At 62.3% G+C, this 57,671-nt stretch carries 43 protein-coding genes and 2 pseudogenes (1 of these 45 cut by a window edge); 26 read left to right on the top strand and 19 right to left on the bottom strand.

From position 1 onward, the window contains the following. Positions 1 to 1,215, bottom strand: partial view of an ABC transporter ATP-binding protein/permease gene (locus tag JL39_RS21990; RefSeq protein WP_037155890.1) — the 5' portion only. Its footprint begins 561 nt before the window's first position; 1,215 of the gene's 1,776 nt are visible here — the first part of the coding sequence; the start codon lies at positions 1,213 to 1,215; its stop codon lies beyond the left edge, outside the window. Between the two features lie 171 nt (positions 1,216 to 1,386). On the opposite strand from JL39_RS21990, the gene JL39_RS21985 reads away from it, so the two are divergent. The 13 genes from JL39_RS21985 to JL39_RS21925 all read left to right on the top strand — a co-directional run bounded on the left by JL39_RS21985 (position 1,387) and on the right by JL39_RS21925 (position 22,602). Further along, positions 1,387 to 2,007, top strand: a complete 621-nt coding sequence (locus JL39_RS21985) for a TetR/AcrR family transcriptional regulator (RefSeq protein ID WP_037155887.1) — start codon at positions 1,387 to 1,389, stop codon at positions 2,005 to 2,007. Next, positions 2,004 to 2,969, top strand: coding sequence for an HlyD family efflux transporter periplasmic adaptor subunit (locus tag JL39_RS21980; protein WP_037155884.1), 966 nt, complete (start codon positions 2,004 to 2,006; stop codon positions 2,967 to 2,969). The genes JL39_RS21985 and JL39_RS21980 overlap by 4 nt, the downstream gene beginning before the upstream one ends. 11 nt (positions 2,970 to 2,980) lie before the next feature. Further along, the gene (locus tag JL39_RS21975) at positions 2,981 to 3,931 is read left to right on the top strand and encodes an ABC transporter ATP-binding protein (RefSeq protein ID WP_037156132.1); all 951 of its coding nucleotides are present in this window, start codon (positions 2,981 to 2,983) and stop codon (positions 3,929 to 3,931) included. Then, positions 3,928 to 5,088, top strand: coding sequence for an ABC transporter permease (locus JL39_RS21970; protein ID WP_037155881.1), 1,161 nt, complete (start codon positions 3,928 to 3,930; stop codon positions 5,086 to 5,088). The genes JL39_RS21975 and JL39_RS21970 overlap by 4 nt, the downstream gene beginning before the upstream one ends. A gap of 202 nt (positions 5,089 to 5,290) precedes the next feature. Continuing rightward, positions 5,291 to 8,629: a transglutaminase family protein gene (locus JL39_RS21965; protein ID WP_037155878.1), complete on the top strand. Its 3,339-nt coding sequence runs from the start codon at positions 5,291 to 5,293 to the stop codon at positions 8,627 to 8,629. A gap of 9 nt (positions 8,630 to 8,638) precedes the next feature. Beyond that, on the top strand, positions 8,639 to 11,050 hold the full coding sequence (locus tag JL39_RS21960; RefSeq protein ID WP_037155876.1) for a circularly permuted type 2 ATP-grasp protein: 2,412 nt from the start codon (positions 8,639 to 8,641) through the stop codon (positions 11,048 to 11,050). Then, entirely contained in the window at positions 11,050 to 11,931 is an 882-nt protein-coding gene (locus tag JL39_RS21955) for a transglutaminase family protein (protein ID WP_037155873.1), read from the top strand. The genes JL39_RS21960 and JL39_RS21955 overlap by 1 nt, the downstream gene beginning before the upstream one ends. A gap of 135 nt (positions 11,932 to 12,066) precedes the next feature. Beyond that, entirely contained in the window at positions 12,067 to 13,332 is a 1,266-nt protein-coding gene (locus JL39_RS21950; RefSeq protein ID WP_052183042.1) for a TadE/TadG family type IV pilus assembly protein, read from the top strand. Positions 13,333 to 13,534: 202 nt separating this feature from the next. Then, entirely contained in the window at positions 13,535 to 15,997 is a 2,463-nt protein-coding gene (locus JL39_RS21945) for a glycogen/starch/alpha-glucan phosphorylase (protein WP_037155868.1), read from the top strand. Then, a complete protein-coding gene (glgB, locus tag JL39_RS21940) occupies positions 15,997 to 18,213 on the top strand; it encodes a 1,4-alpha-glucan branching protein GlgB (RefSeq protein WP_037155865.1) in 2,217 nt (738 codons plus the stop codon). Before JL39_RS21945 ends, glgB begins: the two co-directional genes overlap by 1 nt. Positions 18,214 to 18,231: 18 nt before the next feature. Further along, positions 18,232 to 19,494 carry a glucose-1-phosphate adenylyltransferase gene (gene glgC, locus JL39_RS21935; RefSeq protein WP_037155862.1) on the top strand — a complete coding sequence of 421 codons (1,263 nt, stop codon included), beginning with the start codon at positions 18,232 to 18,234 and terminating at the stop codon, positions 19,492 to 19,494. 19 nt (positions 19,495 to 19,513) lie between these two features. Then, positions 19,514 to 20,971 carry a glycogen synthase GlgA gene (gene glgA, locus JL39_RS21930; protein ID WP_037155859.1) on the top strand — a complete coding sequence of 486 codons (1,458 nt, stop codon included), beginning with the start codon at positions 19,514 to 19,516 and terminating at the stop codon, positions 20,969 to 20,971. 2 nt (positions 20,972 to 20,973) lie between these two features. Further along, positions 20,974 to 22,602: an alpha-D-glucose phosphate-specific phosphoglucomutase gene (locus JL39_RS21925; RefSeq protein WP_037156131.1), complete on the top strand. Its 1,629-nt coding sequence runs from the start codon at positions 20,974 to 20,976 to the stop codon at positions 22,600 to 22,602. A gap of 179 nt (positions 22,603 to 22,781) precedes the next feature. On the opposite strand, the gene JL39_RS21920 is transcribed toward JL39_RS21925, so the two are convergent. Then, positions 22,782 to 23,219 carry a peptidylprolyl isomerase gene (locus JL39_RS21920; RefSeq protein WP_037155857.1) on the bottom strand — a complete coding sequence of 146 codons (438 nt, stop codon included), beginning with the start codon at positions 23,217 to 23,219 and terminating at the stop codon, positions 22,782 to 22,784. Positions 23,220 to 23,515: 296 nt separating this feature from the next. Here JL39_RS21920 and glgX point away from each other — a divergent pair, with 296 nt between their 5' ends. From glgX to JL39_RS21905, 3 genes are all read left to right on the top strand, one after another. Beyond that, positions 23,516 to 25,462 (top strand): glycogen debranching protein GlgX, encoded by a 1,947-nt coding sequence (gene glgX / locus JL39_RS21915; RefSeq protein WP_037155856.1) that lies wholly within the window; start codon positions 23,516 to 23,518, stop codon positions 25,460 to 25,462. A gap of 138 nt (positions 25,463 to 25,600) precedes the next feature. Continuing rightward, on the top strand, positions 25,601 to 26,086 hold the full coding sequence (locus tag JL39_RS21910; RefSeq protein WP_037155853.1) for a MaoC family dehydratase: 486 nt from the start codon (positions 25,601 to 25,603) through the stop codon (positions 26,084 to 26,086). Positions 26,087 to 26,089: 3 nt separating this feature from the next. Then, a complete protein-coding gene (locus JL39_RS21905) occupies positions 26,090 to 27,142 on the top strand; it encodes a DUF2332 family protein (protein ID WP_037155851.1) in 1,053 nt (350 codons plus the stop codon). A 36-nt stretch (positions 27,143 to 27,178) separates the two neighbouring features. Here JL39_RS21905 and JL39_RS21900 read toward each other — a convergent pair whose 3' ends face one another. The 5 genes from JL39_RS21900 to JL39_RS21880 all read right to left on the bottom strand — a co-directional run bounded on the left by JL39_RS21900 (position 27,179) and on the right by JL39_RS21880 (position 33,700). Beyond that, the gene (locus JL39_RS21900; RefSeq protein ID WP_037155848.1) at positions 27,179 to 27,958 is read right to left on the bottom strand and encodes an alpha/beta hydrolase; all 780 of its coding nucleotides are present in this window, start codon (positions 27,956 to 27,958) and stop codon (positions 27,179 to 27,181) included. 341 nt (positions 27,959 to 28,299) lie between these two features. Then, positions 28,300 to 28,848: a sarcosine oxidase subunit gamma gene (locus JL39_RS21895; RefSeq protein ID WP_037155846.1), complete on the bottom strand. Its 549-nt coding sequence runs from the start codon at positions 28,846 to 28,848 to the stop codon at positions 28,300 to 28,302. Beyond that, positions 28,841 to 31,819, bottom strand: a complete 2,979-nt coding sequence (locus tag JL39_RS21890) for a sarcosine oxidase subunit alpha (protein ID WP_037155843.1) — start codon at positions 31,817 to 31,819, stop codon at positions 28,841 to 28,843. The genes JL39_RS21895 and JL39_RS21890 overlap by 8 nt, the downstream gene beginning before the upstream one ends. Then, a complete protein-coding gene (locus JL39_RS21885) occupies positions 31,816 to 32,157 on the bottom strand; it encodes a sarcosine oxidase subunit delta (protein WP_037155840.1) in 342 nt (113 codons plus the stop codon). The genes JL39_RS21890 and JL39_RS21885 overlap by 4 nt, the downstream gene beginning before the upstream one ends. Positions 32,158 to 32,446: 289 nt before the next feature. Continuing rightward, positions 32,447 to 33,700 (bottom strand): sarcosine oxidase subunit beta family protein, encoded by a 1,254-nt coding sequence (locus JL39_RS21880; RefSeq protein ID WP_037155837.1) that lies wholly within the window; start codon positions 33,698 to 33,700, stop codon positions 32,447 to 32,449. A gap of 308 nt (positions 33,701 to 34,008) precedes the next feature. Between JL39_RS21880 and rpsU the strand changes: the two genes are divergently transcribed. Both rpsU and JL39_RS21870 read left to right on the top strand, forming a co-directional pair. Continuing rightward, complete coding sequence (gene rpsU / locus JL39_RS21875; RefSeq protein ID WP_037155834.1) at positions 34,009 to 34,236, top strand: 30S ribosomal protein S21; 228 nt, start codon at positions 34,009 to 34,011, stop codon at positions 34,234 to 34,236. Between the two features lie 287 nt (positions 34,237 to 34,523). After that, complete coding sequence (locus JL39_RS21870; RefSeq protein WP_233470299.1) at positions 34,524 to 35,300, top strand: tetratricopeptide repeat protein; 777 nt, start codon at positions 34,524 to 34,526, stop codon at positions 35,298 to 35,300. A 160-nt stretch (positions 35,301 to 35,460) separates the two neighbouring features. Here JL39_RS21870 and JL39_RS21865 read toward each other — a convergent pair whose 3' ends face one another. The 6 genes from JL39_RS21865 to JL39_RS21840 all read right to left on the bottom strand — a co-directional run bounded on the left by JL39_RS21865 (position 35,461) and on the right by JL39_RS21840 (position 42,317). Beyond that, positions 35,461 to 36,861 carry an NAD(P)(+) transhydrogenase (Re/Si-specific) subunit beta gene (locus JL39_RS21865; protein ID WP_037155832.1) on the bottom strand — a complete coding sequence of 467 codons (1,401 nt, stop codon included), beginning with the start codon at positions 36,859 to 36,861 and terminating at the stop codon, positions 35,461 to 35,463. 14 nt (positions 36,862 to 36,875) lie between these two features. Next, entirely contained in the window at positions 36,876 to 37,295 is a 420-nt protein-coding gene (locus tag JL39_RS21860; protein ID WP_037155829.1) for an NAD(P) transhydrogenase subunit alpha, read from the bottom strand. Then, positions 37,295 to 38,578, bottom strand: a complete 1,284-nt coding sequence (locus JL39_RS21855; RefSeq protein ID WP_037155827.1) for a Re/Si-specific NAD(P)(+) transhydrogenase subunit alpha — start codon at positions 38,576 to 38,578, stop codon at positions 37,295 to 37,297. Before JL39_RS21855 ends, JL39_RS21860 begins: the two co-directional genes overlap by 1 nt. Positions 38,579 to 38,662: 84 nt before the next feature. Then, on the bottom strand, positions 38,663 to 38,887 hold the full coding sequence (locus JL39_RS21850) for an aa3-type cytochrome c oxidase subunit IV (RefSeq protein WP_037155824.1): 225 nt from the start codon (positions 38,885 to 38,887) through the stop codon (positions 38,663 to 38,665). A 181-nt stretch (positions 38,888 to 39,068) separates the two neighbouring features. Beyond that, on the bottom strand, positions 39,069 to 39,827 hold the full coding sequence (locus tag JL39_RS21845; RefSeq protein ID WP_037155821.1) for a hypothetical protein: 759 nt from the start codon (positions 39,825 to 39,827) through the stop codon (positions 39,069 to 39,071). Between the two features lie 168 nt (positions 39,828 to 39,995). Beyond that, positions 39,996 to 42,317: an EAL domain-containing protein gene (locus tag JL39_RS21840; protein ID WP_052183041.1), complete on the bottom strand. Its 2,322-nt coding sequence runs from the start codon at positions 42,315 to 42,317 to the stop codon at positions 39,996 to 39,998. 438 nt (positions 42,318 to 42,755) lie between these two features. On the opposite strand from JL39_RS21840, the gene JL39_RS21835 reads away from it, so the two are divergent. After that, a complete protein-coding gene (locus tag JL39_RS21835; RefSeq protein ID WP_037155818.1) occupies positions 42,756 to 43,316 on the top strand; it encodes a TRAP transporter small permease subunit in 561 nt (186 codons plus the stop codon). Position 43,317: 1 nt separating this feature from the next. Beyond that, positions 43,318 to 45,240 (top strand): TRAP transporter large permease subunit, encoded by a 1,923-nt coding sequence (locus JL39_RS21830; protein ID WP_037155815.1) that lies wholly within the window; start codon positions 43,318 to 43,320, stop codon positions 45,238 to 45,240. 604 nt (positions 45,241 to 45,844) lie between these two features. On the opposite strand, the gene JL39_RS21825 is transcribed toward JL39_RS21830, so the two are convergent. Continuing rightward, the gene (locus JL39_RS21825) at positions 45,845 to 46,951 is read right to left on the bottom strand and encodes a TRAP transporter substrate-binding protein (RefSeq protein WP_037155812.1); all 1,107 of its coding nucleotides are present in this window, start codon (positions 46,949 to 46,951) and stop codon (positions 45,845 to 45,847) included. 308 nt (positions 46,952 to 47,259) lie between these two features. On the opposite strand from JL39_RS21825, the gene JL39_RS21820 reads away from it, so the two are divergent. After that, positions 47,260 to 48,033, top strand: coding sequence for a gamma-glutamyl-gamma-aminobutyrate hydrolase family protein (locus JL39_RS21820; RefSeq protein ID WP_037155809.1), 774 nt, complete (start codon positions 47,260 to 47,262; stop codon positions 48,031 to 48,033). 15 nt (positions 48,034 to 48,048) lie between these two features. Here the strand turns inward: JL39_RS21820 and JL39_RS21815 are convergent. Together JL39_RS21815 and JL39_RS21810 are read right to left on the bottom strand one after the other, a co-directional pair. Beyond that, a pseudogene (locus JL39_RS21815) lies at positions 48,049 to 49,072 on the bottom strand (LacI family DNA-binding transcriptional regulator). A gap of 125 nt (positions 49,073 to 49,197) precedes the next feature. Continuing rightward, positions 49,198 to 49,692 carry a MarR family transcriptional regulator gene (locus JL39_RS21810; protein WP_037155806.1) on the bottom strand — a complete coding sequence of 165 codons (495 nt, stop codon included), beginning with the start codon at positions 49,690 to 49,692 and terminating at the stop codon, positions 49,198 to 49,200. Between the two features lie 84 nt (positions 49,693 to 49,776). Here JL39_RS21810 and JL39_RS21805 point away from each other — a divergent pair, with 84 nt between their 5' ends. The 5 genes from JL39_RS21805 (at position 49,777) to JL39_RS21785 (ending at position 53,541) form a co-directional block, all read left to right on the top strand. Beyond that, entirely contained in the window at positions 49,777 to 50,568 is a 792-nt protein-coding gene (locus tag JL39_RS21805; protein ID WP_037155804.1) for a creatininase family protein, read from the top strand. Between the two features lie 67 nt (positions 50,569 to 50,635). After that, positions 50,636 to 50,893, top strand: a complete 258-nt coding sequence (locus tag JL39_RS21800) for a type II toxin-antitoxin system prevent-host-death family antitoxin (protein ID WP_037156125.1) — start codon at positions 50,636 to 50,638, stop codon at positions 50,891 to 50,893. Next, a complete protein-coding gene (locus tag JL39_RS21795) occupies positions 50,890 to 51,294 on the top strand; it encodes a type II toxin-antitoxin system VapC family toxin (RefSeq protein WP_037155801.1) in 405 nt (134 codons plus the stop codon). The genes JL39_RS21800 and JL39_RS21795 overlap by 4 nt, the downstream gene beginning before the upstream one ends. 116 nt (positions 51,295 to 51,410) lie before the next feature. After that, on the top strand, positions 51,411 to 52,496 hold the full coding sequence (locus tag JL39_RS21790) for a GTP-binding protein (protein ID WP_037155799.1): 1,086 nt from the start codon (positions 51,411 to 51,413) through the stop codon (positions 52,494 to 52,496). Between the two features lie 58 nt (positions 52,497 to 52,554). After that, a complete protein-coding gene (locus tag JL39_RS21785) occupies positions 52,555 to 53,541 on the top strand; it encodes a WD40 repeat domain-containing protein (protein ID WP_037155796.1) in 987 nt (328 codons plus the stop codon). 402 nt (positions 53,542 to 53,943) lie between these two features. Here JL39_RS21785 and JL39_RS21780 read toward each other — a convergent pair whose 3' ends face one another. The 3 genes and pseudogenes from JL39_RS21780 to JL39_RS21770 all read right to left on the bottom strand — a co-directional run bounded on the left by JL39_RS21780 (position 53,944) and on the right by JL39_RS21770 (position 57,256). Further along, on the bottom strand, positions 53,944 to 55,107 hold the full coding sequence (locus JL39_RS21780; RefSeq protein WP_037155793.1) for a GGDEF domain-containing protein: 1,164 nt from the start codon (positions 55,105 to 55,107) through the stop codon (positions 53,944 to 53,946). A gap of 188 nt (positions 55,108 to 55,295) precedes the next feature. Then, positions 55,296 to 56,360, bottom strand: a complete 1,065-nt coding sequence (locus JL39_RS21775; protein WP_037155790.1) for a serine hydrolase — start codon at positions 56,358 to 56,360, stop codon at positions 55,296 to 55,298. 205 nt (positions 56,361 to 56,565) lie between these two features. Continuing rightward, positions 56,566 to 57,256: pseudogene (locus tag JL39_RS21770) on the bottom strand (OmpW family protein). Positions 57,257 to 57,671 lie beyond the last annotated feature (415 nt).

The following is a 57,671-nucleotide window of genomic DNA, read 5'->3' as shown; positions in this document are numbered from 1 at the left end:
GCACTCGCCTTCCCGCACCTGGACGCCGTTCCCCGGCCCGCCGAGATCGGGATTGGCGAAGACGCTCAGCCCGCAGACGCTGATCCCCCCTTCAGTCGGGTTCTCGTGATAGGTGATGACCTTCTCCCCGGCCGCGGGCGCGTCCATGGACAGGAGCGCATTGCGAAAGGAGGAGACGCGCGTCAGCGTCGCACGCCAGTCGGCGATGACGCCGAAATTGTTGACATACCATCTCAGCGCCTGATTGACTTGGTTGAAGGCGCCGACCGCCATCATAAGTCCGCCGAAGGAAAGATCGCCGGAAAAATACATGGGCGATGCGATGATGATCGGCGCGACGAGCGCCAGCCAGCCGAAGCCGGCGGACACCCAGGTGAGATTGGTCAGCGCCCAGGCGACCTGCCGGAGCATTTCGAGCACATTGTCGATCGCCAGATGCACCCTCTCGCGCTCGTTCGCCTCCCCGCGCGCAAGCGAGATAGGCTTCATGTTCTCGTTGGCCCGCATCAGCGCGGCGCGCAGGTCGGCTTCGCGGGCGTAGCGCTCGGCGTTGAGCCGCGGCAGCCGGTCGCCCACCACGTTGCTCAGCCATGATCCGACGAGCGCGTAAAAGACGGTTGCCCAGACCATGTAGCCGGGGATGAAGACCGTCCTTGCGCCGAAATGGAACGTGAAATCCGACGAGATCGCCCAGAGCACGCCGATGAAGCTTGCAAGCAGGATGGTCGAATTGACGAGCCCGATTGCCAGCGCCGTCGTGTTTTCGGCGAGGATACGCGTATCCTCGTGCAGCCGCTGGTCGGGATTGGCCGCGATCGCGCCCGCCCTCGAGAGCTTCATCGCCCGGCCGGGCACGAGCCAGACATCGGAAAGATCCCGCGCCAATCCTTCGCGCATCCGCATCGCGGTGATCTGGTTCAGCCAGGTCTGGATGACGTTCAGCAGCGTCAGGCTGAGCGCGATGACGGCGAAGACCACAAGCTGGTTGAGGAACTCGGGCATGTCCCGACGCTCCAGCGCATCGTAGAAAGGCCCGTTCCATTCGTTCAGACGATATGTCGCGTAGGTGGTCGCGAAGATCACGATGAGCAGCGCCGCCGTCAGCACCAGAACGCGATTGCGAACCGGCGCTGTCCAGAAAGCGCCGACCATCATGCGGAGTTGGCCGCCCAGGGGAAGCTCGTAGGCTTGAAGCATCACCTTACTGTCCGTCATCCTTTGCCGCTCTTTTTCGTAGTGCCGATATTTGTGACTTCCTAACACGCTTAACATAGTCATTCATTGATATGGCTACCTCTCCCGACGTTGCTCCAATGACTTTTGTTTGCATGCGGATGTGATCCATGATAATGACTGTCCAGTCAGTCATAAATATGTCGAGACGACATGGCAGCGAAGAAAAGAGAAAAGCGCGATCCGCAGCAGCGAAAGGCGGATATCCTGGGCGCTGCCTTCGCGCTGTTTGCCGAACGCGGTTTTGCCGCCACCCGAATGGAGGATGTCGCGATCCGCGCCGGCATTGCCAAGGGCACGGTCTACCTGCATTTCCCGGACAAGGAAGCGCTGTTCATCGAGCTTGTTTCGGGCATCGCCTCGCCGATCCTTGGCGAGATCGACGGGCTTGTGCAGAACGAGGCGATCCCGCCGCGGCTTGCCGTTTCGATATTCTACGCCCTCGTCAGGCGCGAAGTGCTCGAGACCGAACGGCGGCATCTCCTCCGGCTGGTCCTGGCGGAAGGCCCGATGTTCCCGGGCGTGACGGAATTCTACCACCGCGAGATCATTTCGAAGGGCCTCGGCGTTCTGCGGATCCTCCTGCACCGAGCCGCCCGGCGCGGCGAATTGCGCAATCCGGCGGTCGCCGAAATGCCTCAGCTCGTTATTGCGCCGGCTTTGATGTCGATCATCTGGTCGACGCTCTTCGAGCGCTACGAACATCTCGACACGCAAAAACTCTTCGACACTTTCCTCGACACGCTCTTCCTGCCGGAAAGGGCAGCACAATGAAACGCATCCTCGCCGTCGCCCTCGTCGCCGCAGCCGCGCTTGCAGTGCTCCCTTTCCTGCTCGCCGAAAGCGGCGATCGTGCCTATCAGGGCTGGGTCGAGGCGGATACGCTGTTCATCGGCGCGGAAAGCGCCGGACGCCTGACGGCGCTCGATGTCGCCGAGGGTGAGGACGTTGCCGCCGGCGCACCGCTCTTCAGGCTGGATGCGTCGAGCGAGGAGGCGGCGGTCGCCGCCGCCCGCGCTGCCCTTGCCCGCTCCCAGGCCGAACTCGATCTGGCCGAAGCGGCCCAGAAACGGCCCGAGGAGATCGACGTCCTGCGTGCCTCCGAACGCGAGGCTACCGCCCGCCTGGAACTCGCCAAACAGGATCTCGACCGCACGCGCGTCCTGGTGGAGCGCGGCACCGCAACCCAGGCGAGCCTCGATACGGCGATCGCCACGGAAGCAGCCAACCGCGCCTCGCTCGACAGCGTCCGAAGCGAGATCACCCTCGCCAACCTGCCTGTCCGCGATGAGCAGCTTCGCCAGGCGCGCGAGGCCGTCGCCGCCGCGAAGGCCGATCTCGCTTCGGCCGAGGCAGCGCTTGCCAAGCGCTCCGTTGCGGCCCCGGCCGCCGGCAGCATCGAGACCCTCTATTACCGGCTCGGCGAGGTCGCGCCATCCGGCCGTCCCATCGTCGCGCTCCTGCCGCCGGAAAACGTCCGCATCCGCTTCTTCGTGCCGGAAACCGAGATTGCAAGGCTTGCGCTCGGCCAGGTGATCCGCGTCGCCTGCGATGCCTGCGAACCGTCGGATGCGAAGATCAGCTTCATCTCCGGCACGACGGAATACACGCCGCCGGAAATCTACAGCCTCGAGGAGCGCGCCAAGCTCGTCTATCGCGTCGAGGCGATACCGGCCGATCCGAAATCCTTCCGGCCCGGCCTGCCGGTGGATGTCTCGGCCGGGGCCCGGCCATGACCGAGGCAACCATGACGGACCCGACAGTGACCGTCGAAGCCCCGGAAACGGTAATCGACGTCCACCACCTGACCAAGAGCTTCGGCGGCCGCAAGGTGGTCGACGATGTCTCCATGTCTGTCAGGAAGGGGCGCATCCACGGCTTCCTCGGCCCAAACGGTTCCGGCAAGACCACCACGATCCGCATGCTCTGCGGGCTTCTCACGCCCGACAGCGGCGACGGCACCTGTTTGGGCTTCGACATCCTGACCGAGAGCGACCGCATCCGCCGCCGCGTCGGCTACATGACGCAGAAATTCTCGCTCTACCAGGATCTCTCGATCCGCGAGAACCTGGAATTCGTCGCCCGCGTCTACGGCCTCTCCGACCCGCGCGGCAAGGCAAGTGCCGCGATCGAGCGTCTTGGTCTGAAAGGCCGCGAAAAACAGCTTGCCGGTGAACTGTCCGGCGGCTGGAAACAGCGGCTTGCGCTCGGCGCCTGCATATTGCCGGAACCCGCCCTGCTTCTCCTCGACGAGCCGACCGCCGGCGTCGATCCCCAGGCGCGCCGCGATTTCTGGAACGAGATCCATGCCCTTGCGACGGAAGGCCTCTCGGTGCTGGTCTCCACCCATTACATGGACGAGGCGGAGCGCTGCCACGAGATCGCCTATATCGCCTATGGCAAGCTTCTCGCCGAGGGCACGGTGGACGAGGTGATCGCCGCCACCGGCCTTTCCACCTGGACGGTGTCCGGCCCGGAGGTCCACCGCCTCCAGCAGGAACTGGAGAAGCTGCCGGGCATCGACATGATCGCCCCCTTCGGCACCAACCTGCATGTCGCCGGCCATGACGAGGCAGCCCTCGAACGGGCGATCGCGCCTTACCGCAACCGCGCCGATCTAAAATGGGAAAAGGACGAACCGACGCTCGAAGACGCCTTCATCGACCTGATGCGCCGCTCGGAGGACAATTTTAGATGACGGTGCCTTCACACGAGACCAGGAACAACAACGGCGGCATATCCTTCGGGCGCTTCTGGGCGATGACGATCAAGGAATTCATCCAGATGACCCGCGACCGGGTGACGCTCGCCACCATGATCATGATCCCGGTCATGCAGCTTTTCCTGTTCGGCTTCGCGATCAACACCACGCCGCACAACCTGCCGACCGCCGTCCTGATGCGCGAGAATACCGATGTCGGCCGCTCGATCCTGGCCGCCCTTGAAAACACCGATTTCTTCCAGATCCGCACCGTCATCACCCGCGCCGAGGACATGGACGAACTGCTGGAATCCGGCCGCGCGCTCTTCGTCGTCGAAATCCCGGAAGGGTTCGAGCGGGCGCTCCGCCGCGGCGAGACCCCTGCCCTGCTCGTCGCCGCCGACGCCACCGATCCGGTCGCGTCGAGCTCCGCGCTCGGCGCACTGTCCGGCATCATCACCACGGCACTTGCCAACGACCGGCAGATCGAGTTTTCGGAACCCACCAAACCGGCCTTCAAGGTCATCCAGCACCGCCGCTACAACCCGGCCGGCTCCTCGACGCTCAATATCGTGCCCGGCCTGCTCGGCACGATATTGACGATGACGCTTCTGATCTTCACCGCCCTTTCGGTGACCCGCGAGACCGAACGCGGCACGATGGAGAACCTGCTCTCCATGCCGATCATGCCGGTGGAGATCATGCTTGGCAAGATCACCCCTTACGTGCTGATCGGCCTCATCCAGGCGCTGATCATCATCGCCGCCGGCATCCTCGTCTTCCGCGTGCCGATCGTCGGCCATCCGGCCTCGCTCGCCGCGATTACCGGGCTCTTCGTCGTCGCCAACCTGTCGATCGGCTATACGTTCTCGACGCTCGCGACGAACCAGTTGCAGGCCGTGCAGATGGCGATGATGTTCTTCCTGCCGAACATATTGCTCTCGGGCTTCATGTTCCCTTTCGCCGGCATGCCCCAATGGGCGCAGTGGATCGGCGAGGCCCTGCCGCTCACCCATTATATCAGGGTCGTGCGCGCCATCATGCTGAAGGGCGCCGATATCGGTGTGCTCGCCTACGACACGGCAACACTTGCCGGCCTGATGCTCGTCGCCATGTCGATCGCCGTCACCCGCTTCCGCCGGACGCTGGATTGAGGCGAGGCGCGCATTTCGTCAGGATCGTTGTAAGCACCGCCCGCTACAGGGCGCTATGCTCTACATCGAGCACCTGTAATTCCCGATACAGGACAAGCTTCAAATCCGCCTTGCATTATTTTCGTGCAGCGCACAAAATCCTTGCAATCATCATCGATCGGCCAGTGAGCTCAGGCTCTTCGAACGGCCGGCAAGGGGCACAATGGCGATCAAGGCGAGCATCTATCACCTCACCCATTACAAATACGACCGACCCGTCCGTCTAGGACCGCAGATCATCAGGCTGAAGCCCGCCGCCCATTCCCGCACCAAGGTGCTCAGCCATTCGCTGAAGGTGACCCCTTCCAACCATTTCGTGAACCTGCAGCAGGACCCCTACGGCAACTATCTCGCCCGCTACGTCTTTCCCGATCCGGTCACCGAATTGAAGATCGAGGTCGACTTGGTCGCCGACATGACGGTCTACAATCCCTTCGACTTCTTCGTCGAGGAGGAGGCGACCAGATGGCCGTTCGACTATCCCGAAACGCTGGTCGAGGACCTTTCGATCTACCGCAAGCCGGAGCCGGCAACGCCCCTCCTGCAAGCCTTCGTCAATTCGATCGACCAGTCTCCCGATCAGCCGACCGTCGACATGATCGTCGGCCTGAACGCCCGCCTTCAGAAGGAGATCGGCTATGTCATCCGCATGGAGCCCGGCGTTCAGGCGCCGGAGGAGACGCTTGCGACCGCGAGAGGCTCCTGCCGCGACACGAGCTGGCTGCTCGTGCAGTTGCTGCGCCATCTCGGTTTCGCCGCCCGTTTCGTCTCGGGCTACCTGATCCAGCTGACGCCGGACCTCAAGGCCCTCGACGGCCCGTCCGGCACCGAGGTCGATTTCACCGACCTGCACGCCTGGGCCGAGGCCTATCTTCCCGGCGCCGGCTGGGTCGGCCTCGACCCCACCTCGGGCCTCCTGACCGGCGAAAGCCATATTCCGCTTGCCGCCACCCCGCATTACCGCAATGCCGCACCGATTTCGGGCGGCTATTACGGCGAGGCCGAGACGGATTTCGCCTTCGACATGCGGGTCGCCCGCGTCGCCGAGCATCCGCGCATCACCAAGCCGTTTTCCGACGAATCCTGGGAAGCACTGAACGATCTTGGTGAGCAGGTCGACCGCGTCCTCCAGGCGCAGGACGCGCGGCTGACCATGGGCGGCGAGCCGACCTTCGTCTCGATCGACGATTTCGAATCCGACGAGTGGAACACCGCCGCGGTCGGCCCGACCAAGCGGGAAAAGGCCGATGCCCTGATCCGCCGGCTGCGGGAACGTTTCGCGCCGGGCGGCTTCCTGCATTACGGCCAGGGCAAGTGGTATCCGGGCGAAAGCCTGCCGCGCTGGACCTTCTCGCTCTACTGGCGAAAGGACGGCCAGCCGATCTGGCGCGATCCGGACCTGATTGCCCAGGAAGGAAGCGATCATGACGTTACCGAGGATGATTCCGCCAGGCTCCTGACGGCGATTGCCGGCGAGCTCGGCATTGATCCCGATTACGTCGCGCCGGCCTTCGAGGACCCGGCCGAATGGATCATCAAGGAAGGCAGCCTGCCGGAGAATGTCGATCCGTCCAATTCAAAGCTGAAAGACCCGGAAGAGAGAAGCCGCATCGCCCGCGTCTTCGAGCGGGGCCTGACCCGGCCGACCGGCCACGTGCTGCCCGTACAGGCCTGGAACGCCCAAGCGGGGAGAACGGCAAATGGCAAACGCTGGATGAGCGAGAAATGGCGCACCCGCCGCGGCAGGATCTTCCTCGTTCCCGGCGACAGCCCGGTCGGCTACCGCCTGCCGCTCGGCACGCTCCCTTACGTTCCGCCGTCGCAGTTTCCTTATATTCACGAGGCCGATCCCTTCATCCCTCGCGGCCCGCTGCCGGACGTCTTCGTCCCGAGTGGCCGCGCTATGCCGGAAGCCTCGTTCCAGGTGGATGAAACTGCAATTCAGGGCCGTGTCGAACAGACCCTCGGCGACATCGGCGGCGCCGTCCGCACCGCCATTTCGGTCGAGCCGCGCGACGGTCGCCTGTGCGTCTTCATGCCGCCCACCGAGCGGATCGAGGATTATCTCGAATTGATCGCGGCGGCGGAAAACGCGGCGGCCGCGCTCGGCCTCTCCGTCCATATCGAGGGCTATGCGCCGCCGCACGACGAGCGCATCAACGTCATCCGCGTCGCCCCCGATCCCGGCGTCATCGAGGTGAACATCCACCCCGCCGCGAGCTGGCAAGAGACGGTGGCGATCACCACCGCGATCTACGAGGAGGCCCGCGAGAGCCGCCTCGGCGCCGACAAGTTCATGATCGACGGACGCCACACCGGCACCGGCGGCGGCAACCATGTCGTCGTCGGCGGGGCGAACCCGAACGACAGCCCGTTCCTGCGCCGGCCGGACCTTCTGAAGAGCATCGTGCTGCACTGGCAGCGCCATCCCTCGCTCTCCTATCTCTTCTCCGGCCTCTTCATCGGCCCGACCTCCCAGGCGCCGCGCATCGACGAGGCCCGCCACGATTCGCTCTACGAGCTGGAGATCGCGCTTGCCCAGGTGCCGCCGCCCGGACAGGGCATGCCGCCGCTGCCATGGCTGGTCGACCGACTGTTCCGCAACCTGCTGGTCGACGTCACCGGAAATACCCACCGCTCGGAAATCTGCATCGACAAGCTCTTCTCGCCCGACGGCCCGACCGGGCGGCTCGGCCTGATCGAATTCCGCGGCTTCGAAATGCCGCCGAACGCCCGCATGTCGCTTGCCCAGCAGCTTCTCGTGCGGGCGCTCATCGCCCGCTTCTGGAAGAACCCGATCGAGGGCAGGTTCGTCCGCTGGGGCACGGCGCTTGCCGACCGTTTCATGCTGCCGCACTACATCTGGGCCGATTTCCTTGATGTACTGGCCGACCTCCGCGAAAACGGCTTCGATCTCCGTCCCGAATGGTTCAAGGCGCAGCTCGAATTCCGCTTCCCCTTCTTCGGCGAGGTGGAATACGAGGGCTCGAAGCTGGAACTCAGGCAGGCGCTCGAACCCTGGCACGTGATGGGCGAGCAGGGGGCGATCGGCGGCACGGTGCGCTACGTCGATTCGTCGGTCGAACGCCTGCAGGTTAAGCTGGAGACCTCCAACCCGTCGCGCTATACGGTCGCCTGCAACGGCCGTGCCGTGCCGCTGAAGGACGCCGGCGCATCCGGCGTCTCGGTGGCGGGCGTCCGTTTCAAGGCCTGGCAGCCGGCGTCCGGCTTGCATCCGGTCCTGCCGGTTAATACGCCACTCACCTTCGACATATATGATACATGGTCCGGCCGTTCGATCGGCGGCTGCATCTACCATGTTGCCCATCCGGGCGGTCGCCATTATGAGACCTTCCCGGTCAACGGCAACGAGGCGGAAGCGCGCCGGCTTGCCCGGTTCGAACCCTGGGGGCATACGGCGGGGCGCTACGCGCTGATGCCGGAAGCGCCCTCGCCCGAATTCCCGCTGACGCTCGACCTGCGCCGGCCGCGAGGAGTGTAAGAGAAGTCGATGTCCAAGGCACCGGCAACCGGACTGGCAAATGAAGAGAGGGTCGCCACCGATCCGATCCTCGGTTATGCCGCGCTGCCGGGCATCGCCGACGAGATGCTGGATGCCGGCGGCCAGATCAAGCCGGTCTGGCGCAACCTGATCTCGCACTTGGGCCGCATGCCGGAGGCCGAGCTCCACGAGCGCTTCGCCCGCGCCGACCGCTACCTGCGCGATGCCGGCGTTTTCTACCGCACCTATGGCGCGCAGGGCAGCGGCGAGCGCAACTGGCCGATCTCCCATGTCCCGGTGCTGATCGACGGCAAGGAATGGGACGCGGTCTCCAAGGGGCTCGTCCAGCGTGCCGATCTTCTCGAAGCCGTCTTGGCGGATATCTACGGCGACAACAGGCTGGTGCAGGAAGGCATCCTGCCGCCGGCGCTGATCGCCGGAAATTCCGAGTTCCTGCGGCCGCTGGTCGGCGTCAGGCCTGTCGGCGGCCATTACCTGCATTTCTGCTCCTTCGAGATCGGCCGTGGCCCGGACGGCAACTGGTGGGTGCTCGCCGACCGCACTCAGGCGCCCTCGGGCGCCGGCTTCGCGCTGGAAAACCGTGTCGCCACCACCCGCGCCTTTTCCGACATCTATGCCGAAAGCCATGTCCACCGGCTCGCCTCCTTCTTCGGCGCCTTCCGAGACGCCTTGCAGGCCCACAAGCAATATCCGGAGGACCGGATAGCTGTGCTCACGCCGGGACCGGCCAACGAGACCTATTTCGAGCACGCCTATATCGCCCGCTATCTCGGCTTCATGCTGCTCGAAGGCGAGGACCTGACGGTCGTCAACAATCGCGTCATGGTCCGCACGGTCGCCGGCCTGAAGCCGATCGGCGTACTCTGGCGCCGCCTCGACGCTTCCTATGCCGATCCGCTGGAGCTCAACCAGAACTCCCATATCGGCACGCCCGGCATGGTGCAGGCGCTGCGCGCGGGCGCGCTCGCCTTCGTCAATGCGCTGGGCTCCGGCATCCTGGAAACCCGCGCGCTGCTCGCCTTCATGCCGACTGTCTGTCGCCGGCTCACCGGCGAGGATCTTCTCATGCCCTCGATCGCCACCTGGTGGTGCGGCCAGAAGAACGAGCGCGACCACGTCGCCGGCAATATCGAGCGCATGGTCATCGGCCCGGCCTATTCCAGGCTTCCCTTCTTCGACGATAACGGCCAGTCGGTGCTGGGTTCCTCGCTGCGCATGACGGCGAAGGACGCGGTCGGCGACTGGCTTGCGACCGAGGGCGCCAAGCTGGTCGGCCAGGAGGTCGTGACGCTCTCCACCACCCCCGCTTACGTCAACGGCAAGCTCACCCCGCGGCCGATGTCGCTGCGTGTCTTCGCCGCCCGCACCGAAACCGGCTGGCAGATCATGCCGGGCGGCTTTGCCCGCATCGGCTCGGGCGACGATGTCGCGGCGATCGCCATGCAGGCCGGCGGAGCGGCGGCCGATGTCTGGATCGTCTCGGACAAGCCGGTCGCGCGCCCTACGCTGCTTCCGCCGGAGGAAAGCTTCACCCGCAACATGCCGGGCAGCCTGCCGAGCCGCGCCGCCGACAATCTCTACTGGCTCGGCCGCTATATCGAGCGGGCCGAAGGGGCGCTGCGCATCCTGCGCGCCTGGCACCTGCGCTATGCGGAATCGGCCGATCCCGAACAGCCGCTGCTGGCCGACGTGACGCATTACCTCAAAGCGATCGACATCGACATGTCGAAGGCCGTGCCGGTCTCGCTGCTGCGCAATGTCGACAGCGCCATCTATTCGGCGAGCAATATCCGCGACCGTTTCTCCCCCGACGGCTGGCTGGCGCTGACCGATCTTGCCAAGACCGCCCGCCGCTTCCACGATGCCGTGCAGCCGGGCGACGATGCCTCGCATGCCATGACCATCCTCCTGCGCAAGCTTGCGGGCTTTGCCGGTCTCGTGCACGAGAACATGTACCGCTTCACCGGCTGGCGTTTTCTGTCGATCGGCCGGCATCTTGAACGCGGCCTGCACATGACCCGCCTGCTCGGCCATATGTCCGGACCGGATGCGCCCGACGGCTCGCTCGACATGCTGCTCGAAATCGGCGACAGCGTCATGACCCATCGCCGCCGGTACAACGTCAACACGGCGCGGCTGACGGTCGCCGACCTGCTCGCGCTCGATCCGCTCAACCCGCGCTCGATCCTCTTCCAGTTGAACGAGATCCGCACCGAGGTGGAGCAGTTGCCGAACGCCTTCGTCAACGGCCAGATGTCGCCCTTCTACCGCGAGGCGATGCGGCTGCATTCCGGGCTTGCCGTCATGACCCCGGAGGCGATGAACCAGGAGGTCTACCTGAAGCTCGAACAGGAGATGGAGAGGCTGTCCGATATTCTCGGACGGACCTATTTCAGCTGATGCTTTACGACCTCTCCCTCCACATGGGTTATGTCTACGACGTGCCGGCCACCGGCGCCCGCCACCTGATCCGTGTCCTGCCGCTTTCGCTGCCCGACCGGCAGCGGCTGGTGGCCGGCTCGCTGACCGTGATGCCGAACGCCGAGGAGAAAGCGACCTTCATCGATTTCTTCGGCCAGCAGGCGACTTCGGTTCTGCTGCGCGCGCCGCACGAGCGTCTCGACATCCGCATGCAGGCCCGTGTCATGGTGGAGCCTCAGCCGCTGACGGCCGATCTCTCGCCGGAACTCGACGCACTCAAGGAGGAACTGACGCGCCTCTGGTCGGTCGATGCCTCTTCGCCGCATCATTTTGCCGCTCCGAGCCCGCGTCTACCCGAAGAGCCGCAGATCGCCGCCTATGCCCGCGAGATCGCCAGGCCTGGCCAGACGGTGCGCGAGATTGCCGCTGCGATCTGCGCCCGCATCCACAGGGACTTCACCTACGACACCAAGGCGACCACGGTCGACACTACGCCCAAGGAGGCCTTCCGCCTCAAGCGCGGCGTCTGCCAGGATTTCGCGCATGTCATGATCGTGGCGCTCCGAAGCCTCGGCATTCCGGCCGGCTATGTCTCCGGCTTCCTGCGCACCATTCCGCCGCCCGGCAAGGAACGGCTCGAAGGGGCGGATGCCATGCATGCCTGGGTGCGGGTCTGGTGTGGCGAAACCATGGGCTATGTCGAACTCGACCCCACCAACAACATTCCGGCCGGCGGCGACCATATCGTCGTGGCCTACGGCCGCGACTATGCCGACATCGCCCCGGTCATCGGCGTTCTGAAAGGTTACGGAAGTCAGAAGGCTGTCCAGGCGGTCGACGTCGTCCCGCTGAAATCCTGACCTTCCGCCCCGTTTTGATGCTAATTCATTGAAATCGCTAAAATTGTACCGATCCGCTTAGCCCTTCCTATACCCGCATCCGGTAAACGGGTTCCATGGGTGTTCAAATGAATTGAACGGGGCATAAGGGCGACGATGAAGCACACTCTCTTTTCGCGGCTTTTGAAGGACCGCGCCGGCAATTTCGGTATCATGACGGCCGCCATGCTTCCGGTCCTTCTGGGCGTTGCGGGTTTTGCGATCGATCTCACGCACGTCATGGACGAGAAGACACGCCTGCAGGCGGCCGCGGATGCGGCTACTCTTGCCACCGCATCCGCCATGTCCGATGAGGGCGACATGAGTCAGTCGGAAGCAGAAACGTTGATGACGGACTTCTACGTCGAGCAGGCTGCACAGGAGATCAACAATTCCGACATGACCGAAGCCGAAAAGGCGGCAGCCTTGGAAGAGCTTAGGCGGAACACCGAGGCCATGGCACTGATGACGGTCGCCTCGAACACCACGACCAGCTATGACGTTCGTCTCAAGACGAGCTATGACGTGCCGCTCAGCGGCTTGAGCGCGGTTCTCGGGTTCAAGAAAATGACCATCAGCATCGAAAGTCAGTCTGCGAGCGCCCGCGAAGGCAACGCCCTGTCCATGTATCTGGCGCTTGACGAGTCCGGCTCCATGGCTTGGAATACGACGACGATCAATCCCGCCCAGCCGACGAAACAGGAAGCCTATAACTGCGGCTCCACCTGGAATGGCTACTACTGGCAAACCAAGACCTGCTACAGGACCGTCGACAATTACCTGACCAAGATGCAATCCCTCAAGACCGCAGCTGGCGTCATGTTCGATGAACTGGACAAGGCCGATCCTGATGGGGAACTGGTCCGCGTCGGCGCAGATTCCTATGATGACAAGAGCAAGGCCGAGCAGAAGATCAACTGGGGAACCACCAAGGTTGCCACTTATGTGGACAACCTTCCGGCAGTTCCCGACGGCGGCACCGACGCCAGCGGCGCTCTGACCAATGCCTTGAGCGCATTGAAAAAGGCAAACAGCACCGAAAAGAACGCCCATGACGGGAAGGGCAATACCAGCTTCGAGCGCTTCATCGTTTTCATGACCGACGGCGAGATGACCGGCAACAGCAGCTCGTGGAACTCCACGATCGACGCCAAGGTGCGCGGCATCTGCGACCAGGCCAAGGCGGACAAGGACGCGGCGGGCAACGGCATCAAGATCTACACGATCGCCTTCATGGCTCCCGACAAGGGCAAGGCTCTGCTGAACTACTGCGCCACTGGTCCCGACTATTACTACGAGCCGGACAACATGACGCAGCTCGTGCAGAGTTTCGGCGAGATCGCCCGCAAGGCAGCCAAGACGGCTACCCGCCTGACGAACTAAGTTTCGACACGAACGCACTGCAAAAACGCCCTGCCCTTGCCGGCGGGGCGTTTTGCTTTGCGCGGGCAGAATAACGGGGCCGAGCAAAAATAAAACGAGCATTGCAAGCGCGTCATAACGGTGCATAAACTGTAGCCATACACCGTGCCGGATGGACTGAATCGGACGCTATCCTCCCGCTCCACCAGAAAGTTGGCGATATATGAACAGAACGTCTCCCACCGTTGAAATCCCCCAGCCGGCTCCCCGCAGTTCCCGCCCCGAAATCATGGCGGAAGAGATCATTGAGCGCCTGACCTACCGCATCGGCAAGGACGCCAAGGTGGCGAAGCCCCACGACTGGCTGACGGCGACGATCCTGGTGGTGCGCGACCGCATCATCGACAAGTGGATGGAAAGTACCCGCAAGGTCTACCGCACCGGTGACAAGCGCGTCTATTATCTCTCGCTCGAATTCCTGATCGGCCGGCTGATGCGCGATGCCGTCACCAATATGGGCCTGATGACGGAAATCCGCGACGCGCTTACCTCGCTCGGCGTCGATATCGACGTGATCGCCGGCCTCGAACCGGATGCGGCGCTCGGCAATGGCGGCCTCGGCCGTCTTGCCGCCTGTTTCATGGAGAGCATGGCGACGGTCGACATCCCGGCTTACGGCTACGGCATCCGTTACGTCCACGGCCTCTTCCGCCAGCAGATGGCGGACGGCTGGCAGGTGGAACTGCCGGAAACCTGGCTTGCCCACGGCAACCCCTGGGAATTCGAGCGCCGGGAAAGCTCCTACGAGATCGGCTACGGCGGCACGGTCGAGACGGTCGGTGGTTATGACGACCCGTCCCGTTATGTCTGGAAGCCGGCCGAACGCGTCATCGCCACGGCCTATGACACGCCGATCGTCGGCTGGCGCGGAAAGCGCGTCAACACGCTGCGCCTCTGGTCGGCCCAGCCGATCGATCCGATCCTGCTCGACGCGTTCAATGCCGGCGACCATATCGGCGCGCTTCGCGAGAGCAACAAGGCGGAAAGCCTGACCCGCGTCCTCTATCCGGCGGACGCCAATCCGGCCGGCCAGGAACTGCGCCTGCGCCAGGAGTTCTTCTTCTCCTCCGCCTCGCTCCAGGACATCTTGCGCCGCCACCTGCAGCAATATCCGGATTTCACCAACCTGCATGAGAAGGTGGCGATCCAGCTCAACGACACCCACCCGGCCGTGTCGATCACCGAGATGATGCGCCTTTTGACCGACATCCACGGCATGGAATTCGAGCAGGCCTGGGAAATCACCCGTCAGACCTTCTCCTACACCAACCACACGCTCCTGCCGGAGGCGCTGGAAAGCTGGCCGGTGCCGCTCTTCGAACGGCTTTTGCCGCGCCATATGCAGATCGTCTACGCAATCAACGCGCAGATCCTGCTGGAAGCCCGCAAGCAGAAAAGCTTCTCCGAGACCCAGATCCGCTCGATCTCGCTGATCGACGAGAACGCCGAGCGGCGTGTGCGCATGGGCAATCTCGCCTTCGTCGGCTCGCATTCGGTAAACGGCGTATCGGCGCTGCATACCGACCTCATGAAGGAAACCGTCTTCGCCGACCTGCACACGCTCTATCCGGCCCGCATCAACAACAAGACCAACGGGATTACGCCGCGCCGCTGGCTGATGCAGTGCAATTCCGGTCTGACCTCGCTGATCGAGGAAGCGATCGGCGACAAGTTCCTCGATGATACGGAGGCGCTCAAGGCGCTCGATGCTCACGCCGATAACCCTGCCTTCCAGGAGAAATTCGCCGCCGTCAAACGAGCGAACAAGGTGCAGCTCGCCAATCTCGTCGGCAGCCGCATGGGGATAAGGCTCGATCCCTCCGCCATGTTCGACATTCAGATCAAGCGTATCCACGAATACAAGCGCCAGCTTCTGAATATCGTCGAGGCTGTCGCGCTCTACGACCAGATCCGCTCGCATCCGGAACTCGACTGGGTGCCGCGTGTGAAACTTTTCGCCGGCAAGGCGGCGCCGAGCTATCACAACGCCAAGCTGATCATCAAGCTTGCCAACGACGTCGCACGCACCATCAACAACGACCCGGCGGTGCGTGGCCTCCTGAAGGTCGTCTTCGTGCCGAACTACAATGTCTCGCTCGCCGAGATCATGGTTCCGGCCGCCGATCTTTCTGAGCAGATCTCCACGGCCGGCATGGAAGCCTCCGGCACCGGCAACATGAAGTTCGCTCTGAACGGCGCGCTGACGATCGGTACACTCGACGGCGCGAATGTCGAGATGCGCGATTACGTCGGCGAGGACAATATCGTCATCTTCGGCCTCAAGGCCGACGAGGTCGCCAAGGTCCGCGCCGATGGCCACACCCCCCGCGCCATCATCGACAGGTCCCCGGAACTCGCCCAGGCCTTGAACGCCATTGCATCCGGCGTCTTCTCGCCGGACGACCGCTCGCGCTTCTCCGATCTGATCGATGGCATCTACAATCACGACTGGTTCATGGTCGCCGCCGATTTCGACGCCTATGCGGCGGCCCAGCGCAGTGTTGACCAGCTCTGGCTCGACCCTAAATCCTGGTATTCGAAGACGATTCGAAATACTGCCCGGATGGGATGGTTCTCCTCTGACAGAACTATTCGCCAATACGCGTCGGAGATCTGGAGAGCCTGATGACGAAATCGCCGCGCGTCCTCGATGACGGAAGAGCCCCAGGCGAAATTCCATCATCCGAGATCGAGGCGATTTTGGAAGGCAGGCACGCCAACCCATTCGCCGTCCTTGGGCTTCACAAGCTGAAGGACGGCTTCAGGGTCCGCTGCTTCATTCCAGGCGCCGAAGCCGTCACCGCGCTCTCCCTCAACGGAACGGAGCTCGGCGAACTCACCTGCCGCCATGAGGCCGGATATTTCGAAGGCCCCGTCAACGCCTCCCACCTCCAGCCGGTCCGTTACCGCGCTCGCCGCGGCGACAACGAATGGGCCGTCACCGACCCCTACAGTTTCGGTCCCGTGCTCGGCCCCATGGACGACTATTTCGTCCGCGAGGGTTCACACCTGCGCCTCTTCGACAAGATGGGCGCCCATCAGATGAAGCACGAGGGCGTCGAGGGCTTCCATTTCGCCGTCTGGGCGCCGAATGCGAAACGAGTCTCCGTCGTCGGCGACTTCAACAACTGGGACGGCCGCCGCCACGTGATGCGGCTGAGGGTCGATACCGGCATATGGGAAATCTTCGCGCCGGACGTCTCGGCCGGCTCTGCCTACAAGTTCGAAATCGTCGGCAAGAACGGCAAGCTCCTGCCGCTGAAGGCGGATCCCTATGCACGCCGCGCCGAGATGAGACCGGACACCGCCTCGGTCACCGCACCGGAACTCCTGCAGAAATGGGAGGATGCGGCCCACCGGGAATTCTGGGAAAAGGCCGACCATCGCCGCCAGCCGATCACCATCTACGAGGTGCATGCGGGCTCATGGCGCCGCAAGCCGGACGGCTCCTTCCTCACCTGGGACGAGCTCGGCGCCGAACTCATCCCCTATTGCGTCGACATGGGCTTCACCCATATCGAATTCCTGCCCGTTACCGAACATCCCTATGATCCCTCCTGGGGCTACCAGACGACCGGGCTCTTCGCGCCGACCGCCCGTTTCGGCGAACCGGAAGGTTTCGCCCGCTTCGTCAACGGCTGCCACAAGGTCGGCATCGGCGTCATCCTCGACTGGGTGCCCGCGCATTTCCCGACGGATGAGCACGGTCTGCGCTTCTTCGACGGCACCGCTCTTTACGAACATGCCGATCCGCGTCAGGGGTTCCATCCGGACTGGAACACCGCGATCTACAACTTCGGCCGCATCGAAGTCCTCTCCTACCTGATCAACAACGCGCTCTACTGGGCGGAGAAATTCCATCTCGACGGCCTGCGTGTCGATGCTGTCGCCTCCATGCTCTACCTCGACTATTCGCGGAAGGAAGGCGAATGGGTGCCGAACGAATATGGCGGGCGGGAAAACCTGGAAGCCGTCCGCTTCCTGCAGAAGATGAACACGCTCTCCTATGGCGCCCATCCCGGCATGATGACGATCGCCGAGGAGAGCACCTCCTGGCCGAAGGTTTCCCAGCCCGTCCACGAAGGTGGCCTCGGTTTCGGCTTCAAGTGGAACATGGGCTTCATGCACGACACGCTGAGCTATCTGGCGCGCGAACCCGTCTACCGCAAGCACCACCACAGCGAGATCACCTTCGGCCTCATCTACGCCTTTTCGGAAAATTTCGTGCTGCCGCTCTCCCATGACGAGGTGGTACATGGAAAGGGTTCGCTGATCGCCAAGATGGCCGGCGACGACTGGCAGAAATTCGCCAACCTGCGCGCCTATTACGCCTTCATGTGGGGTTATCCGGGCAAGAAGCTGCTCTTCATGGGCCAGGAATTTGCCCAGTGGAGCGAATGGAGCGAGGCCCGCGAACTCGACTGGAATCTTTTGGCTTACCATCCGCATGAAGGCATGCGCCGCCTGATCCGGGACTTGAACTTCTGTTACCGCTCCAAGCCTGCACTGCATGCCCGCGACTGCGAAGGCGACGGCTTCCGCTGGCTGATCGTCGACGATGCGGAAAATTCCGTCTTCGCCTGGCTTCGGATGGCGCCGGGAGAAAAGCCGGTGGCGGTGATCAGCAACTTCACCCCCGTCTATCGGGAAAATTTCCGCATCCCCTTGCCAAACGAGGGAAGATGGCGGGAAATCCTCAATACCGATGCCGAGATCTACGGCGGCAGCGGCAAGGGCAATGGCGGCCGCGTTCAGGCGGTGAACGCGGGAGGAGCCGTCCATGCCGAAGTCACGCTGCCGCCGCTGGCAACGCTGATGCTGGAATTGGAACAACAGGCCTAGTGGAATAGGGAGGAGAATATGAACGAGAAGCGAATTCAGCCCCTTTCGCGCGACGCGATGGCCTATGTGCTGGCCGGCGGACGCGGCAGCCGATTGAAGGAACTGACCGACCGCCGCGCCAAGCCGGCCGTCTATTTCGGCGGCAAGGCACGCATCATCGATTTCGCCCTCTCCAATGCCCTGAATTCCGGCATCCGCCGCATCGGCGTCGCGACGCAATACAAGGCCCATTCGCTGATCCGCCACATGCAGCGCGGCTGGAACTTCTTCCGCCCCGAGCGCAACGAAAGCTTCGACATCCTGCCCGCCTCACAGCGCGTTTCGGAAACGCAATGGTACGAAGGCACCGCCGACGCGGTCTACCAGAACATGGATATCATCGAGGCCTACGCGCCCGAATACATGGTCATCCTCGCCGGCGACCACGTCTACAAGATGGACTACGAATACATGCTCCAGCAGCATGTCGATTCCGGCGCGGACGTCACCGTCGGCTGCCTGGAAGTGCCCCGCATGGAGGCGACCGGCTTCGGCGTCATGCATGTCAACGAAAAGGATGAGATCATCGCTTTCGTGGAAAAGCCCGCCGATCCGCCCGGCATTCCGGGCAATCCGGAATTCGCGCTTGCGTCGATGGGCATCTATGTCTTCCATACCAGGCTCCTGATGGAAGCCCTGAAGCGCGATGCCGAAACGCCCGGCTCCAACCGCGATTTCGGCAAGGACATTATTCCCTACATCGTCAATAACGGTAAGGCGGTCGCCCACCGCTTCGCCAATTCCTGCGTCCGCTCCGATTTCGAACGTGAGCCCTACTGGCGCGACGTCGGCACGGTCGATGCCTACTGGCAGGCCAATATCGACTTGACCGCCGTCACCCCCGAACTCGACATCTACGACAAGTCCTGGCCGATCTGGACCTATGCGGAGATCACCCCGCCGGCCAAGTTCGTGCATGACGACGAGGACCGCCGCGGCTCGGCCATCTCCTCCGTCGTCTCCGGCGACTGCATCATCTCCGGCTCGACGCTTTACAACAGCCTTCTCTTCACCGGCGTGCGTGCAAATTCCTATTCCCGCCTTGAAGGCGCCGTCATTCTCCCGAATGTCCGCATCGGCCGGCGTGCGCAGCTTCGCAATGTCGTCATCGATCACGGTGTAACCATTCCCGAGGGACTAGTGGTCGGCGAAGACCCGGAACTCGATGCGAAACGCTTCCGCCGCACCGAGAGCGGCATTTGCCTGATCACCCAGGCGATGATCGACAAACTGGATTTATGAGACGGAGTTCAGGGGATTAATGCAGGTTCTTTCGGTTGCGTCGGAGGTCTATCCGCTCATCAAGACAGGAGGGCTTGCCGATGTCGCCGGCGCGCTACCGCTTGCCCTGAAAGGCTACGGCGTATCGGTGAAGACGCTGATGCCGGGTTATCCGGCCGTGATGCGGATGGTGGAGAACGCAACGGTCCGGATGAGTTTCGAGAGCCTGCTCGGTGCCAAGGCCGACGTGCTCGAAGTCGAACATCAGGGGCTCGACCTGCTGATCCTCGATTCGCCGACCTTTTTCGACCGCCCCGGCGGGCCTTATGCCGATGCCACCGGGAAGGACCATTTCGACAACTGGCGGCGTTTTGCGGCTCTTTCCAAGGCTGGCGCCATCATCGCCCAGGGCGGCATGGCCCAGGGAGAATCAGGCTGGCAGCCGGATATCGTTCACGTGCATGACTGGCAGGCGGCCATGGTGCCGGCCTACATGCGTTACGCCGCCGAACCCGAAATCCCGACGCTTGTCACCATCCACAACATCGCCTTCCAGGGCCAGTTCGGCGCCGACATCTTCCCCTATCTCGAACTGCCGCCGCATGCCTTCGGTATCGGCGGCGTCGAATATTTCGGCGGCGTCGGTTATCTGAAAGCCGGACTGCAGACGGGCTGGGCGATCAGCACGGTCAGTCCGTCCTATGCCGAGGAAATCCTCACGCCCGAATTCGGCATGGGGCTCGAAGGCCTGCTCGCCTATCGCGCCGCCGATCTGCACGGCATCGTCAATGGCATCGACACCGGCATCTGGAACCCGGCCACGGACACGGCCGTCAAGGCGAATTACACCGCCGCGTCGCTCAAGACTCGCGCCGAGAACAAGCGGGCAGTCGCCGAGCGTTTCGGCCTGATCGAGGACGATGGCCCGCTCTTTTGCGTCATCTCGCGGCTCACCTGGCAGAAGGGCATGGACCTTCTGGCGGAAGCGGTCGGCGATCTCGTCGAACTGGGCGCACGGCTTGCCGTGCTCGGCTCGGGCGACCGGGCGCTCGAAAATGCCTTCCATGCTGCCGCCGCCCATCATCCCGGCCGCATTGCCGTTCTCCCCACCTATGACGAGCCGCTGTCGCACCTCATGCAGGCGGGTTCGGATGCCATCATCATTCCCTCGCGCTTCGAGCCTTGCGGGCTCACCCAGCTCTATGGCCTTCGCTACGGCTGCATTCCCGTCGTTGCCCGAACGGGTGGCCTCAACGATACTGTCATCGACGCAAGCCATGCGGCACTCGCCGCCAAAACCGCGACCGGCGTCTCATTCGGCCCCGTCACCGCCGGCAATCTGCGCCGGGCGCTCCGCCGCGCAGTCCGGCTCTACCGCGACCCGAAGGTCTGGACCGCGATGCAGAAGCAGGGCATGAAATCCGACGTCTCCTGGGAAAAAAGCGCCGGTCTTTATGCCGAGCTTTATAAAAATCTCCTTGCAAGAAAAGGATCATGATCATGATCAAGACCGTTCACACAGCCCCCTATCAGGATCAGAAACCGGGCACATCCGGCCTGCGCAAGAAGGTCCCGGTCTTCGCTCAGGAGAACTATGCGGAGAATTTCATCCAGTCGATCTTCGATTCGCTCGAAGGCTTTGAAGGCAAGACGCTGGTGATCGGTGGCGACGGCCGCTACTACAACCGCGAGGTCATCCAGAAGGCGATCAAGATGGCTGCGGCCGCAGGCTTCGGCAAGGTCATGGTCGGCAAGGGCGGCATTCTCTCCACGCCCGCTGCATCCAACATCATCCGCAAATATCATGCCTTCGGCGGCATCATCCTCTCGGCCAGCCACAATCCCGGCGGCCCGACGGAGGATTTCGGCATCAAGTACAATATCGGCAATGGCGGCCCGGCGCCGGAAAAGATCACCGACGCCATCTTCACGCGCTCCAAGGTGATCGATATCTATAAGATCGCCGACGTGGCCGACGTGGATCTCGACGCGCTCGGCTCCTTCAAGGTCGCCGGCATGCAGGTGGAGGTGATCGACCCGGTCGCCGATTATGCCGACCTGATGGAACAGCTTTTCGACTTCCCGGCGATCCGCGCATTGATCGCGAGCGGCGTCAATGTCGCCATGGATTCGATGGGCGCCGTCACCGGTCCCTATGCCAAGGAAATCTTCGAAAACCGGCTCGGCGCGCCGGAAGGCTCGGTGCGCAACTTCACGCCGCTGCCGGATTTCGGCGGCCATCATCCGGACCCGAACCTCGTCCATGCCAAGGACCTCTATGACGACGTGATGAGCAAGGACGGCCCGCATTTCGGCGCCGCTTCCGACGGCGACGGCGACCGCAACATGATCGTCGGCAAGGGCATGTTCGTGACCCCTTCCGACAGCCTCGCCATCATCGCCGCCAACGCCACGGTCGCGCCGGGTTATGCCAAGGGCATCGCTGGCATCGCCCGCTCCATGCCGACCAGCGCCGCCGCCGACCGGGTGGCGGAAAAGCTCGGCATCGGCATGTACGAGACACCGACCGGCTGGAAGTTCTTCGGCAACCTCATGGATGCCGGCAAGGTGACGGTCTGCGGCGAGGAAAGCTTCGGCACCGGCTCCGACCACGTGCGCGAGAAGGACGGGCTCTGGGCAATCCTCTTCTGGCTGAACATCATGGCCGCGCGCAACGAAAGCGTCGCCGAAATCGTCAGGAAGCATTGGGCCGAATACGGCCGCAACTACTATTCCCGCCACGATTATGAGGAAGTGAATACCGAAGCCGCCAATAACCTGATGACCGCGCTGCGGGAGAAGCTCGCAACGCTTCCCGGCAAAACCTTTGGTTCGCTCAAGGTCTCCGCCGCCGACGACTTTGCCTATCACGATCCGATCGACGGCTCGGTCTCGAAGAACCAGGGCGTTCGCATTCTCTTCGAGGGCGGCTCCCGCATTGTCCTCCGCCTCTCCGGCACCGGCACGTCCGGCGCGACGATCCGCGTCTATGTGGAGCGCTACGAGCCTGATCCGGCAAAACACGGCATTGACACGCAGGAAGCCTTGGCCGACCTCATCGCCATCGCAGACGAGATTTCGGAGCTCAAGAAACGCACCGCCCGCGACAAGCCGAGCGTGATTACCTGATCTTTCTAATATTTGCCCCTCACCCTAACCCTCTCCCCGCTTGCGGGGAGAGGGGACGTGCCTCACGCAACGCCCAATAGGTAGGAAACCGGCGCGGCATATCTCCTTCTCCCCGCCAGCGGGGAGAAGGTGCCGGTAGGCGGATGAGGGGCAAAGCATCTCACCTGCCTACAGGACCCTCACGCCGCCCTGACGATTTCCACCAGTTCGACGTCGAAGACCAGGTCTTTGCCGGCGAAGGGATGGTTGGCGTCGACGGTCACGACCTGCTCGTCGATTTCGGTGACGACGAGCGGGATCGTGTTTCCGTCCGGCGTTCTGGTCTGCAGTTGCAGGCCGGGCTTGAGGTCGATATCCGACGGCACGGCCGAACGGGGAAGCGCGTGGACCTTGGCTGGATCATGCGCTCCGTAGGCCTCTTCAGCCGGCACGGTCACCGTCTGATGGCTGCCGAGTTCCATGCCGTCGATCTCCTTGTCGAGCCCCGAAAGGATCTGACCGGCACCGAGCACGAACTCCAGCGGAGGCTGGCCCGTCGACGAGTCGAACTCGGTGCCGTCGGTGAATTTTCCGATATAGTGAATCCGGACTGTGTCGCCGCTTTTGGCTTGCGTCATCTGTCTGGCCCTCTTTGCCTGAGGTTTGAAGGTGACCGCATACGGGTAACTGAATACGGCCGGCGAAACGGCCTTTTTTCCTTCGACCGGTCCCAAGACTAGGGAAATCGGCCGTCGAATGCAAATTAGGGCGCGGACGGCTTTTCGGCGATAGCCGGCGGCAGATGCTTCTTCACGATGAATTCACCATCAGGAGGGATGCTGGTCGGACGTGATCCGGCGGCTTTCGTCGGATGATCCTCCGGCCGGCCTCGCATGGCGCAACAGGACGGGCGCAACTGGGACTGGACGACCGCATGGTTCTTTCATCGCTCGGAGCAACGCTGACCGCAGACGGCTGTGATTTCGCGATCTGGTCGCACCGCGCGTCACGGATCGAGCTCTGTCTCTTCGATGCCGAAGGAAAACAGGAAACATCCCGCTACCGCCTCGTGCGCGGTCGCGATGATATCCATCGGGTCTCGGTACGCGGTGTGATGGAGGGACAGCGCTACGGCTACCGCGCCTGGGGCGCCTATGATCCCGACAAAGGCTCCTGGTTCGATCCGTCCAAGCTTCTCGTTGATCCCTATGCCCGCGAGATCGACCGGCCGTTCCGGCATGATGCAAAACTCTCCCTGTTCGGCGTCGACACCGCCGACCTCGTACCGAAAGCGGTTGTCACCCGTAATCCGCTCGCCAAAATCGGCAAGCCGCTCCTGCCGCCGGGCGGCTTCATCTACGAGATCTCGGTCAAGGCCTTCACCATCCTGCACCCGGAGATCCCCGAAGCGAGCCGCGGTACGGTCGCCGCACTCGCTCACCCTTCGATCATCTCCCATTTGAAGACGCTCGGCGTCGATGCGGTCGAGCTGATGCCGATCACCGCCTGGATCGACGAACGCCATTTGCCTCGCCTCGGTCTCTCCAACGCCTGGGGCTACAACCCGATCGCCTTCATGGCGCTCGACCCGCGGCTCTGCCCCGGCGGGATGAGGGAACTGCGTGAGACGGTCACCGCGCTTCATCAGGCGGGCATCGGTGTCATCCTCGATCTCGTCTTCAACCATACCGGTGAGAGCGACCGCCATGGCGCGACGCTCTCCATGCGCGGCCTCGACAACCTGTCCTATTATCGCCATGTGCCCGGCGAGCCGGGGCACCTCGTCAACGACACCGGCACCGGCAACACGGTCGCCTGCGACCATCCCCATGTCCGCCGGCTCATCATCGACACACTCCGGCATTTCGTCCTGCATGCCGGCGTCGATGGCTTCCGGTTCGACCTCGCGCCCGTAATCGGCCGCACGGCCAACGGCTTTGATGCGGAGGGCGCGACGCTCAAGGCGATGATTTCCGATGAGGCGCTGAAGGATCGCGTGCTGATCGCCGAGCCGTGGGATATCGGCCCCGGCGGCTACCAGCTCGGCAATTTCTCCGAACCCTTCCTCGAATGGAACGACCGCGCCCGCGACGACATCCGCCGCTTTTGGCGCGGCGACCGCTGGACGACAGGCGCGCTCGCGACAAGGCTCGCCGGCTCCTCCGACATTTTCGCCCGCCACGGCCGTCATTCCACCCGCACGGTCAATTTCCTCGCCGCCCATGACGGCTTCACGCTGATGGATCTCGTCTCGCACGAGAACAAGCACAACGAGGCGAACGGCGAGGAAAACCGCGACGGCCACAACGACAATTTCTCCTGGAACAACGGCGTCGAAGGCGAAACGGACGATCCCGTCATCCTCGAAAAACGCCGCCGCGATGTGTCCGCTCTGCTTTCGACGCTCTTCGTGAGCCGCGGCTTCGTCATGCTCACCATGGGCGACGAGGCCGGCCGCAGCCAACGCGGCAACAACAACGCTTACTGCCAGGACAACGCCATTACCTGGTTCGACTGGTCGAGGATCGACGGCAGGCTGGTGGAGCACACCGCCGCGCTCGCCGCGTTCCGCAAACGCTTTGCGATCTTTTCCGAAACCGGCTTCCTGAACGGCAACGGCGATGTCCAATGGCTCTCAGTGGAAGGCAGGCCGATGGAGGTCGGCGACTGGGACGCCCCCGACAATTCCGTGCTCGGCATGGTGCTCACGACGCACGATCGCCAGGCTGGGAGACCGACCCGGCTTGCCGTCCTCTTCAACCGCGGCCCGGAGCCGGCGACCTTTGCTCTGCCCGGCTGGAACTGGCGGCAATTCCCCTCCCGCGAGCTCTGGAACCAGATGCTTCCCGCCCGCTCCGTCCGCTTCTGCATCGAGGAATGATGCGGTGCAAAAATAATTCGCCAATCGGTCCAAACTCTGTAAAGTCCGCCCGCCGCCAGCGCAGTTCCCGGAGATGAAGTGGAGCGGTTTTCCGCCCGGAACTGCACCAATCGTTCTGGAAGAAATCAGTGAGGTCGCATGCGTGAAATTTCGCTCGTGGAAGTGCCGGGGCTTGTCGGCCAGGAACTCGGCATATCCGACTGGATTCTGGTCGATCAGACGATGATCAACCTGTTTGCCGATGCGACGCACGACCATCAGTTCATCCATGTCGATCCGGAGCGCGCCGCTGCCGAAAGTCCGTTCGGCGGAACGATCGCCCACGGTTTCCTGACGCTCTCGCTTCTGTCGGCGATGAATTTCGGCGGCGTGCCGAAAATCCGCGAACAGACCATGGGCCTCAATTACGGCTTCGACCGCATCCGCTTCATGTCGCCGGTGAAGACCGGCAGCCGCGTCCGCGGCCGTTTCGTGCTTTCCGACTGCCGTTTTCGCGGCGCCGGCATGCTGATGACCACCTACGAGGTGACGGTCGAGATCGAGAACGAGAAGAAGCCGGCGCTGACGGCCAACTGGATCACCATCATCCAGTTCGACCCCAAGGACCGGCCGGAGGGCGTGTGAGCCATGGCGTCCGAAGCTGAGATCAGGCAGGCCTTCCGCGAACAGATCGTTGCCGGCCAGACGCTGGATTCCCCTTTTACCGCCCGCCTCGGCGCGCTGATGGTGGAACGCCTCGACGGCTCCACAACGGTCGGCCGGAGGGTGCTGGCCTGGGAAGGCGACCCCGGCACCCGCGGCGACCTGCTGCCCACCCGGCTTGCCGGCGCTTTGCATGCGCTCGTCATCGACGGCAGGGACGAGGGGCTGAAGGCCGTCTATCCGCCGAACGAGGTCAGCGACGACGCGCTCTGGAGCGGCATCATCCATGCCTTCGGCGAACACGAGAACTTCATCCTCGAACGCCTGCGTTTCGCGCCGCAAACGAACGAGGTGCGTCGGTCGAGCGCGCTGCTCGCCGGCTTCCTCACCATCGCCGACCTTTTCGGGAAGCCCCTGGTTCTTTCGGAATTCGGCGCCAGCATGGGCCTCAACCTCAACTGGGACCGCTATCATCACGATCTCGGCGGCTTCCTGTGGGGTGATCCCTCGTCTCCCGTGATGCTGAAGCCTCGTTGGGAGGGCGGGTCGCCGCCGCGTGCCGAGATCGCCGTGCAGGATCGCGCCGGCTGCGACCTGAACCCGCTCGACCCGAACGCGCCCGAAGACAGCCTGCGGCTCCTCTCCTATCTCTGGGCCGACCAGCCCGACCGGGTGGAGCGTACCCGCGCAGCGATCGAAGTCGCCCGTATCAACCATGTCCTGGTCGAAAAGGGCGACGCGCTCGCCTGGCTGAAGGAAAAGCGGCTCGCGAACCTTTTGCCCGGCACCGTACATGTCGTCTACCATTCGATCGCCTGGCAATACCTGCCGCCGGATGCCCGCGCGAGAGGCGAGGCGATCATCGCGGAAGCCGGCAGCCGCGCCACCGAAGACGCCCCCCTCGCCCGCCTTCAGATCGAGATGGACGACAATCCGGACGGTGTGACGCTCAGCCTGCAGATCTGGCCGACCGGCGAACGCCGCGAACTCGGCCGCACCGACCCCCACGGCCGCTGGGTGAAGTGGCGGGGGTGGTGAAACGTCGGAATGCCCGGGTCGGGACCCGGACGCCTCCTATGCCTGATGCCCTGCCGCTTCCAGGATGAGCCGGGTGATCTCCTGCGGGTGAGAGATCAATGACAGATGACTGGCCTTCAACTCGATGGTCCTGGCGCCCATGCGCTTGGCCATGAACCGTTCGAGGTCCGGATTGATCGTCCGGTCTTCCGTCGAAACGGCATAGAAACTCGGTTTCGAACGCCAGGCCGCCTGCGTGGTCTTGCCCGTGAGCAAGGCCTTGTGGAACGGCTGCTGAACCGCGTAAAGCACCTTCGCCTTCGCTTCCGGCAGGTCGCCCGCGAAATCGCGCAGGAACGCGGCCTCGCTCAGACGTCCCTCATCGCCGTCGAAGACGATGCCGGCCGTGGCGGGCGGCGTCGGAAATGTCTTGGCCAGCGCCGTATAGTCCTCGCCCGCATCCGGCGCACGCGCCGCCACGTAGACGAGCGACGAAACGTTGGGGTGCATGCCGGCTTCGGTGACGATCATCCCGGAAAAGGAATGCCCGACCAGGACCGTGGGACCGTCCTGTCGCGCCAGTACGCGTTCGGCGGACGCGACCGCTTCGGGCAATGTCGTCAGAGGATTCTGCACGCTCGTCGCATTGAGGCCGGCTGCCTGCAAACGGCCGATCACCTCGGACCAGCATGATCCGTCGGCAAACAGCCCGTGCACAAGCACGACATTGCGCGCCTTCAGCGGCGCGGAAGGAGCGGCCATGCCGCGGCTCGCGATGAGGGAAGCGGCTGCGCCTGCCACCAGGGCGGACGAAAAGGTACGTCTGTTCATCAGCATTTGCTTTTCTCCAATGATACTCGGCGGGAACGCCCGACCAGGGGTGCGGATAGGGCATGCGTACTGAAGCTCAAAACTTCTGCGGTTCCGGAGACAAAATTGCAGTCACAGGCAGCAAGCCTCTCTTTGCTTCAAGCAAATTCTTCAGAGACTTCCGAGGCCTATTTCGGCCCTACGCGCTTCGAACTTCACGGATGAAATATGCAGGCCGGAAGCTCGTCGTTCTACATTCCTGGAGTATTAATCGGATCATATGAGCAGATGACCGCCGGCATACCTAAGTATACTTGCGGAGGCGCAGAACCATCGAATCCCGCCTCACCGGCAATGATCCGTCCCGCCTAAACCGCTGCGTCCCGCGCGCCTTCAGACAGCAGTCCGAAGGCATAATCCGAAAACGACCGCCAGACCTCTACCCGGAACGCATCCTCTGCGGTCCTTAAGAGCGCGATCTCCACCTTGCCGAAGACGGTGCGCGAGCATGCGTCGACCGGAAAGGCGGCAAGCGAAAGATCCTGCGGGCAGCCAGTATTGATCGCGTTCGCAGCGCCGGGACCGGAAACCAGGATTGCCGTGTTGCGGTGGGAAATATCCACCGCCGAATGCAGCACGCCGGAATTGGTCGCCGCCTGCATCAGCCCGGTTCCTTCTTCGCCGATCACCAGCCACTCGTCCGGCCCGAGCCAGAGCGCCATGCGGCCGTTTGCCGAAGCGGAGGTCTTCGGCTTCACCGGCAGGTCGAGGGCGAGCGCGCCGGAAAGTGCTGCCACGTCCTCGGGCCTGGCGCGCAGCAAGATGCGTTCGGCCGGCGGCGCCGCTTCGAGCCGGACGGCGGAGGAGCCTCCGTGAACGCCAGAAAGGGGCAGACTACGAATTGCCAGATCAGCCATGGATGCGGCCTCCTTGCTTGTCGAAGAACACCATGTCGGCCACTTCCACTTCGATCGTCCTGTCCTTCATCGGCACGTAGAGCGTTTCGCCCATGCGAGCTCTTCCGCCGGCAACCAGCGCCAGCGCGATCGAACGGCCGCAATTCTCCGACCAGTAGGATGAGGTGACATGGCCGAGCATGGTCATCGGCTTCGGCTGGTTCGGATCGGCGACGATCTGCGCCCCCTCTTCCAGCACGTCCGCTGGGTCCTTCGTCAGGAGCCCAACGAGCTGCTTGCGGCCGTCGCGGACGAGGTCGGGCCGCTTCAATCCGCGGATTCCGACGAAATCCGCCTTCTTCTTCGAAACCGCCCAGTCGAGGCCGGCATCGTCCGGCGTCACCGTGCCGTCGGTATCCTGGCCGACGATGATATAGCCCTTCTCTGCGCGCAGCACATGCATGGTCTCGGTGCCGTAGAGGCAGGCGCCCATGTCTTCCGCCCGTTCCCATATCGCCTTCCAGACGGCCGGGCCGTAATCGGCCGGCACGTTGATTTCGTAACCGAGTTCACCGGTAAAGGAGACGCGGAAGAGCCTTGCCGATACGCCCATGACCGAGCATTCCGCCACACTCATATGCGGGAAGGCCTCGTTGGAGAGGTCGACGCCCTCGACAAAGGGCTGGATGATCTCGCGCGCCTTCGGCCCCTGCACGGCGATGACCGCCCATTGCTCGGTGGTCGAGGTGAGCCAGACCCTGAGATGTGGGAATTCCGTCTGGAGATAATCCTCCATGTGATGCAGCACGCGCGGTGCACCGCCGGTCGTGGTCGTCACATGGAACCGGTCTTCGGCAAGCCGCCCGACGACACCGTCGTCATAAACGAAACCATCCTCGCGGGTCATGATTCCGTAGCGGCACTTGCCGGGTTTCAGCGTATCCCAAGCGTTCGTATAGAGGAGGTTGAAGAACTGCGCCGCGTCCGGCCCGACCACCTCGATCTTGCCGAGCGTCGAGGCGTCGAACACGCCCGCCACTTCGCGCACCGTTTTGCATTCGCGGTTGACGGCCACCGCCATGTCCTCGCCGCGCTTCGGGAAATACCAGGCGCGTTTCCAGTTGCCGACATCCTCGAATTCGGCGCCTTCTGCCGCCTCGAGATCATGCATCGGCGTCCTGCGGGCCGGATCGAAGAGTGGCCCACGCGAATGGGCGACCAGCGTGCCGTAGGTGACCGGCGTATAGGGCGCGCGGAAGGTGGTGAGCCCCACCTTCGGGATCGGTCGTCCGAGCATTTCCGACCCGATCGCCAGACCATGCATGTTGGAGAGCTTGCCCTGGTCGGACGCCATGCCGTTCGTCGTGAAGCGTTTGATATGCTCGATCGAATGCATGCCCTCGCGCACCGCAAGGCGGATGTCCTTGGCCGTCACGTCGTGCTGGAAATCCACGAAGGCCTTCACCACCGTCTCCGGCCCCGCACCTTCCGCCGCGCCGATCATGCCGCCGGTCCATTCGAACCGGTTCTCGCCGGAAAGCGCAAGCGAACCGCCGCCGGCGGCGATCGCCTCGTCGATCAGGTCGGAAAGGTCGTCCGTGCCGTTGCAGGCTCCGATCGAAACGCAATCCTGCGCGTAGATATCCGGCAGGAAGCGTTGGTTCTGCTCATCGAAACGCAGCTTGCCGCGCGACTGCGAAAAGAGATGCACCGATGGTGTCCAGCCCGCCGAGACGATCAGCGCATCGACCGGGATCTTGCGGGCATTCGACCCACCATTGCGGGCAACCGTCATCGAGGAAATGCGTAAGCGTCCCGACGTATTGATGACTGAATGACCGGTGAGGACGTCGATGCCGAGCGAGCGCGCTTCCGCCAGAACCGCATCGCCCGGATGGCTGCGGCTGTCGATGATCGCAGCGATCGCCACACCGGCCAGTTTCAGGTCGAAGGCCGCCTCGTAAGCCGAGTCATGCGCGGTGTAGACGCCGACATTCTTCCCGACCGCGACGCCGTGATGGTTGAGGAAGGTCCGCGCCGCAGAGGCCAGCATGATGCCCGGCCGGTCGTTGTTGGCGAACACCATGTGCCGCTCGATCGCGCCTGTCGCCAGGATGACGCGCTTTGCCCTGACCTGCCACAACCGCTCGCGCGGCAGGTCCCTGCCGGGCCTGGCCAGATGATCGCTCACCCGCTCCACCAGCCCCAGGAAGCCGTGGTTGTAATAGCCGAAGACGGTCGTGCGGGTCAGCACCGTGACGTTCGGCATGGCCTTCAGCTTCGCGGCGAGGCCTTGCGCCCAGTCATAGCCGTTCTGCCCGTCGATCGTCGCCGCCGCATCGAAATGCAGCGCACCGCCGACTTCCGGCTGTTCGTCCACGAGGATGACGGATGCGCCGGTCGAGGCGGCGGAAAGCGCCGCCGTCAGGCCGGCAACGCCTGCGCCGGCAACCAGCACATCGCAATGGGCATAGCGGCTGGCATAGTGATCCGGATCCTCTTCCGTCGGCGCGACGCCGAGGCCGGCGGCGCGGCGGATGAAGGGCTCGTAGAGCTTCGCCCAGGCTTCCTTCGGCCACATGAAGGTCTTGTAGTAGAAGCCGGCCGCGAAGAACGGCGAAAGCAGGTCGTTGAAAGCACTGACATCGAACCTCAGCGACGGCCAGCGGTTCTGCGAGGCAATCTTCGCACCGTCGAACACTTCCTGCACGGTGGCGCGCACGTTCGGCTGGCGGCGGGCAGCGTCGCGCGCAACGTCGATGAGCGCGTTCGGCTCTTCCGCCCCGGCGGAGAGAATACCGCGCGGCCGGTGATACTTGAACGACCGTCCGACGAGATGCACGCCATGCGCCAGGAGCGCCGAGGCGACCGTGTCGCCTTCCATCGCCGTGTAGCTCCTGCCGTCGAAGGTGAAGCGCGCAGTACGCGCCGGCGTCAGGCGGCCGGCACCCTTGATGCGGAAGGCGCCGAGATTATTCGGAGAACCGCTCATCTTGCGTCTCCTTCTGTCGCCTCATAGGTCTCCACGGTCTTCTCGCTGGCGCCGCTTTCCGGCAGCGGCTGTTTCGGCAGGCCTGCCTTGTAGGTCATCAGGAACCTGTCGCTCACCGTGTCGCGCGCCGCGTTGAAGAAGCGGCCGCATCCATGGATGTGCCGCCAGCGCTCGTAGGTGAGGCCTTTTTCATTGTTGCGCAGGAAGAAATATTCCGCGAATTCCTCGTCGGAGATCGCCGCGATATTTTCCGGCCGGGCGATATGCGCCTCGCCGGCCCAGCGGAATTCCAGCTCCGAGCGATCTTCCTCGCAATAAGGGCAATGGATCAAAAGCATGCGGGGCTCCGCAGGGTTTGGGAGGATGAATGTGAGCGAGGCAGGCTCCCACTGATCTCCCCCCTTGAGGGGGAGATGTCACCGAAGGTGACGGAGAGGGGTAGCGACGGTGCGGCAAAGACAGTTGCCGGCGAATATGCGGAAAGGCCTACCCCCCTCTGCCCTGCCGGGCATCTCCCCCTCAGGGGGGGAGATCGATATGCCGCGCTGTCTTCCTCCATAAGCGACCGCCATCCTATGCAGCGAATGGACAAAACCTGATCCGGAACCCGAAACATCCCACGCCCCCTCAATGTGCGACAGCGGCCGCCGCCGCCTCGTCGATCAGCCGGCCGGTGCGGAACCGGTCGAGCGTCAGGCCGGCAGCCAGTCGATGCGGCTCGCCCTTGGCGATCAGGTGGGCGAAGAGGTTCGCCGAGCCCGGCGTCGCCTTGAACCCGCCTGTACCCCAGCCGCAATTGACGAAGAGGCCCGGCACCGGCGTGACGCCCTGGATCGGCGAGCGGTCCGGCGTGTTGTCGGTGATGCCGCCCCACTGGCGCATCATCTTCACCCGCCGGAAGATCGGGAAGAGCTCGCAGATGGCATCGAGCGTATGGGTGATGATCTGCAATCCGCCGGTCTGGGAATAGGAATTGTACTGGTCGGTGCCGGCGCCGATCACGAGTTCACCCTTGTCGGACTGCGAGATATAGGCATGCACCGTGTTCGACATCACGACACAGGGGAAGATCGGCTTCAACGGTTCCGAGACCAGCGCCTGCAGCGGGTTGGAATGAAGCGGCACGCGCACGCACGCCATTTCCATGACGACGGAGGAGTGTCCGGCTGCCGAAACCCCGATCTTCTTCGTGCCGATGAAACCCCTAGTGGTTTCAACACCCGTCACCTCGCCGTTCGCGCCTCGGCGGATGCCGGTCACCTCGCAGTTCTGGATGATATGCACGCCGCGATCGGAGGCCGCGCGGGCATAACCCCAGGCGACCGCGTCGTGGCGGGCGGTGCCGCCGCGCCGCTGGAGTGCCGCGCCGTTGATCGGGTAACGCGCCGTCTTGGAGATGTCGAGAACCGGAACGAAGGCTTTCGCCTGTTCCGGCGTCAGCCATTCGTTGTCGATGCCGTAGAGCCGGTTGGCGTTAATGTGCCGCTTGAAGCTCTGCATGTCGTGGGTATTGTGCGACAGCATCATCACGCCGCGCGGCGAATACATGACATTGTAGTTGAGCTCCTGGCTCAAGCCCTCCCAGAGCTTCAGCGAATGCTCGTAAATGTCCATGCTCTCTTCATAGAGATAGTTGGACCGGATGATCGTCGTGTTGCGGCCGGTATTGCCACCGCCAAGCCATCCCTTCTCGATCACCGCGACATTGGTGAGGCCGTGCTCCTTGGCGAGATAATAGGCAGCACCAAGGCCGTGCCCGCCGGCGCCGACAATGACGACATCATAGGAGGAACGCGGCTCCGGCGAGGTCCACTGCGCTTCCCAGCCTTTATGGGCGCGCATCGCCTCGCGGGCTATGGCGAAAACCGAATATTTGCGCATCTCGCCTTCAGACTCCTGGGATCGTTGGCTCGGTGATGTTGGATCGGCATTCTCGGTAGTGCGATACCCATCGCAAATCAATATGCGCCACAATGGCTGTTTTGCGACGCGTGAGACGATTGTTTCGACACGCGGCAAAAGGACCCGGATCCATTTTCGCGAGAGTTTGAACGGAGCATATGGACTTCCACGGACTCATCTGCTATGCCGCATCACCAATCGCACGGTTAACGCCGGGCGGACGTTATTTTTCGTCCTCTAATCGTACCGATGAGGGCGAGCAACCAAACCAAAGGAACGGGATTCACGTGCAGGTACTAGTCCGCGACAACAATGTCGATCAGGCGCTCCGCGCTCTCAAGAAAAAGATGCAGCGCGAAGGCATTTTCCGTGAAATGAAAATGCGCGACTACTACGAGAAGCCGTCGCAGAAGCGCGCCCGCGAAAAGGCCGAAGCTGTTCGTCGCGTCCGCAAGCTGGCTCGCAAGCGCGCTCAGCGCGAAGGCCTGATCGCCGGCGGTCGCACCGGTCGTTGATCGGCCGCTTTTTCGACGTTTTCCTGTGCTTTCAGGGCGGTGGCGACAAGGGCGCCGCCGCTCTTTTGATTTGGTCTTGAACCAATTGCATGTCGCCCCGAAAGCGGGAACCGGTTTTGGGACAACGACAGGCAGGGGAACAAGAAATGCTCTTTGCCCGATACGAGGAAACGCGCCTGATGGCCGCCAAAACTGCCGTTCTGATTCGTGGAACCCAAATTTCCGGCCTTTCAACCATCGTTTCTCCCCTCCGCGGCAAGACCGCGCTTGTCCCTGCGTTGTTCGCCATGCTGGCGATTGCCGGCTGCTCGACGACCTCCACCGACATGATCACGGTTGACCGTGCCCAGGGCAGCCAGGAAAATATCTCCTCGCTCTCGGCGGTCATCAATGCCAATCCGAATGATCCGGAAGGGTACAATGTCCGCGGCACGGCTTACGGACGTGCAGGCGAATTCTCCCGCGCGCTTGACGACTTCAATCGCGCCATCCAGCTCAATCCGCAGTTCTACCAGGCCTATGCCAACCGGGCGCTCGTCTATCGCAACATGGGCAAGCCGGTGGACGCCGCCAATGACTACAACCGGGCACTGCAGATCAACCCGAGCTATGATGTCGCCTATATCGGCCGGGGCAATATCTACCGTCAGGCGGGCCGCACCAACGAAGCCTTCAACGATTTCTCCAAGGCGATTGAACTCGATACGACCGACGGCCGCGCCTATCATAACCGCGGCCTGATCTACCAGCTTCGCGGCCAGCATGCCCAGGCGATCGAGGATTTTTCCAAGGCAATCTCGCTCTCGCCCAATTCGGCAGAACCCTATAACGGACGTGGCATTTCCTACGTCGCGCTGAATGACGACGACAACGCCTTCGCCGACTTCAACCGCGCGATCGAGCTGAACGACAAGCTCGCCGAATCCTGGGCGAACCAGGCGCTGGTCTACGAACGCAAGGGCGACAAGTCACGCGCCTACCGGTCCTATTCGCACGCCGTGCGCCTCGACCCGAATTACAAGCCCGCCGTTGACGGCGCTTCCCGCACCCGCGCGACAAGCTGAGACTCCGCTTCATAGCACTCGAGGCGTGGAAGGTTTTCCGTTGCCGAGTCTATTGGTCGCTGGCCTCGTCGCGATAAAGATCGAAATCTTCGAGCAACCGACCCACGAAAAAGCCCGGCATCGCCGGGCTTTTATACTCACTATTCAGCAATCGCTTGCGTCAGTGCTTCATCGCCTTGACGATATCTTCCGTCATCTTCTTGGCGTCGCCGAGCAGCATCATCGTGCCGTCCTTGTAGAACAGCGTGTTGTCGATGCCGGCGTAACCGGAGCCGAGCGAGCGCTTGACGAACAGGCAGGTCTTGGCCTTGTCGACGTCGAGGATCGGCATGCCGTAGATCGGCGAGGACTTGTCGTCGCGCGCCGCCGGATTGGTGACGTCGTTGGCGCCGATGACATAGGCGACGTCGGCTTGCGCGAACTCGGCATTGATGTCTTCCAGTTCGAAGACCTCGTCATAGGGCACGTTCGCCTCGGCGAGCAGCACGTTCATATGGCCCGGCATGCGGCCGGCGACCGGATGAATGGCGTATTTGACCTCGACGCCGTGCTCCTTCAGCGTGTCGGCAAGCTCACGCAGCGCATGCTGCGCCTGGGCGACCGCCATGCCATAGCCCGGCACGATGATCACCTTCTCGGCGTTCTGCATCAGGAAGGCAGCGTCGTCGGCCGACCCCTGCTTGACGGTCCGCTGCACGCCGTCGTCGCCGGAGGCCGAAGCGGTCTCGCCGCCGAAGCCGCCGAGGATGACGGAGATGAAGGAGCGGTTCATGCCCTTGCACATGATGTAGGACAGGATCGCGCCGGACGAACCGACCAGCGCGCCGGTGATGATCAGCGCCAGGTTGCCGAGCGTGAACCCGATGCCGGCGGCCGCCCAGCCGGAATAGGAATTCAGCATCGACACGACCACCGGCATGTCGGCGCCGCCGATCGGCACGATGAGCAGCACGCCGAGCGCCAACGCCAGCCCCACGACCAGCCAGAAATCGAAATGGCTCTCGGTCTGCACCAGGCCGACGATGAAGACGACGATCAGCACCAGCAGGCCGATATTGATGAAATGCCGGTAGGGCAGCAGGATCGGTTTGCCGGACATGCGCCCATCGAGCTTCAGGAAGGCGATGACCGAGCCGGTGAAGGTGATCGCACCGATCGCGGCACCCAGCGCCATCTCGACCAGCGCCTGACCGTGGATCTCACCGATCTCGCCGATGCCGAAGGAGTGCGGCGCATAGAGTGCCGCGGCCGCCACCATCACGGCGGCGAAACCGACCAGCGAATGGAAACCGGCGACAAGCTGCGGCATCGCCGTCATCGGAATGGTGCGGGCAATATAGGCCCCTGCCCCGCCGCCGATAGCGAGCGCCAGCACGATCAGGATGAAACCGCCGAAGGTCGGCGTGGCGAGCAGAAGCGTGGTGACGATGGCGATTGCCATGCCGACCATGCCGTAGATATTGCCCTGACGGCTGGTGGTTGGGTGGGAAAGACCCCGAAGCGCCATGATGAACAGCACGCCGGAGACGAGGTAAAGGAAGGCTGCGAGATTCTGCGACATCGTCTAGGCGTCCCTCAGCGATCTTTTTTCTTGTACATGGCGAGCATCCGGCTGGTCACCAGGAAGCCGCCGAAGATATTCACCGAGACGAGCACCAGAGCGACGAAGCCGAAACCGGTGGCGAACCCGCTGAGCGAGGCGCCGACTGCGAGCAGTGCGCCGACCACGATGACCGAGGAGATCGCGTTGGTGACGGCCATCAGCGGCGTATGCAGCGCCGGCGTCACCGACCAGACGACGTAATAGCCGACGAAGATCGCCAGCACGAAGATCGCCAGCTGGAAGACGAAAGGATCGATCGCGCCGCCGGAAACGGCATGGGCGGCCGCACCGGCCGCATTGGCAACTTCGGGCGCCTGCTCCGCAGCGGCCCTCACGGCGGCGACCGCATTGTCGAGGCTTTCCAACGCCCTGTTCATAATTTCATTCGCCATCAAAGCCCCTCCTTCTTCGCGGCATCGTCCTTGGCAGGTTTACGGCGCGCGCGCGTGGCTTTTTCCGCCGGTGCGTCACTGGCCGAAACCACCTTCTCCTTCCTGGGCGCCGCCTTCTTCGGCGCCGGCGCCGCTGCCGGCTCTTCGGCGGGCACAGCCGCCGCGAAGGTTGGATGCACGACCGCGCCGCCATTCGTCAGCATGGTCGCCTTGACGAGTTCGTCTTCGATATTGATCGAAAAGTCCTTCGTGCCCTTGTCGACCATAGTCTCGATGAAGGCATAGAGGTTGCGCGCATAAAGCGCTGAAGCGGATGCGGCGATGCGGCCGGCGACATTGGCATAACCGATGACGGTGACGCCCTCGACGGTGACGACCTTGCCCTTTTCGGAACCTTCGATATTGCCGCCGCGCTCGACCGCGAGATCGACCGCCACCGAGCCCGGCTTCATGGAGGCGAGCATGGCGCGCGTGACGAGTTTCGGCGCCGGACGGCCCGGAATGAGGGCCGTGGTGATGACGATGTCCTGCTTGGCAATGTGGTCGGCGACAAGCGCCGCCTGCTTGGCCTGATATTCCGCCGACATCGGCTTGGCGTAACCGGCAGTGGTCTCGGCGGCCTTGAACTCGTCGTCCTCGACAGCGATGAACTTGCCGCCGAGCGAGGCGACCTGCTCCTTGGCGGCCGGGCGCACGTCGGTCGCGGAGACGACGGCGCCAAGGCGCCTTGCGGTGGCAATCGCCTGCAAGCCGGCAACGCCCGCCCCCATCACGAAAACCTTGGCGGCAGGAACCGTGCCGGCCGCCGTCATCATCATCGGCATGGCCCGGCCGTATTCATGCGCCGCGTCAATCACGGCGCGGTAGCCGGCAAGGTTCGCCTGGGACGACAGGACGTCCATGGATTGCGCACGGGTGATGCGCGGCATCAGTTCCATGGCGAAGGTGGTGAGCCCGGCCTTCGCCATCCCGGCGAGTGCCGCCTCGTTGCCGTAAGGATCCATGACCGCAAACACGACCGCGCCCGATTTATAGGAGGCGATCTCCGCGGCCGTCGGTCGGTTGACCCTGAGCAGGATATCGGCCGCTCCGGCATCGGCGGCGGTCTCGATACGGGCGCCGGCAGATGCGAAATCTGCGTCGGGAATGCCCGACGCCAGCCCTGCACCATTCTCGACGACCATCGAAAAGCCGAGGCCGACGAGCCGTTTTACCGTTTCGGGTGATGCGGATACGCGCGGCTCTTCCGAACCTTCGCGGCTTACAAATATGATCTTCGCCAAAGACTGTTTCCTCCCAGTCGATATCGCAGGAGGGCGCGACATCTCATCCCCCCTTACGCCAGAGACAAATCCGGCCGGTCAGGATCAGCGCAGCAGGAAGACGCCGGCGATGTTGAGAACGATGAAGACGATGAGGCTGCCGAGGAAGCCCACGCCGCCGAAGAAACCGGCGGCCATTGCGATCAGCAGGACGGCGGTGACCATCGTGCCCCATTTCGCACCGGCGATGAACATGTTGTAGGTCTTCTCATGTTCCGAATAGTCCATGGAAGCCCCTGTTTCCACCGGCCCGCTATGGTGATTGTCCATCTGTCCCGTCTCCTTAGAACACCAGCCGCACGCGACCCGCGGGGTCAAGCGTTTTCGCGCGCGGAAAAACCCTCTTGAACGTCCTCGATCATGCCTGGAGCAGCAAGATGAACGTCACGTCAGGCCTTACACAAAGCGGCTGGAAAGCGCAATGGCACGAAACGCCGCTCCCGTACGCTCGTCACGTCACGTAGACCATCTCGGGAGAATCCGGCCTGACGGCAATCCGGGCCGTCGGAAGGATGGTGAGCGGCGAAATCTCGAAGCGCGAAGACCGGTCGAACATAAGCCGCCGCTCGAAGGCCTCGGATTGAAACGCCGGGAAACGCCGCATCAGTTTCGACCTTATCTCCCGCGTACGCGATGCAAGCAAGGTCAGCTCGAAGCCATAGGTTTTTGTCATGGTCGGCGGAACGACGGTATCGGCATAGAAGAAGCGTCTGTAGAACGCCGCATGCGAAGGTCGTATATGCTGGAGCATGCGATCCGCGTCGAAATGGATCGCCGCCATGATCGTCGGCCTGACGGTGAGATAGGGAAGCGTCGAGCGCTCGTTGGCGAATTCCGCATCGATGGCGAATCGCGCCGGATCGATGAGCGTGAGGCCGGCATCGAGAAAAGCGTTGATCGCATCGGGAAAAATGCCGCTCGACTGGGATACCCGATGCTCCGGCGTTACATAATGAATACGTAATGTACTGACGAGCTCTTCGTAATAATAGACGCCGAAGACATAAGCATGACTGTCGAAATCGATCTCGTCCAGCATACTGCTCACAGCGACAGGCAGCACATTGTGCGCTTTATAGGCTCTATATCTCAGCCGTGCGATATCCTCGAAATCCTCATGGCTTTCGATACGCCGGTATTCTATGTGATCCAAGGTCTCAAGAAGCTTGCTGGAAAAATATCCGTCTGAAAAGGTCTTTTCTGTTTGCATTGAGGTCATTCCTGGGGCGTTAACCAGGAATTAACCCTAAAAGGCGACAGGGCTGCAATAAGCGAATGCCGATTTTAATAAAGTTTTAAATATTATGGTTAAAAAGCACCGGATCGGCCTTCCGGCTGCACGAAATCCAATCGCATTCGCTCAGATTTTAGGCAGTGGTCAGCGTGCGGCTGCCCTGAACGCGGAGCTTTGCGTGTTCTTTGCACCGCGCCGCAGGGTGGAAAGCTTGCCGGTCGGCGAGGCGGTGGCCGCAAGCTCGGTGATTCTGTCGGCATCCACCGGCATGGAGAAGACGTAACCCTGCACCAGATCGGCGAAACGGTGACGGTTGATGAGCGCAAGCTGCTCCCGCGTCTCGACGCCTTCCACAATGATCTTCAGGCCGAGTTCTCGCGACAGGTGTACGATGCCGCGCAGGAGCTTCAGCTTGCGCTGGTCCTCGCCGATATTGCGGATGAAGGCCCGGTCGATCTTGACGATGTCGACCGGCAGCGAATCCAGGTAGCTGAGGCTCGAGAAGCCGGTGCCGAAATCGTCGATCGCAATCGTGACGCCGAGCGCCCGGAACTGATTGAGAATGGCGCTGACCGCGACGGGCTCGTCCATGAAACAGCTTTCCGTCACCTCCAGGTGCAGCCTGGAGGGATCGAGCGAATGGCGCTTCAGAACGTCCGCCACGTATCCGACGATTTCGTCATTGCGCAGGTCCTGGATTGAGAGATTGACGGAGACGCCCATCGGGTCGGGCCAGGTCATGCAATCGCGACAGGCCTGATCGAGGACCAGGCGCGTGATCTGGGAGACGAGGCCCATATCCTCCGCCATGGGGATGAAGATGTTCGGGCCGACCAGGCCGCGTTCGGCATGGTGCCAGCGCACCAGGGCTTCGCTGCATTCGATGACGGAACCGTCGGGCCGGTACATGGGCTGGTAGACGACATGGAGGGCTCCGTTGGCGACCGCGAGCCGAAGGTCTGCACGGAGCTTCTGCTCATCGATATATTGCGCGTCCATTTCCGGCCGGAAGACGGTCAGCGCACCGTGCCCTTCGGACTTTGCATGGTTAAGGGCAAGGTCGGCCTTGATCTGCCAGTTCTCCATGTCGAAATCCTGCGAGGGCAGGATGACGCAGCCGCCATTCATGGAAACCGTCAGGCGCAGGCCCTCCACATGATAATCTCCCTGAATTCCCGCGTGAAGCTGGCGGATCTGCTGTTCCAGTCCGCCACTGTCTTCGCCACCGGTAAGCAGGATGACGAATTCGTCGCCGATCAGGCGCCCGGTCAGCATGTTGTCCGTCCCGAGCGCGGCAAACCGGGCCGCGATCGCCGAAAGCAGCCGGTCGCCGACCACATGGCCGCGCATGTCATTGACATGCTTGAAGCCGTCGACGTCGAACACGGCGAGAGCCGCCAGCGCCTCGCCGCGACCGTTCACCTTCTCCGCCGCCAGCCCGGCGAAATAGCCGCGGTTCGGCAGGCCTGTCAGCGCGTCAAACCGCACCATATGCAGGATCTTTTCCTCCGCGGCCACGCGGGCGCTGACATCCTCGAAAATCAGGACCACGCCGCCATCGGAGCGATGGCTCACGGAAAATTCCAGGTGGCGTTCACCGCTGAATCGAAACAGTGCCCGGTTCAACGTCCCTTTGGCCAATAGGGCGATCTGCTGGATAATGGCGTCGGAGGCGCGGATGGTGCCTTGCCGCAGCACGTTCACGAGTTCGCTGTCTTTCACGTCCACAGCAGGATCAAGTCCCAGGAGATCGCGGGCCTGACGATTGATGACTTCGATCCTGCCGTTACCGTCCAGCATCATGAGGCCGTGGGCCATGGTCTTGAGCGCAGTGTCGAAGCGGCCGGCAATGAGGGTCATTTCACGCGAAGCGATGACATTCTCGTAAAGGAAGTCTCGAACCCCCTTGGCCATGGAGCGCGTGGTAAGTCCGAACGGGATCAGCAGCAACGACATCAACGCCAAATTCAGTTCGCCGGTTAGAATACAGGCCACGATGATCGGCAGGCAGCAACCGATGATCTGAAAATCCACCGCATGACGTGAACCGTAATTGCGCCCGACGATGGACATCATCGTGCCGAGCGTCATCGCGATGCAGGTGAAAGCCGCAAATGTGCTCTGCAGGACAAGAAGCGCGTAACCGCTGGCAATACCCAGCAGAAGCGCGGTCATCGCCGCTCCGACGACATAGCCGCGCTCGATGGAAGCAATTTGTTCACGGGACAGGGACTGCTTGTCGAGACGGTCGAACTGCCAGAAACCCGTGATGCGATAGAGGAAAACCGCGACGAAGCACGCCGCCATGCCGAGATAGAAGACTGAACCGGTATCGCTGAAGACGAGAAAGCACCACATGACGTGCACGATCATGCCCGTCGCCAGCGTGCCGCGATTGCCAAACAGTGAGCTGACGAACGACAGGTACACGTCCGTCTGCAGCACCTTCGCTTCAGTCTCTTTCATCGGGTTCATCCCTTTGGTTCCGGCCAACACTGCTGAAAACCTTTTAAAAATTGATTGTGCAAATGGCTCATCCCCCCCTAATCAGTGGGGGGTTGTTGAGAGTTTGCTCAATGAATTCCAAACAGGATAGCTAAAATTCCAACACCTATGCCGAATTGGGATTTGCAACGCGGCCGTCATTCGCATCCATCGATCGTCCAACACGCTCTTCGACTTTCGTCGAATCCTCCGCTGTTTGCACTCAACAAAACGCGAAAAACCTTGCCAAAAGCCACCGATTTCAGGCTTTCCCGGTTATCCGGCGATTGATTTTTGCCGCACCAGTCAATACACGTCGCGCCACCGAAACCGGAGGCTATCGCTTCCGGCCAAACACTATCCTATCATGACCCAGGACCTGATAATCACTCAAAATAAGTCCAAGAGGAGGGGAAAATAATGGCTGGACTGCTTGTATTTAGTCGGCTCGTCGACGCTGTTACGACGGCAATTGGCAAATCCGTATCCTGGCTGCTGCTGGCGGCGGTTCTGATCAGCGCCGGCAATGCCGTGCTGCGCAAGACGCTGGACCTGTCGTCCAACGCCTGGCTGGAAGTGCAATGGTACCTGTACGGCACGGTCTTCATGCTGGGCGCGGCTTATGCGCTTCTGCAGAACGAGCACGTCCGCATCGACATCCTGTCGTCGAGCTGGTCGAAGAAAACCCGGGACATCATCGACCTCGTTCTGCACATCATCTTCCTGCTCCCCTTTGCCGGATTGATGGCATGGCTCGCCTGGCCCTGGTTCTGGCTTTCCTACCGCTCCGGCGAAATATCCTCGAATGCCGGCGGATTGATCATCTGGCCTGCAAAGCTTGCCGTACTGCTCGGCTTCATGCTGCTCCTGCTCCAGGCCCTGTCGGAGATCATCAAGCGCTTCGCGGTCGTGACCGGCCGGATCGAAGACCCACGCGAAGATAAAGCCGGCCAGATGCCGCCCGCCGCGTCCGAGGTCTGACATGATCGATTTCATTGCCCACAACCTCCCGCTCGTGATGTTCACGAGCGTCATGGCGATGCTGCTGCTCGGCTACCCCGTCGCGTTTACGCTGGCAGCCGGCGGCCTCGCCTATTTCGTCATCGGGGTCGAGCTTTCGGCTATTTCGCCGGAAATCCGGCTCTTCTGGCCGCTCCTGCAGAGCCATCCCGAACGCATTTACGGGATCATGTACAATGATACCCTGCTCGCCATTCCGTTCTTCACCTTCATGGGCATCATCCTGGAACGGTCGCGCATGGCCGAGGACCTGCTCGACACGATCGGCCAGCTTTTCGGTCCTGTCCGGGGCGGTCTCGCCTATGCGGTGATCCTGGTCGGCGCGCTGCTCGGCGCCACCACCGGCGTGGTCGCCGCCTCCGTCATGGCGATGGGCCTGATTTCCCTGCCGATCATGCTGCGTTACGGCTATAACCGGCCATTCGTTTCCGGCACCATCGCCGCATCGGGAACGCTCGCTCAGATCGTGCCGCCCTCGCTGGTGCTGATCGTCATGGCCGATCAGCTCGGCCGCTCGGTCGGCGACATGTATGTCGGCGCTCTTTATCCGGCCCTGCTCATCGTCGCGGTCTATTGTGTCTATGTGTTCATAGTATCGATGACGAAGCCGCAATGGGCCCCTGCCCTGCCGCTGGAGGCGCGCACGCTCGGCAACGGCGTGACATCCCTCATCGTGATGATCGCGATCGCCGTGGCTCTCTATTACCTCGGGCTCCACGTCCTTTTCACCGGTATCCAGAGTCCCGAATGGCGGCTTGTCGCGGCGATGGCCTTTGCGATCGCCGTCGCCTACGTCGTTGCCATCGTCAACGGGCGGATGCAGAAGAAGATCATTTCGAGGCTCGCCGAACAGGTGATCATCGTGTTGATCCCGCCGCTCGCGCTGATCTTCCTCGTGCTCGGCACCATCTTCCTCGGCATCGCGACGCCGACCGAAGGCGGCGCCATGGGTGCCACCGGCGCTCTAATCCTGGCATTCGCCAAGGGACGGCTCACATTCTCGTCGATAAAAAGTGCGCTCGATTCCACCACGAAGCTCTCCGCCTTCGTGATGATGATCCTGATCGGCGCCCGCGTTTTCGGTCTCACCTTTTACGGCATCAACGGCAACGTCTGGATCGAGGAACTGCTGCTTGCCCTGCCGGGCGGCGAATACGGCTTCCTGATCGTGGTGACGATCATCGTCTTCATCCTGGGTTGCTTCCTCGACTTCTTCGAGATCGCCTTCATCATGGTGCCGCTGCTCGCGCCGGTGGCCGAAAAGCTCGGCATCGACCTCGTGTGGTTCGGCATCATCCTCGGCGTCAATCTGCAGACATCGTTCCTGACGCCGCCCTTCGGCTTCTCTCTTTTCTTCCTGCGCTCGATCGCGCCCTCGGCTCCCTGGGCCGACAAGGTGACGGGCAAAATGATGGAAGGCGTGAAGACCTCGGAAATATACCGCGGCGTGCTGCCCTACATCGTCATCCAGTTCGCGATGATCCTGGTGGTGATCGCCTTCCCGGGCCTGGTCATGCATTACAAGAGCGACCAGCAGGCTGTGAACCCGGACGACGTGAAGATCGAGATCCCGGGCTTCGGCAACCAGAACGGCTCCGCACCGGCACCGTTCGGCCTGCCGCCGCTTGGCAATCATCCCGGCGGCACGGGCGGCCAGGCCCCCTCGATGGGGCTTCCCCCGCTCGACCTTGGCGGGCCTTCGCCGCAGGCACCGGCGGGCGGCGCGCCGGCACAGCCCCAACTGGGCCTTCCTCCGCTTGATCTGGGCGGCCCTGCTCCCCAGGCGCCCGCGGGAGGCCAGGGCCAGCAACCGGCACCGCCGGCATCGGGAACAGCCCCTTCCGGCAATCCCGATCTGAGCCAGCCCCCGAAGATCAATCCTTGAGGGGCGGCTTCTCTTGTCAGCATCCTGATGGGAGAGTATATTTCGGAGTGGAAGACAGGGGTGGAGCCCTGCCTTCCTTTTGCTATCTAGCTAGGAATTGAAATCGGACGGAGACTGACCAGCCCGTCCGTTTTCTCCTTGCCAATATCGTAATGCTCAGTGGTTTCCACATCGTATCACCTCCGGTTCGAGGGCAAGGCTCTTGCCTAAGTCGGTGAAGCCCCTCTTCACCGATGCCCGGCTGGCCTCGGGCGCTCTGCTGCCCCCGAAAACCGCAGGCATAGACAATCACGCGTAGTTGTCGAGACCGCACAACCCGTCGCAACCGCCAAATTTCCCATAAAGAAAAACCCCGGACCTTTCGATCCGGGGTCAGACTGCTGACAAAGGGCGATAACTTCTCTTTCGTCATGCTCGGGCCTGTCCCGAGCATCTAACCACGTCTATATTTTCGAAATTATCCCAATATAACCAATATCTTGGTAAGCGGCAGCAGATCCTCGGGACAAGCCCGAGGATGACGTCCTGCATGCCGGGAGGTTTGTCAACAAGCTGACCCCGGACCTTTCGATCCGGGGTTCCTGAAACCAGGCTCGATGACCGGTCAGAGCTTGCCGCTGCGCTGCTGGATCATCATGAAGGTGTCGTAGGTGTATTCCGAAAGCTGCATCCAGAGGTAGCCCTCCCGCTTGAACGCCGCCTGGTCCTCGTAGATCTTCTTGAACCACTCGTTCTTCGACGAGATGTCCTTGTAGACATCCATGGCCGAATTGAAGCAGGCCTCGAGGATGTCCTGGCTGAACGGGCGCAGGATCGTGCCTTCACCGACGAGCTGCTTGATTGCCACGGGGTTCTTCATGTCGTACTTCGCCATCATGTTGGTGTTGGCGAAGGCGCAGGCGTCCGTCAGCGCGGCCTGGTAGTTCTTCGGCAGGTTGTTCCACTTGTCGAGATTGACCATGGCGTGGATAACCGGGCCGCCTTCCCAGAACGCCGGATAGTAGTAATATTTCGCGACCTTGTAGAAACCGAGCTTGTGATCGTCATACGGACCGACCCATTCGGCCGCGTCGATCGTGCCCTTTTCCAGCGCCGGATAGATGTCGCCACCGGCGATCTGCTGCGGCACCACGCCGAGCTTCTCGACCACGCGACCGGCAAGACCGGCAATGCGCATCTTGACGCCCTTGAAGTCGTCCACCGTATTGATTTCCTTGCGGAACCAGCCCCCCATCTGCGCGCCGGTATTGCCGGCAATCATGCCGTAGAGGCCGTGGGTGGCGTAAAATTCGTTCAGGAGCTTGTTGCCGTTGCCCTCATAGAACCAGGAATTCGTCAGGCGGGCATTGGGGCCGAACGGGATGGCCGTGCCGATGGCGAAGGTCGGGTCCTTGCCGACATAGTAATAAGAGCAGGTATGGCACATTTCGACCGTCGCGGCGCTGACGGCGTCGGCCGCCTGAAGGCCCGGGACGATCTCACCGGCCGCATAGGTCTGGATGGTGAAATTGCCGTCGGTTGCGGCGGCGACATGCTTGGCGATGTCTTCCGCGCCGCCATAGATGGTGTCGAGCGACTTCGGGAATGAAGACGTCAGACGCCAGGTGAGCTTCGGGTTCGTCTGCGCGATGGCCGGCGCGGCCAACGTCGTTGCAGCGGCAGCCCCGACCCCCGTCACGGCAGCCTTTTTGAAGAATGAACGACGATCCATAAAATACCTCCCATAAAGATGAAACCGCAGGGTTATCCGTTCCCATCCCCCCGGCTCTGCCGCGAAGTAAACATGTTGCTCAATGGGTTGCAAGCACTGCCCCCGATAATCCTTAATACCGGCAGGTCTTTTGACCTTAGACTTTCGTCGCACCCGCTCGGAAAGGAGATTATTGAAGAAATTCAACGGAGAATTGCTTATTCTTTGTGCAATATCCGACCCGGGACATGCCGCGAACTTGACTTGAAACGGCTTCCGGCGTCACAAGAAGCAAGGCGCTTGCCCGCCTGCTTCACGTGGAGATTCCAATGCCGAAACCGATCGTCGCCGTGCCCGCCGACATCCGCGAACTGGACGGAGCCCTCTGGCACGCCACGCCGAACCAATATGTCCAGGCGGCGCTGAAAGTGGCCGAGGTGATGTCGTTCATCATTCCGGCATTCGAAGAAGGCAACGAGATCGACGCCATCCTCGACCGGGTCGACGGCGTGCTGGTTTCCGGCTCTGCGACGAACGTCCATCCATCTCTCTACGGGAGGGAAGCCAGGGATAGCGACGGCCCTTTCGATCCGGCCCGGGACGCGACATCCCTGCCGCTCATCCGCAGCGCCATCGACAGGGGCATCCCGCTGCTCGCCATTTGCCGTGGCATCCAGGAGCTGAATGTGGCGCTCGGCGGTACGCTCGCAAGTGAAATACAGGAGCAGCCGGGCACATGGGACCATCGCAAGCCGGATGTTCCCCATCGCGACGACATGTATGCCATCCGCCAACCGGTCTTCGTCCGGGAAGGCTCCTGCATTGCGAACCATCTCGGCCTTTCAGGCGAGGTCCAGGTGAACTCGCTTCACCGCCAGGCGATCGCCGAAACCGCACCGCGGCTGAGGGTCGAAGCGACGGCAGAAGACGGCACGATCGAAGCGGTATCGGTGATCGATGCGAAGAATTTCGCCGTCGGCGTGCAGTGGCATCCGGAATACTGGGCGGAAACCGATGCCCCCTCCCGCGCGCTCTTTAAGGCTTTCGGCGACGCCGTGCGAACCTATGCCGCCCGCAAGGCGCTGGCCAGCGTCGCCGCCTGACGGACATTGCCCGCGTCAACTCCGCGGCTTGTAGATGCCCGTGGACTGGCGGATGCGCATTTCCGGCTTGATCAGGTGAAGGCCATCCGGCTCGTGGCTGCCGGCCAGCCGGTCGAGCAGCGCGCGTGCCGCAAGCCTGCCGACTTCCCGCCTGGGCGTTGGAGACCGTGGTCAGGGCCGGCGTGGCGATCGAGGCTTCCTCCAGATCGTCGTAACCGGTCACGGAAATATCCTGCCCGGGCATGTAGCCGGCGCGGGCAATGCCGTTCATCAGGCCGATCGCCACGAGATCGTTCCAGCAGACCGCCGCCGTCGGTTTCTGCGGCAGCGAGAGGAAATTCACCGCCGCCTCGAAGCCGCCCTGCTTGGAACGTGGGCCGGGGATGCGCAGGTTCGGATCCACCTCTATGTTTGCCTTGCGCAAGGCGTTGACATAGCCCTGGTAACGGTCGCGGCCCGTCGAGGTCTGGTCCGTACCGCCGATCATGGCGATGACCCGGTGCCCGAGCCCGATCAGGTGGTTGGTGGCGAGCGAAATGCCGTAGCTGTCGTCGCCGCGATAAGTGGGCAGGTCGACGCCTTCCATGGAGCGGGCAACAAGGATCGCCGGCATGCCGTTCTGCTCGCAGAGCTTGACGTCCTCCACGGGCGTGCCGATCGCCGGCGACATGATGACCCCGTCGCCGCCGAGCTGCAGCAGGGTTTCGATGAAGGTTCGCTGCTTCTCGACCGAATCGTAATGGTTGGAGAGAATGAAGGTATGGCGGCTGCGGTCGAGCTCGCTTTCGATCGCTTTCAGAATTTCCCCGTAGAACGGGTTCATGATGTCGTGCACCACGACCCCGATGATGCCTGAGCGGGAAGTCCTGAGGCTGGCGGCGCGGCGATTGTAGATATAGCCGAGCGCACGCGCCTGTTCCTTGATCTTTTCGCGCGTATCGACCGCCACGAGCGGACTGTCGCGAAGTGCAAGCGAAATGGTGGCGGTGGAAAGACCGAGGCTCTCGGCAATCGTCGACAACTTGATCTTCTGCGCCATTTCCCCCCTCGCCACCGGCCGCTTTTGCTTTTCAGTTGCCGGAATTAAATTTTAAATAAACAATTTAATTCCACACGACAATCCTGTGACGGCAATTTTTCAGGGCCGCATCGCGCTCGCCAAGGTCAGTCGCCGGCGAGCGCAGGCTGGAGATTGTGTTCGACGGCCTTGAGCAGCTTCAGAAGCGTGCGTACCTCCTTGTCGGAAAGGCCCTTCACCGCAAGCGAACCGCAATCGGCGACCGAGCGGCCGATCTGTTCGACGCTTTTCAGGCCGATCTCCGTCAGGTGGACGTTCGTGAGCCGGCCGTCGGTTCCGTCGGGGCGGCGCTCCAGGAATCCCTGCGCCTCCATCCGGCCGATCGTGCGTGTCATGGTCGGCGCCTTCACGCCGAGTCTTGCGGCAAGCTGTCCGGGGGTCAGCCCGTCCTCCTCGGCAAGCGCCAGAATGACGCCGTCCTGGCCGGCATAAAGCCCGCTCTCGCCAAGGCTGCGACTGAGCGCGGTGCGCATCGATCGCGCCGCCTGCGTGATCGCCGGAGCGAGGTCGGCGGCCGAAAGGCTATCGAGCCCTTTCTTCTTGCCCGACTTGGCCTTCTTCTCACTCTTCTTCTTGCTCATCGGCTCCGCCTGTTTTGTGCTGTCGGATTTTAGCCTTATATCAGCTTCGCGCTATCCATACCGAAACCGGGAAATTACCGCCAGATGCCGCACCCCTTGCCACGCTATCATGACAATGATCCAACAGGTGCGTCCACAGAAAGGCGCGGCTGGATCGCCGTCCTGCCGCTCGGGGCGCATGAGCAGCACGGTCCCCACCTGCCGTTCGAAACCGATGCGCTGATTGCCGAGGGGCTTGTCGCACGGCTCATTCCCGCCCTCCCCACCGGCCTGCCAGTGACCTTCCTACCGGTCGAGCCGGTCGGCTATTCGATAGAACACATGGATGTCGCCGGCACGAAAACGCTTGCCTTCGATGAAGCGGTCAATCGCTGGCTCGGCATCGCCGCAGAACTTCATGCAAACGGCATCCGCAAGCTTGTCCTGCTCAATGCCCATGGCGGCAATTCCCCGCTGATGACGATCGTCGCGACCGAGGCGCGCGTGCGCTTCGGCATGCTGGTGGTGGCGACGAGCTGGACGCGTTTCGGCCAACCCGGGGGCTGGATCAAGCCTGAGGACAAGGCGATCGACATCCATGGCGGCGATATCGAGACCTCGGTGATGCTGGCGCTTCATCCGGACAGGGTCGATATGGCGAAGGCGGAAAACTTCGGCTCCCGTCAGTCGGAATTCATCCGGGATTTCAAACATCTGCGCGCCTATGGCCCGCATGCCTTCGGCTGGAAGATGTCGGACCTCAACGAAAAGGGCGTCGCCGGCAATGCCGCCGCCGCGACCGCGGAACGCGGCGAACGGCTCGTCGCCCACGCGGTCAGGGGCATCATCGAGCTGCTGGAGGACGTGGCGAGGTTCGATGTGATGAGCCTGCAGTGAACGCGCTTGAGTCGCGACGTCGTTGATGTTATTTTGGACCAACTGAATGGACCAAATGGAGCGCAGAATGGAAATCTCTGTGAGCGAGGCGAAAGCAAGCCTCACCGAGTTGCTTCATCGTGCTGAATCCGGTGAAGACGTTGTCTTGACGCGCCGGGGCCATAGGATCGCCCGGATCGTGCCGATTAAACCCAGCCTGACAAGGGAACAGCGCAGGGCGCTCATCGACGAGATCAGAGCTATGGCACCGAAGCCTGCTATGGATGATGTGCCCGCTGAGCGGAGCCAGGATTTTCTTTACGATGATGACGGCATGCCAGGATGATCGTTGTCGACACCTCGGCATTGATTGCCATCGTCAATAACGAAGCGATGGCAATTTCCTGCCGGGAAGTGCTGGCAGCAGAAGTGAATATTTTTCTGAGTGCGGCGACCTTGACGGAAGCACTGATTGTCGCGCGGAGGAAGAAATGCCTTCCCGGTCTCACCGCGTTGATCGATCAGCTTCCTATCACCATCATCGAGGTCGACGAAGTAAGAGCTGAACGGGCCGCCGCAGCCTACGCCCAATGGGGCAAGAGCTTTCACAGGGCCTCGCTCAACTTCGGCGACTGCTTTTCCTATGCGACCGCCCGGGAACTCGATTGCCCGCTTCTTTATGTCGGCAACGACTTCGCACAAACGGATGTCAAATCGGCCGTTTCACCTCTAGGCGACCCGATGTGATCTTATAACATTCAAAACCCTTTGAAGTCGCCGCGGCTTGCCCTTATATGAGGCGAACCAAGTTCCGCGCCTGCAATTGCGTATCGTGGACGCTCCCATATCCCTCGAGGTTTTCCATGACCGAAACAGCCACACAGAAGCCCGTTCCCGTTACCGTGCTCACCGGTTATCTCGGCGCCGGCAAGACGACGCTGCTGAACCGCATCCTCTCCGAAAGCCACGGCAAGAAATATGCGGTCATCGTCAACGAATTCGGCGAGATCGGCATCGACAACGATCTGATCGTCGAGTCGGACGAAGAAATCTACGAGATGAACAACGGCTGCGTCTGCTGCACGGTGCGCGGCGACCTGATCCGAGTGGTCGAAGGCCTGATGCGTCGCCCCGGTCGCTTCGACGGCATCATCGTCGAGACGACGGGCCTTGCCGATCCGGTCCCGGTCGCGCAGACCTTCTTCATGGACGACGACGTCCGTTCGAAGACCGAACTCGATGCGGTCGTGGCGCTCGTCGATGCCAAGCACCTGCCGCTCAGGCTGAAGGACAGCCGCGAGGCCGAAGACCAGATCGCATTCGCCGATGTCGTGATCGTCAACAAGACCGACCTCGTCACGCCGGAAGAACTGGCACGGGTGGAAGACGTGGTGCGCGCCATCAACCCGGCCGCCCGCGTCTACAAGACGAGCCGTTCGGGCGTCGATCTCGCCCGCGTTCTCGACCAGGGCGCCTTCAACCTGGAACGTGCACTGGAAAACGATCCGCATTTCCTGGAGCACGGTCACGAAGACCACGTCTGCGGCCCGGATTGCGACCATGACCATCACCACCATGATCACGACCATCATGATCACGATCATGACCACCACCATCATCACCATGGCGACGTGTCGCCGATCCATGACGTGACAGTAAAATCGATCTCGCTGCGCGGCGGAGAGATGAATCCGGAACGCTTCTTCCCCTGGATCCAGAAACTCACCCAGACGGACGGCCCGAACATCCTGCGCCTCAAGGGCATCATCGCCTTCAAGGGCGACGAGGAACGCTATGTCGTGCAGGGCGTCCACATGATCATCGAGGGCGATCACCAGCGCCCGTGGAAGGATGGCGAGAAGCGCGAATCCCGCCTCGTCTTCATCGGCCGCGATCTCGACGCCGAGAAGATCGAGAAGAGCTTCAGGGCCTGCGAGGCGGCCGCATGATGCCGGAAAATGTCGAGCGGTTCTCAGATAACGCCGTGCCTGAAAGAAACATTGCCTGATGCCGACTGTTGCACCGCTTGATCTGCAAGGCCATGTCGTCGCGGCCCATTTCCTCGGCGACATTCCATTCTTCGCCACAGCCGCCGGCACGATCCACCGCCTCGACAGCGGCGAAAAGGTCACCGAAGCCCATCAGGGCTTACTGACCTGCATCCGCGATCCCTTCAGCCCGACGCTGATTACCGGCGGTGAGGATGGCAAGGTTTTCCGCATCGGCAAGGACGGCGCGGCAACTCTTGTTGCCGAAGCACCGCGCAAATGGATCAGCGTCGTGGCCGGCGGCCCGCAGAACGCGGTCGCCTATGCCCACGGCAAGTCGAGCTTCGTGCGCCAGAATGACGGTTCGCTGAAGGAATTTCCCGAGAGCCGCAGCATCGAAGGCCTTGCCTTTGCCGCCAAGGGGCTGCGCATCGCCGCCGCTCGTTACAACGGCGTGTCCCTACATTGGGTCGGCACCAATGCGCCGCCGGTCGATCTGGAATGGAAGGGAGCGCATACGGGCGTCACCTTCTCACCGGACGGCCGTTTCCTCGTCACGATGATGCAGGAAAACGCGCTGCACGGCTGGAAGCTGGACGGCAAGCCGGGCGAGAACCGCCACATGCGCATGACCGGCTATCCCGCCAAGGTGAAATCGCTCTCCTGGTCGCCGAAGGGCAAGTGGCTCGCCTCTTCCGGCGCGCCGGCGGCGATCGTCTGGCCGTTTTCCTCGAAGGACGGGCCGATGGGCAAGGCGCCGTTGGAGCTCGGCACCCGCGCCAATATCATGGTGACGCAGGTCGCGTTCCATCCGGCTGAAGAGGTGCTCGCCATCGGCTTTATCGATGGCATGATCCTGGGCGTCAGGATCGCCGATCAGAAGGAGGCGCTGCTCCGCCGTCCTGGTAACGGCGCGATTACGGGATTGAGCTGGAGCGCCAGCGGCAAGCTTCTGGCTTTCTCGTCGGAAGCGGGCGATTGCGGGGTAGTGGATATTTCCGCATAAATCAGCACAAAGACCCGCGGCGGAGAGAACTCCGCCACGGCCTGATCCCGAGGGGTGGGATGGGCAGGCAGTGGGTATTGCGTGGTATTGATGTCAGGCTTGTCCGCCTGCCCGATCGCTTCTGGCCTCATGCTTTCGCGGTCAACGGGAGGTGTCAGTTCCCGTTTTCCGGCGTGAGCAGGTCATTTGTCCTGACGACGCCTGACCGGCCTTCGCAACCATCACCGGGCGCCGGATTGCTTGCCCGTATGGCGACCGGTTCGCGACCCGGCTCCCTGCCCGATGACGAAAACAGAATAGCCGGCAGGCGAAACACGGGGATGCGGAGGCGCTATTTTTCCGCGGCCATCATTCAAATAACAGGAGAAATTCGTTCTGCGCCGGCGGTTTCGTCCCCGCCTCTCAAGCCGCGAGCACATCCTCCCTGAAGGCATCGACTCCATTGCGCCCCCGCCGTTTGCGCGCATAGAGCGCCTGATCCGCCTTGTGAAGCAGGGCTTCGAGATCGACAGGACCCGCACTTTCGGCCGCCGCCCCGATGCTGAGCGTTGGCAGGACCGACAGCCGGTCGCCGAGGCGGCGAAGCGAGGTGACGAAAGCGAGACGGATATGTTCGGCAATCGCCACCGCCTGTTCGAGCGAATGCTCTTTCAGCACGATCACGAATTCGTCGCCGCCGTGACGGGCGATGAGATCACCATCGTCGAGCGCGTTCGCTGCAGACGATGCGAACGCCCTCAGCACCTCGTCTCCCATGGCATGGCCATGGGCGTCGTTGAGCTGCTTGAAATGATCTATGTCGATCAGCAGCACGGCCAGCGGCTTCGGGGAAAGCTCGGCAAATGACCGTACCAATCCCCCACGGTTGAGCACGCCCGTCAGCGCGTCGCAATAGGCTGCGGCCCTGAGCCGGGCGCTTGCCCTTTCCCCCGCCATCAGCATGATGACCATGCTGCGGAGCGTGAGAAACACCATGGCCGAAAGTGCTACCCAGGCATGCACCGCATCACCGCCGTTGAACAGGTTCCCGTCGCCCAGCAGGCCCGTCATCGCCATGGTGGAACGGCTGGCATAGAGCATTGCCGTCAGCACGAACAAGCCGACGGCAAGTTCCGCCGAATAAAGCTTCTCCTCCCGCCCGAGGCGATGGGCCTCCCGGGCGACCGCCAGATCGAGCAGGCAATAGACCGCCGAACCATAGGCAATGCGTTGGAGTGACGCATCATCGGCGCTGAAAATCGTAACGAAGGGGATGCCGAGCACGGCGATGACGAGGCTGCAATGGAGAAGGCTGACCGTGCGCCCGACGAAGATGCGCATGGATGCCGGCAGGAGCACGCAACCGGCGACCGTCAGGACATTGCCGAATTGAACCGTCATGGAGTCCGGCGCGATACTGCGAAGGGAAATTAAGAAGGAGCCGATCCCGACGAGGAAATTGCTGGCACTCCACCAGGCGAGCCAGCGCTCGAAGCGCCCTGTAAAATAGGCGGCGCACTGGAGCATGCCCAGCACCACGCAGGCAACCGCCGTCATCGCATATATTGTCCGGAGATCGAACGTCATGTGCTTCCCCCGCCAGGGTTGCAACCCGCCCAATTCGCATTCCGCAAGATGCGCCCGGCTCATCGGACGTGATCCGGCAGTTCCGGATGGATTGCGTATTTGGGAGGCCCAGCCCTAATCAAGGAAACCGTAATACGACCTCCTTTCGATATCGTGCGCGCAGTCGTTAGAATTTTATCGATTTCAACTCAGGGATGAGAATTCAACGCCTGCCGGACGACCCCGATGATCCCGCCAAGCAGATCGTGCAGATCGTCGCGATAGCCGTTGCGGGCGGAGGGACCGCTGTCGTCGGAGGTCATGACGACGGTGAGGTCGAGCGATGGAATGACATAGAGCATCTGCCCGCCATACCCCCAGCCGAACTTCACCTCCTCGCCGTCGATATTCCTGAGAAACCAGCCGTAGCCATAACCGTCGCCGGAAAAGCGGGAATTGGTGCGCAGCGTCCAGGACTGGTCGACCCAGTTCTTCGAGACGACCTGCACGCCGGATTTCGTCTTGCCGCCGTTGCGGTAAAGCTCGCCGAAGGCAAGCAGCGACCGGGCCGTCATCGCCATCTGATTGCCGCCGAGATAAATGCCTTGCGGGTCACGGTCCCAGGCGCCGATGCGGAAACCTTCGACCGGCGCCAGCCATTCGCGTGCCAGCGCCAGCGTCGATTTCCGGCCGACCCTGGTGAGGATCGCCGACAGCAGGTGCGTCGAGGCGGTGGAATAGAGCATACCGCCGCCCGGATCATCGTCGAAGGGCTGGGCAAGCGCGAAACGGACCCAGTTGCGGCTCGCAACCCAGCGGCCATAGTTCGGGCCGGACATGCGCCCGAGCCCCGCCTGCATCGAGAGAAGATGGCCGATGGTGATCTCGTGGATGCGTGGATCGGGATTTTGCGGCAGATCGGCTTTCAGGATCGGCGCGATCTTCTGGTCCGGGCCTTCAAGCAGCCCCTTGTCGATGGCGATGCCGACGAGGCAGGAGACGATCGATTTCGAGGCCGACTTGATGTTGCTTGAAGCATTGCTCGACCGGCCGTTGAACGCCCGTTCCGCGAGCATCTCGCCGCCGCGGCTGACGAGCACGACCTTCAACGGTTCGAGTTCCGCAGCTGCGTCGAGAACCGCTTTCAGCGCCATATCCTGTGGTAGCGCCGGCGGTTGCGGCACGGGCAGCGCGGAGGCTGCACCCTGCGCCAAACTCCGGGCAGCGGCAAAGACGAACGGCAGGGACAGGAAAGCAGCACGGCGCGTGATCATGTGCCGCAGGCTAGAGCATCGGATGAGAATTTGCAGGCACTTCTGTTGGCTCAAGCGCCGGATTCACGCCAAGGTGATGGGGTGTGAGAGGCGAAGGAGGACGCCACCCGCTGCCTCATTGGCGCGACGGCCGCCGGAAAAAGCAGGAAACGACGCGGCTTTCGCCGCGTCGTCCGCCTACCCACCGCCCTCGTTGTTCTTTTTTTTAGAACCGGTAGGTGACACCGGCGCCGATCAGCCAGGGATTGATCTTCGCCTTGCCGCTGAGCGGGCCGAGGACGTCGTGATCGGCCTTCCAGTCGGTTTCGAGGAAGATCTTCTTGACGTCGAAGTTCACGCCCCAGTGCTGATCGATCATATAGTCGAAGCCCACCTGCAAGGCAGCGCCGACATGGTTTTCCACGTCGAGGTTGTGGAACCCGTCCTTTTCCGACTGATTGTAGAAGAAGGTGTAGTTGACGCCCGCACCGACATAGGGCTTGAAGGCGCCGAAATCGGTGAAATGATATTGCAGCGTGAGTGTCGGCGGCAGGAGCCAGGCCCGGCCGACCGGAACGCCGACCGCGCCGTCTTCCTTGATGTTCGCATAGGTCGTTCCGAGAATGAGTTCGGCGGCGATATTGTCGGTGAAGAAATAGGTGATGTCGAGTTCCGGGATCACCGAGTCGGAATAGGAAAGGTCCGAACCCGGAACGCCGTTCACCGAGCCCTCATCCTCAGTGATGACGCCCAAACCCGCGTACGCGGATCTGCCACGGGCTTTGCCCAGTCACTGCTTCCTCTGCCACCGGGGCAGCCGGAGCCGGCGTCAGGTCCGCCGCCGCCGCCCCGAATGCGAAAAAAGCCGCACTGACGCCTGCGAGCCATCTCAGATGCCGTACACCGCTCATGTTCATTTAACCTCTCCTTGAATCAGCAATGATCTTTGCAGAAAGAGCGGTAGGCCTGGGAAAAGAGGGACGGTTTGATCAGGATCAACCGCTTGCCGGGGGAGGCCGGCTTATGAGGCGGAGTGGCAAATTTGTCGCATAAAAAGCCGCAGACTGCTGACAAAACCAAGAGCGGCAACTCCTCTTTCGTCATGCTCGTCCTCGGGTTTAACCCGAGGATGTCCCGAGCACCTACCCACCTCAAAATTTTCAAAATTATCGCTATATAATCAAAAGTTTAGCAAGCGACGGCATATCCTCGGCAGAAGCCCGCGCAACTGTGTTGTTGGTTGTCAAAGCTCGAATGCTTTGTTGTCCCGGATGGCGGCCTTGAGGGTGACGAGCAGCCGGCATGCGGCTGGGCCAGGCGGATACGCGCGCT

The organism is Rhizobium sp. YS-1r (assembly GCF_000757525.1).
Taxonomy (GTDB): Bacteria; Pseudomonadota; Alphaproteobacteria; order Rhizobiales; family Rhizobiaceae; genus Neorhizobium; species Neorhizobium petrolearium.
This window is presented reverse-complemented; position numbering and strand designations above follow the sequence as displayed.

Coding starts and splice junctions, on each gene's coding strand:
- JL39_RS21795 (WP_037155801.1), top strand. CDS start 50,890: ATGATCGTTGTCGACACCTCGGCATTGATTGCCATCGTCAATAACGAA.
- JL39_RS21975 (WP_037156132.1), top strand. CDS start 2,981: ATGACGGACCCGACAGTGACCGTCGAAGCCCCGGAAACGGTAATCGAC.
- JL39_RS21890 (WP_037155843.1), bottom strand. CDS start 31,819: ATGAGCGGTTCTCCGAATAATCTCGGCGCCTTCCGCATCAAGGGTGCC.
- JL39_RS21970 (WP_037155881.1), top strand. CDS start 3,928: ATGACGGTGCCTTCACACGAGACCAGGAACAACAACGGCGGCATATCC.
- JL39_RS21980 (WP_037155884.1), top strand. CDS start 2,004: ATGAAACGCATCCTCGCCGTCGCCCTCGTCGCCGCAGCCGCGCTTGCA.
- JL39_RS21960 (WP_037155876.1), top strand. CDS start 8,639: ATGTCCAAGGCACCGGCAACCGGACTGGCAAATGAAGAGAGGGTCGCC.
- JL39_RS21880 (WP_037155837.1), bottom strand. CDS start 33,700: ATGCGCAAATATTCGGTTTTCGCCATAGCCCGCGAGGCGATGCGCGCC.
- JL39_RS21900 (WP_037155848.1), bottom strand. CDS start 27,958: ATGCTGATGAACAGACGTACCTTTTCGTCCGCCCTGGTGGCAGGCGCA.
- glgB (WP_037155865.1), top strand. CDS start 15,997: ATGACGAAATCGCCGCGCGTCCTCGATGACGGAAGAGCCCCAGGCGAA.
- JL39_RS21835 (WP_037155818.1), top strand. CDS start 42,756: ATGGCTGGACTGCTTGTATTTAGTCGGCTCGTCGACGCTGTTACGACG.
- JL39_RS21985 (WP_037155887.1), top strand. CDS start 1,387: ATGGCAGCGAAGAAAAGAGAAAAGCGCGATCCGCAGCAGCGAAAGGCG.
- JL39_RS21840 (WP_052183041.1), bottom strand. CDS start 42,317: ATGAAAGAGACTGAAGCGAAGGTGCTGCAGACGGACGTGTACCTGTCG.
- JL39_RS21800 (WP_037156125.1), top strand. CDS start 50,636: ATGGAAATCTCTGTGAGCGAGGCGAAAGCAAGCCTCACCGAGTTGCTT.
- JL39_RS21790 (WP_037155799.1), top strand. CDS start 51,411: ATGACCGAAACAGCCACACAGAAGCCCGTTCCCGTTACCGTGCTCACC.
- glgX (WP_037155856.1), top strand. CDS start 23,516: ATGGTTCTTTCATCGCTCGGAGCAACGCTGACCGCAGACGGCTGTGAT.
- JL39_RS21775 (WP_037155790.1), bottom strand. CDS start 56,360: ATGATCACGCGCCGTGCTGCTTTCCTGTCCCTGCCGTTCGTCTTTGCC.
- JL39_RS21905 (WP_037155851.1), top strand. CDS start 26,090: ATGGCGTCCGAAGCTGAGATCAGGCAGGCCTTCCGCGAACAGATCGTT.
- JL39_RS21895 (WP_037155846.1), bottom strand. CDS start 28,848: ATGGCTGATCTGGCAATTCGTAGTCTGCCCCTTTCTGGCGTTCACGGA.
- JL39_RS21885 (WP_037155840.1), bottom strand. CDS start 32,157: ATGCTTTTGATCCATTGCCCTTATTGCGAGGAAGATCGCTCGGAGCTG.
- JL39_RS21945 (WP_037155868.1), top strand. CDS start 13,535: ATGAACAGAACGTCTCCCACCGTTGAAATCCCCCAGCCGGCTCCCCGC.
- JL39_RS21785 (WP_037155796.1), top strand. CDS start 52,555: ATGCCGACTGTTGCACCGCTTGATCTGCAAGGCCATGTCGTCGCGGCC.
- JL39_RS21805 (WP_037155804.1), top strand. CDS start 49,777: ATGCCGCACCCCTTGCCACGCTATCATGACAATGATCCAACAGGTGCG.
- JL39_RS21860 (WP_037155829.1), bottom strand. CDS start 37,295: ATGGCGAATGAAATTATGAACAGGGCGTTGGAAAGCCTCGACAATGCG.
- JL39_RS21955 (WP_037155873.1), top strand. CDS start 11,050: ATGCTTTACGACCTCTCCCTCCACATGGGTTATGTCTACGACGTGCCG.
- JL39_RS21820 (WP_037155809.1), top strand. CDS start 47,260: ATGCCGAAACCGATCGTCGCCGTGCCCGCCGACATCCGCGAACTGGAC.
- JL39_RS21910 (WP_037155853.1), top strand. CDS start 25,601: ATGCGTGAAATTTCGCTCGTGGAAGTGCCGGGGCTTGTCGGCCAGGAA.
- JL39_RS21870 (WP_233470299.1), top strand. CDS start 34,524: ATGCTGGCGATTGCCGGCTGCTCGACGACCTCCACCGACATGATCACG.
- JL39_RS21920 (WP_037155857.1), bottom strand. CDS start 23,219: ATGACGCAAGCCAAAAGCGGCGACACAGTCCGGATTCACTATATCGGA.
- JL39_RS21850 (WP_037155824.1), bottom strand. CDS start 38,887: ATGGACAATCACCATAGCGGGCCGGTGGAAACAGGGGCTTCCATGGAC.
- JL39_RS21845 (WP_037155821.1), bottom strand. CDS start 39,827: ATGCAAACAGAAAAGACCTTTTCAGACGGATATTTTTCCAGCAAGCTT.
- JL39_RS21825 (WP_037155812.1), bottom strand. CDS start 46,951: ATGGATCGTCGTTCATTCTTCAAAAAGGCTGCCGTGACGGGGGTCGGG.
- JL39_RS21950 (WP_052183042.1), top strand. CDS start 12,067: ATGAAGCACACTCTCTTTTCGCGGCTTTTGAAGGACCGCGCCGGCAAT.
- JL39_RS21830 (WP_037155815.1), top strand. CDS start 43,318: ATGATCGATTTCATTGCCCACAACCTCCCGCTCGTGATGTTCACGAGC.
- JL39_RS21780 (WP_037155793.1), bottom strand. CDS start 55,107: ATGACGTTCGATCTCCGGACAATATATGCGATGACGGCGGTTGCCTGC.
- JL39_RS21865 (WP_037155832.1), bottom strand. CDS start 36,861: ATGTCGCAGAATCTCGCAGCCTTCCTTTACCTCGTCTCCGGCGTGCTG.
- glgA (WP_037155859.1), top strand. CDS start 19,514: ATGCAGGTTCTTTCGGTTGCGTCGGAGGTCTATCCGCTCATCAAGACA.
- glgC (WP_037155862.1), top strand. CDS start 18,232: ATGAACGAGAAGCGAATTCAGCCCCTTTCGCGCGACGCGATGGCCTAT.
- JL39_RS21810 (WP_037155806.1), bottom strand. CDS start 49,692: ATGAGCAAGAAGAAGAGTGAGAAGAAGGCCAAGTCGGGCAAGAAGAAA.
- JL39_RS21925 (WP_037156131.1), top strand. CDS start 20,974: ATGATCAAGACCGTTCACACAGCCCCCTATCAGGATCAGAAACCGGGC.
- JL39_RS21965 (WP_037155878.1), top strand. CDS start 5,291: ATGGCGATCAAGGCGAGCATCTATCACCTCACCCATTACAAATACGAC.